The 55997-nt window shown below is 52.6% G+C and carries 59 protein-coding genes and 1 pseudogene (2 of these 60 cut by a window edge); 42 read left to right on the forward strand and 18 right to left on the reverse strand.

From position 1 onward, the window contains the following. Together polA and spfP are read left to right on the forward strand one after the other, a co-directional pair. Window positions 1-822, forward strand: the 3' end of a protein-coding gene (polA, locus tag VFA_RS02245) for a DNA polymerase I (RefSeq protein ID WP_004724332.1). 1977 nt of this gene lie to the left of the window's left edge; only the last 822 of its 2799 coding nucleotides appear in the window; its start codon lies beyond the left edge, outside the window; it ends in the stop codon at window positions 820-822. Window positions 823-1015: 193 nt separating this feature from the next. After that, complete coding sequence (gene spfP, locus VFA_RS24325) at window positions 1016-1063, forward strand: small protein SpfP (RefSeq protein ID WP_438356636.1); 48 nt, start codon at window positions 1016-1018, stop codon at window positions 1061-1063. Between the two features lie 598 nt (window positions 1064-1661). Here the strand turns inward: spfP and yihA are convergent. Next, window positions 1662-2336, reverse strand: coding sequence for a ribosome biogenesis GTP-binding protein YihA/YsxC (gene yihA, locus VFA_RS02250; RefSeq protein ID WP_004724333.1), 675 nt, complete (start codon window positions 2334-2336; stop codon window positions 1662-1664). A 146-nt stretch (window positions 2337-2482) separates the two neighbouring features. Between yihA and VFA_RS02255 the strand changes: the two genes are divergently transcribed. The 5 genes from VFA_RS02255 (at window position 2483) to hemN (ending at window position 7032) form a co-directional block, all read left to right on the forward strand. Continuing rightward, window positions 2483-3100, forward strand: coding sequence for a c-type cytochrome (locus VFA_RS02255; protein ID WP_004724335.1), 618 nt, complete (start codon window positions 2483-2485; stop codon window positions 3098-3100). A 692-nt stretch (window positions 3101-3792) separates the two neighbouring features. Then, on the forward strand, window positions 3793-4431 hold the full coding sequence (locus VFA_RS02265) for a class I SAM-dependent methyltransferase (protein ID WP_004724337.1): 639 nt from the start codon (window positions 3793-3795) through the stop codon (window positions 4429-4431). Then, entirely contained in the window at window positions 4431-5006 is a 576-nt protein-coding gene (gene yihI, locus VFA_RS02270; RefSeq protein ID WP_004724339.1) for a Der GTPase-activating protein YihI, read from the forward strand. Before VFA_RS02265 ends, yihI begins: the two co-directional genes overlap by 1 nt. Before the next feature lie 9 nt (window positions 5007-5015). Further along, the gene (locus VFA_RS02275; RefSeq protein ID WP_038150720.1) at window positions 5016-5504 is read left to right on the forward strand and encodes a DUF2489 domain-containing protein; all 489 of its coding nucleotides are present in this window, start codon (window positions 5016-5018) and stop codon (window positions 5502-5504) included. Window positions 5505-5643: 139 nt separating this feature from the next. Continuing rightward, the gene (gene hemN / locus VFA_RS02280; protein WP_004724344.1) at window positions 5644-7032 is read left to right on the forward strand and encodes an oxygen-independent coproporphyrinogen III oxidase; all 1389 of its coding nucleotides are present in this window, start codon (window positions 5644-5646) and stop codon (window positions 7030-7032) included. Between the two features lie 67 nt (window positions 7033-7099). Here the strand turns inward: hemN and VFA_RS02285 are convergent, their stop codons facing one another. The 4 genes from VFA_RS02285 to hemC are packed head-to-tail and all read right to left on the reverse strand — an operon-like array spanning window position 7100 to window position 11206. Beyond that, window positions 7100-8281 carry a heme biosynthesis protein HemY gene (locus tag VFA_RS02285; protein ID WP_004724346.1) on the reverse strand — a complete coding sequence of 394 codons (1182 nt, stop codon included), beginning with the start codon at window positions 8279-8281 and terminating at the stop codon, window positions 7100-7102. Next, complete coding sequence (locus tag VFA_RS02290; RefSeq protein ID WP_004724348.1) at window positions 8281-9519, reverse strand: uroporphyrinogen-III C-methyltransferase; 1239 nt, start codon at window positions 9517-9519, stop codon at window positions 8281-8283. The genes VFA_RS02285 and VFA_RS02290 overlap by 1 nt, the downstream gene beginning before the upstream one ends. Window positions 9520-9535: 16 nt before the next feature. Next, entirely contained in the window at window positions 9536-10264 is a 729-nt protein-coding gene (locus tag VFA_RS02295) for a uroporphyrinogen-III synthase (protein ID WP_004724350.1), read from the reverse strand. Window positions 10265-10267: 3 nt separating this feature from the next. After that, window positions 10268-11206, reverse strand: coding sequence for a hydroxymethylbilane synthase (hemC, locus tag VFA_RS02300; RefSeq protein WP_004724353.1), 939 nt, complete (start codon window positions 11204-11206; stop codon window positions 10268-10270). A gap of 351 nt (window positions 11207-11557) precedes the next feature. Here hemC and VFA_RS02305 point away from each other — a divergent pair, with 351 nt between their 5' ends. Then, window positions 11558-14086, forward strand: a complete 2529-nt coding sequence (locus tag VFA_RS02305; RefSeq protein ID WP_038150722.1) for a class I adenylate cyclase — start codon at window positions 11558-11560, stop codon at window positions 14084-14086. A gap of 64 nt (window positions 14087-14150) precedes the next feature. On the opposite strand, the gene cyaY is transcribed toward VFA_RS02305, so the two are convergent. Beyond that, complete coding sequence (gene cyaY, locus VFA_RS02310; protein ID WP_004724357.1) at window positions 14151-14465, reverse strand: iron donor protein CyaY; 315 nt, start codon at window positions 14463-14465, stop codon at window positions 14151-14153. A 75-nt stretch (window positions 14466-14540) separates the two neighbouring features. On the opposite strand from cyaY, the gene lptM reads away from it, so the two are divergent. The 7 genes from lptM to VFA_RS02345 all read left to right on the forward strand — a co-directional run bounded on the left by lptM (window position 14541) and on the right by VFA_RS02345 (window position 21715). After that, window positions 14541-14657, forward strand: a complete 117-nt coding sequence (lptM, locus tag VFA_RS24275) for an LPS translocon maturation chaperone LptM (protein WP_004724359.1) — start codon at window positions 14541-14543, stop codon at window positions 14655-14657. A gap of 30 nt (window positions 14658-14687) precedes the next feature. Then, window positions 14688-15941: a diaminopimelate decarboxylase gene (gene lysA / locus VFA_RS02320; RefSeq protein WP_004724360.1), complete on the forward strand. Its 1254-nt coding sequence runs from the start codon at window positions 14688-14690 to the stop codon at window positions 15939-15941. 11 nt (window positions 15942-15952) lie between these two features. Continuing rightward, a complete protein-coding gene (dapF, locus tag VFA_RS02325; protein ID WP_004724363.1) occupies window positions 15953-16783 on the forward strand; it encodes a diaminopimelate epimerase in 831 nt (276 codons plus the stop codon). A 12-nt stretch (window positions 16784-16795) separates the two neighbouring features. Beyond that, window positions 16796-17500 (forward strand): DUF484 family protein, encoded by a 705-nt coding sequence (locus tag VFA_RS02330; protein WP_004724364.1) that lies wholly within the window; start codon window positions 16796-16798, stop codon window positions 17498-17500. Beyond that, window positions 17472-18401, forward strand: coding sequence for a tyrosine recombinase XerC (xerC, locus tag VFA_RS02335; protein WP_004724367.1), 930 nt, complete (start codon window positions 17472-17474; stop codon window positions 18399-18401). The genes VFA_RS02330 and xerC overlap by 29 nt, the downstream gene beginning before the upstream one ends. Window positions 18402-18404: 3 nt before the next feature. Continuing rightward, complete coding sequence (gene yigB / locus VFA_RS02340; RefSeq protein ID WP_004724370.1) at window positions 18405-19124, forward strand: 5-amino-6-(5-phospho-D-ribitylamino)uracil phosphatase YigB; 720 nt, start codon at window positions 18405-18407, stop codon at window positions 19122-19124. A gap of 107 nt (window positions 19125-19231) precedes the next feature. Further along, on the forward strand, window positions 19232-21715 hold the full coding sequence (locus VFA_RS02345) for a bifunctional diguanylate cyclase/phosphodiesterase (RefSeq protein WP_038150724.1): 2484 nt from the start codon (window positions 19232-19234) through the stop codon (window positions 21713-21715). Between the two features lie 19 nt (window positions 21716-21734). Here the strand turns inward: VFA_RS02345 and VFA_RS02350 are convergent, their stop codons facing one another. Both VFA_RS02350 and VFA_RS02355 read right to left on the reverse strand, forming a co-directional pair. Continuing rightward, window positions 21735-22331 carry a tRNA-uridine aminocarboxypropyltransferase gene (locus tag VFA_RS02350; RefSeq protein ID WP_167498025.1) on the reverse strand — a complete coding sequence of 199 codons (597 nt, stop codon included), beginning with the start codon at window positions 22329-22331 and terminating at the stop codon, window positions 21735-21737. Beyond that, window positions 22328-23857, reverse strand: coding sequence for a COG3650 family protein (locus tag VFA_RS02355; protein WP_004724377.1), 1530 nt, complete (start codon window positions 23855-23857; stop codon window positions 22328-22330). Before VFA_RS02355 ends, VFA_RS02350 begins: the two co-directional genes overlap by 4 nt. 41 nt (window positions 23858-23898) lie before the next feature. Between VFA_RS02355 and VFA_RS24195 the strand changes: the two are divergent. After that, window positions 23899-23976 (forward strand): annotated as a pseudogene (locus VFA_RS24195) (EVE domain-containing protein); the annotation flags it as partial. Window positions 23977-24095: 119 nt separating this feature from the next. Here the strand turns inward: VFA_RS24195 and VFA_RS02360 are convergent. Together VFA_RS02360 and VFA_RS02365 are read right to left on the reverse strand one after the other, a co-directional pair. Further along, complete coding sequence (locus VFA_RS02360) at window positions 24096-24923, reverse strand: Cof-type HAD-IIB family hydrolase (RefSeq protein ID WP_004724378.1); 828 nt, start codon at window positions 24921-24923, stop codon at window positions 24096-24098. 114 nt (window positions 24924-25037) lie between these two features. Next, complete coding sequence (locus VFA_RS02365) at window positions 25038-26018, reverse strand: alpha/beta fold hydrolase (protein WP_004724380.1); 981 nt, start codon at window positions 26016-26018, stop codon at window positions 25038-25040. Between the two features lie 84 nt (window positions 26019-26102). Here VFA_RS02365 and rhtB point away from each other — a divergent pair, with 84 nt between their 5' ends. From rhtB to arsJ, 6 genes are all read left to right on the forward strand, one after another. Next, entirely contained in the window at window positions 26103-26720 is a 618-nt protein-coding gene (gene rhtB / locus VFA_RS02370; protein WP_004724382.1) for a homoserine/homoserine lactone efflux protein, read from the forward strand. A gap of 33 nt (window positions 26721-26753) precedes the next feature. Continuing rightward, on the forward strand, window positions 26754-27980 hold the full coding sequence (locus VFA_RS02375; RefSeq protein WP_004724383.1) for an EAL and HDOD domain-containing protein: 1227 nt from the start codon (window positions 26754-26756) through the stop codon (window positions 27978-27980). A gap of 91 nt (window positions 27981-28071) precedes the next feature. Beyond that, window positions 28072-28407 (forward strand): metalloregulator ArsR/SmtB family transcription factor, encoded by a 336-nt coding sequence (locus tag VFA_RS02380; protein ID WP_004724386.1) that lies wholly within the window; start codon window positions 28072-28074, stop codon window positions 28405-28407. Between the two features lie 10 nt (window positions 28408-28417). Next, window positions 28418-29422 (forward strand): ArsJ-associated glyceraldehyde-3-phosphate dehydrogenase, encoded by a 1005-nt coding sequence (locus VFA_RS02385; protein ID WP_004724387.1) that lies wholly within the window; start codon window positions 28418-28420, stop codon window positions 29420-29422. After that, window positions 29419-29916, forward strand: coding sequence for a cyclin-dependent kinase inhibitor 3 family protein (locus VFA_RS02390; RefSeq protein WP_004724389.1), 498 nt, complete (start codon window positions 29419-29421; stop codon window positions 29914-29916). The genes VFA_RS02385 and VFA_RS02390 overlap by 4 nt, the downstream gene beginning before the upstream one ends. Before the next feature lie 48 nt (window positions 29917-29964). Beyond that, window positions 29965-31191 (forward strand): organoarsenical effux MFS transporter ArsJ, encoded by a 1227-nt coding sequence (gene arsJ, locus VFA_RS02395; protein WP_038150726.1) that lies wholly within the window; start codon window positions 29965-29967, stop codon window positions 31189-31191. A gap of 43 nt (window positions 31192-31234) precedes the next feature. Here the strand turns inward: arsJ and VFA_RS02400 are convergent, their stop codons facing one another. Then, a complete protein-coding gene (locus VFA_RS02400; protein WP_004724392.1) occupies window positions 31235-31705 on the reverse strand; it encodes a Dps family protein in 471 nt (156 codons plus the stop codon). A gap of 230 nt (window positions 31706-31935) precedes the next feature. Here VFA_RS02400 and VFA_RS02405 point away from each other — a divergent pair, with 230 nt between their 5' ends. Then, window positions 31936-32949, forward strand: a complete 1014-nt coding sequence (locus VFA_RS02405; RefSeq protein ID WP_038150728.1) for an acyltransferase — start codon at window positions 31936-31938, stop codon at window positions 32947-32949. On the opposite strand, the gene VFA_RS02410 is transcribed toward VFA_RS02405, so the two are convergent. Beyond that, on the reverse strand, window positions 32946-33275 hold the full coding sequence (locus VFA_RS02410; protein WP_004724395.1) for a DUF2500 domain-containing protein: 330 nt from the start codon (window positions 33273-33275) through the stop codon (window positions 32946-32948). The genes VFA_RS02405 and VFA_RS02410 overlap by 4 nt on opposite strands. 232 nt (window positions 33276-33507) lie before the next feature. Here VFA_RS02410 and VFA_RS02415 point away from each other — a divergent pair, with 232 nt between their 5' ends. The 4 genes from VFA_RS02415 to VFA_RS02430 all read left to right on the forward strand — a co-directional run bounded on the left by VFA_RS02415 (window position 33508) and on the right by VFA_RS02430 (window position 36390). After that, the gene (locus tag VFA_RS02415) at window positions 33508-33876 is read left to right on the forward strand and encodes a hypothetical protein (RefSeq protein WP_004724398.1); all 369 of its coding nucleotides are present in this window, start codon (window positions 33508-33510) and stop codon (window positions 33874-33876) included. 895 nt (window positions 33877-34771) lie between these two features. Then, window positions 34772-35401, forward strand: coding sequence for a lysoplasmalogenase (locus VFA_RS02420; RefSeq protein ID WP_004724399.1), 630 nt, complete (start codon window positions 34772-34774; stop codon window positions 35399-35401). 67 nt (window positions 35402-35468) lie between these two features. Continuing rightward, window positions 35469-35705: a YecH family metal-binding protein gene (locus VFA_RS02425; RefSeq protein ID WP_004724402.1), complete on the forward strand. Its 237-nt coding sequence runs from the start codon at window positions 35469-35471 to the stop codon at window positions 35703-35705. A gap of 97 nt (window positions 35706-35802) precedes the next feature. Then, window positions 35803-36390, forward strand: coding sequence for a YhgN family NAAT transporter (locus VFA_RS02430; RefSeq protein ID WP_004724403.1), 588 nt, complete (start codon window positions 35803-35805; stop codon window positions 36388-36390). A gap of 24 nt (window positions 36391-36414) precedes the next feature. Here VFA_RS02430 and VFA_RS02435 read toward each other — a convergent pair whose 3' ends face one another. Next, the gene (locus tag VFA_RS02435) at window positions 36415-36681 is read right to left on the reverse strand and encodes a DUF1145 domain-containing protein (RefSeq protein ID WP_004724405.1); all 267 of its coding nucleotides are present in this window, start codon (window positions 36679-36681) and stop codon (window positions 36415-36417) included. Continuing rightward, window positions 36678-37277: a 16S rRNA (guanine(966)-N(2))-methyltransferase RsmD gene (rsmD, locus tag VFA_RS02440; protein WP_004724406.1), complete on the reverse strand. Its 600-nt coding sequence runs from the start codon at window positions 37275-37277 to the stop codon at window positions 36678-36680. The genes VFA_RS02435 and rsmD overlap by 4 nt, the downstream gene beginning before the upstream one ends. A gap of 286 nt (window positions 37278-37563) precedes the next feature. Here rsmD and ftsY point away from each other — a divergent pair, with 286 nt between their 5' ends. The 6 genes from ftsY (at window position 37564) to glpG (ending at window position 43077) form a co-directional block, all read left to right on the forward strand. After that, entirely contained in the window at window positions 37564-38781 is a 1218-nt protein-coding gene (ftsY, locus tag VFA_RS02445; protein WP_004724407.1) for a signal recognition particle-docking protein FtsY, read from the forward strand. Between the two features lie 72 nt (window positions 38782-38853). Then, a complete protein-coding gene (gene ftsE / locus VFA_RS02450; protein ID WP_004724409.1) occupies window positions 38854-39528 on the forward strand; it encodes a cell division ATP-binding protein FtsE in 675 nt (224 codons plus the stop codon). After that, the gene (gene ftsX / locus VFA_RS02455) at window positions 39518-40486 is read left to right on the forward strand and encodes a permease-like cell division protein FtsX (protein ID WP_004724412.1); all 969 of its coding nucleotides are present in this window, start codon (window positions 39518-39520) and stop codon (window positions 40484-40486) included. The genes ftsE and ftsX overlap by 11 nt, the downstream gene beginning before the upstream one ends. A 164-nt stretch (window positions 40487-40650) precedes the next feature. After that, window positions 40651-41508: an RNA polymerase sigma factor RpoH gene (rpoH, locus tag VFA_RS02460; RefSeq protein WP_038150731.1), complete on the forward strand. Its 858-nt coding sequence runs from the start codon at window positions 40651-40653 to the stop codon at window positions 41506-41508. Between the two features lie 399 nt (window positions 41509-41907). Beyond that, entirely contained in the window at window positions 41908-42228 is a 321-nt protein-coding gene (gene glpE, locus VFA_RS02465) for a thiosulfate sulfurtransferase GlpE (protein ID WP_004724416.1), read from the forward strand. A gap of 3 nt (window positions 42229-42231) precedes the next feature. Next, window positions 42232-43077: a rhomboid family intramembrane serine protease GlpG gene (gene glpG, locus VFA_RS02470; RefSeq protein WP_004724417.1), complete on the forward strand. Its 846-nt coding sequence runs from the start codon at window positions 42232-42234 to the stop codon at window positions 43075-43077. 65 nt (window positions 43078-43142) lie between these two features. On the opposite strand, the gene VFA_RS02475 is transcribed toward glpG, so the two are convergent. Next, window positions 43143-43550, reverse strand: a complete 408-nt coding sequence (locus VFA_RS02475) for a flagellar basal body-associated protein FliL (RefSeq protein ID WP_014204260.1) — start codon at window positions 43548-43550, stop codon at window positions 43143-43145. Window positions 43551-43716: 166 nt separating this feature from the next. Here VFA_RS02475 and VFA_RS02480 point away from each other — a divergent pair, with 166 nt between their 5' ends. Beyond that, entirely contained in the window at window positions 43717-44256 is a 540-nt protein-coding gene (locus VFA_RS02480; protein WP_004724420.1) for a chorismate lyase, read from the forward strand. Continuing rightward, window positions 44257-45111 (forward strand): 4-hydroxybenzoate octaprenyltransferase, encoded by an 855-nt coding sequence (gene ubiA / locus VFA_RS02485; protein ID WP_004724423.1) that lies wholly within the window; start codon window positions 44257-44259, stop codon window positions 45109-45111. Between the two features lie 90 nt (window positions 45112-45201). On the opposite strand, the gene plsB is transcribed toward ubiA, so the two are convergent. After that, complete coding sequence (gene plsB / locus VFA_RS02490; protein ID WP_004724424.1) at window positions 45202-47625, reverse strand: glycerol-3-phosphate 1-O-acyltransferase PlsB; 2424 nt, start codon at window positions 47623-47625, stop codon at window positions 45202-45204. Between the two features lie 203 nt (window positions 47626-47828). Here plsB and VFA_RS02495 point away from each other — a divergent pair, with 203 nt between their 5' ends. The 4 genes from VFA_RS02495 to dinF all read left to right on the forward strand — a co-directional run bounded on the left by VFA_RS02495 (window position 47829) and on the right by dinF (window position 51221). Beyond that, entirely contained in the window at window positions 47829-48191 is a 363-nt protein-coding gene (locus VFA_RS02495; protein WP_004724426.1) for a diacylglycerol kinase, read from the forward strand. 89 nt (window positions 48192-48280) lie between these two features. Further along, a complete protein-coding gene (gene lexA / locus VFA_RS02500; protein ID WP_004724427.1) occupies window positions 48281-48907 on the forward strand; it encodes a transcriptional repressor LexA in 627 nt (208 codons plus the stop codon). An 86-nt stretch (window positions 48908-48993) separates the two neighbouring features. Continuing rightward, the gene (locus tag VFA_RS02505; protein ID WP_038150734.1) at window positions 48994-49806 is read left to right on the forward strand and encodes a class I SAM-dependent methyltransferase; all 813 of its coding nucleotides are present in this window, start codon (window positions 48994-48996) and stop codon (window positions 49804-49806) included. Window positions 49807-49916: 110 nt separating this feature from the next. After that, window positions 49917-51221, forward strand: a complete 1305-nt coding sequence (gene dinF, locus VFA_RS02510) for an MATE family efflux transporter DinF (protein ID WP_004724432.1) — start codon at window positions 49917-49919, stop codon at window positions 51219-51221. A gap of 56 nt (window positions 51222-51277) precedes the next feature. On the opposite strand, the gene sthA is transcribed toward dinF, so the two are convergent. Next, on the reverse strand, window positions 51278-52678 hold the full coding sequence (sthA, locus tag VFA_RS02515) for a Si-specific NAD(P)(+) transhydrogenase (protein ID WP_004724433.1): 1401 nt from the start codon (window positions 52676-52678) through the stop codon (window positions 51278-51280). Window positions 52679-52965: 287 nt separating this feature from the next. On the opposite strand from sthA, the gene fabR reads away from it, so the two are divergent. The 3 genes from fabR to VFA_RS02530 all read left to right on the forward strand — a co-directional run bounded on the left by fabR (window position 52966) and on the right by VFA_RS02530 (window position 55515). Continuing rightward, the gene (fabR, locus tag VFA_RS02520; protein WP_004724434.1) at window positions 52966-53607 is read left to right on the forward strand and encodes an HTH-type transcriptional repressor FabR; all 642 of its coding nucleotides are present in this window, start codon (window positions 52966-52968) and stop codon (window positions 53605-53607) included. Next, entirely contained in the window at window positions 53607-53978 is a 372-nt protein-coding gene (locus VFA_RS02525; RefSeq protein ID WP_004724435.1) for a YijD family membrane protein, read from the forward strand. The genes fabR and VFA_RS02525 overlap by 1 nt, the downstream gene beginning before the upstream one ends. Window positions 53979-54255: 277 nt before the next feature. Then, a complete protein-coding gene (locus VFA_RS02530; protein ID WP_000166747.1) occupies window positions 54256-55515 on the forward strand; it encodes a tyrosine-type recombinase/integrase in 1260 nt (419 codons plus the stop codon). A 73-nt stretch (window positions 55516-55588) separates the two neighbouring features. On the opposite strand, the gene VFA_RS02535 is transcribed toward VFA_RS02530, so the two are convergent. After that, window positions 55589-55997 carry the 3' end of a hypothetical protein gene (locus VFA_RS02535; protein ID WP_004724436.1) on the reverse strand. The gene runs 491 nt beyond the window's last position, so only the last 409 of its 900 coding nucleotides appear in the window; the start codon falls outside the window, past its right edge; the stop codon is at window positions 55589-55591.

The following is a 55997-nucleotide window of genomic DNA, read 5'->3' on the forward strand; positions in this document are numbered from 1 at the left end:
ACGTCATATCATCAGGCGGTGACGGCCACCGGGCGTCTCTCTTCGACCGATCCGAACTTGCAGAACATTCCGATTCGTAATGAAGAAGGCCGTCGCATTCGTCAGGCGTTCGTTGCGCCACATGGCTGGAAAATCATGGCGGTCGACTACTCGCAAATCGAACTGCGCATCATGGCGCATTTGTCTGGCGATAAAGCGCTGCTGGAAGCTTTCCAACAAGGTAAAGATATCCACGCCGCCACCGCGGCTGAAATTCTGGGTATCAGCATCGATCAGGTGACCAGCGAGCAGCGCCGCCGCGCGAAAGCGGTCAACTTTGGTTTGATTTACGGCATGAGTGCGTTTGGCTTGGCGAAACAACTCGGCATTCCGCGCGGTGAAGCGCAAGCATACATGGACACTTACTTTGAGCGTTACCCTGGCGTGATGCAATACATGGAAGACACACGCAGTACCGCTGCAGAGCAGGGCTACGTGGAAACCTTGTTTGGTCGTCGTCTCCATCTGCCAGAAATCACCTCGCGTAACGGCATGCGTCGGAAAGCGGCGGAACGTGCGGCGATCAACGCGCCGATGCAGGGCACTGCGGCCGACATCATTAAGAAAGCGATGTTGCTGGTGGATGCGTGGATCGAAGCGGAAGGTGCGGGTCGCGTGAAACTGCTGATGCAGGTACACGATGAACTGGTGTTTGAAGTCGAAGAGTCAGCTTTGTCCGAAATTGAAAGTAAAGTACAGAAATTGATGGAATCTGCAGCAGCGCTGAAGGTGCCGCTGGTGGCCGAAGCCGGCCATGGTGACAACTGGGATGAGGCTCATTAAGCCTAAAATCGCCTAAATTACGCTAAATATATGAGCCAGCGCACAGTCGTTGGCTTTTTTTTACCAATAAAAAAGTAAACAACATTCATATATTTGTGTTGCTTAATAAAAATTTAATGAAAATAAACTACAAAAATGGTTTTCATTTGTGACCAATTGTTGTACATTAACTTCCGTAGGGTACAGAGGTAAGATGTTCTATCTTTCAGACCTTTTGTTTCACGTTATTGGATTAGGCTGATTCAGCCGCCCCAGTCACCATTTGACTGGGGCGTTTTTTATTGGGCCGCATTCCACATTTCCTTCGCCCTGTTTCTGGGCTTTTTGACCGCAATTTCGCTCATCGTTGTCGTCTATCCTCGACGTCACCTCAATGACAGCAAGCTTCATTTCTGTAACTAATCTCCAATCACAATTTTAGTTAATTCTAATTAAAAACTAAGCGGATTAATGCGTGCGTATTTCTCTAATGTATTGAAATAATTAAGTAAGATGTGAAGTTATGCGCAAAAGCGGCGGGACAAAAATCGTGATCGGCGCAACTTGTAATCTGATCGGGATTCAGGAATCCTAACCACATAACAATAATTACCTCCTATTTCTCTCCCGTTGCCCCACCAGGATGGTGGGGCTTTTTGTTTCTCACGTCTTGTTTCTCACGTCAGTCAATCGAGTCATATCAGCCGCATGGTAGCTGCCCATCGCCGTGGCAGAGTGCTCGGCTTTTACGCCAGTCATCCATGCGTTAGGTTGGCAAGCCAGCGATTTTACAAGTCATCGATTTAGAACGTAATAAAAAGCCCCGCCGAAAGGCGAGGCTGATGTGAGCGCGAAGCGGATTAAGCGTCTTGCTCGCCGCTGTGCTCTTCTGGGGTGTGTTCAATGTCAGCTTCTGCGGCCAACTGTGCCACCATCGGCGCAAACCAGCTGTCGAGTTTGTTGCGCAGTACATCAACGCCAATGCCATTGTGAGACGAGAATGCGTCCACCTGTACATCGCCGCCAAATGCAAGTGCCGCTTCACGAACTTTTAACACTTGCGCTTTACGAGCGCCGCTTTTGAGTTTGTCGGCTTTGGTCAGCAGCACTTGAACGGGAATGCCACATTCCACGGCCCACACGACCAATTGTTGGTCGAGATCTTTCATCGGGTGACGAATATCCATCAACACCACCAAGCCTTTCAGGCAGGTCCGTTTTTGCAGGTATTCACCCAGTGACTTTTGCCACTTCTTTTTCATTTCCAGCGGTACCTGGGCGAAACCGTACCCCGGTAGATCGACAATGTGGCAGCCTTCAGTCACCTTAAATAGGTTGATGAGCTGAGTACGGCCAGGAGTTTTACTGGTCTTGGCCAAGTTCTTCTGGTTTGTTAACCGATTGAGAGAACTCGACTTTCCAGCATTTGAGCGTCCTGCAAACGCGATTTCGATACCTTCATCAGTGGGAAGATGGCGAATGTCTGGCGCACTGGTGATGAAATGCGTGTTTTGATAATGAATTTTTACGCTCACTGTTAACTCCATCTCGACTTTGTGTAGTCGATTGATTACTTTTTTGTGAAATTGTGTAAAATAACCGTGCTCGGCATAAGGTCGCTTATTGTACCATGAGTGGTACCCCGTGGTACTGGAAGCTTGATAATTATAAATGGAATGTCATGAAGAAATTAGCGCTAATCTTAAGTCTTTTAGCCAGCTGCTCTGTATGGGCCCAAGGCAGCATTGAAGCTGGTAAAGCAAAATCCCAAACGTGTGTTGCCTGCCATGGTGCGGATGGCAACAGTCAAATTACAACTTACCCGAAGCTGGCTGGTCAGCACGCTAAGTATATTGAGAAGCAGCTGAAAGATCTCAAGCTTGGCATGTCGAGCGGTGGCAAACAAGGCCGTTACGATCCGGTCATGAGTGCCATGGCGATGCCACTCAGTGAAGAAGACATGGCCGATGTGGCGGCGTACTTCGCTTCACTGCCGATTTCGCCGAACTCTACACCGGAAGACGTGGTAGCGAAAGGGAAAGTTCTGTACAACGCTGGTGATGCGGCGCGTGGTCTGACGGCGTGTACGGCGTGTCACGGCCCGCGTGGTAACGGTACCGAACTGTCTGGGTTCCCGAAAATCTCCGGTCAGCATGCGGACTACATCAAAGCGCAGCTACAGAAATTCCGTGACGAAAACCGCGGCAACGACATGAACGCGATGATGCGTGATGTAGCGAAGAAATTGACCGATGCTGATATCGAAATTCTGTCTAAATACGTTGGCGGCCTGTACTAATAGCCCTACACGTGTTCGAGCATAAGTGGTAAGAAACAGCCCCGCGTGTCGGGGCTGTTTCTATTTCTGCGTCAGATTGCCCTGTTTTGTGTAAGACATTCGCCATAGTTGCGCATCATGATGCCGAGGATAGCTTTGTAAGCTACTGAAAATAAATAACTTGATTTTATTGTGTTCAAAAAGGCGCAAAAATGTGCGTTTGGTCCGTTGTGCGTTGCCGTGGTTGGCGTAAAGTTGTTCATGTCGGCATGAGACTGACGAGGAATTCAGACTAGGTAGGTCTCCAAGGAGCCGGAAGGAATCTGGCAACAGGACAGGGATAACGGTTTCCAGGATGGGAATCGGGATAGGGATGGTCAACTGGTCTCAAGGTGAAGACAGTGACACGGATTCAGGCGACGGAGTCGCCCAGCTACAGGACGTAACAACGGACAGCCAAAACTCATCAGGACGATGTCAAACCACACTTTTGGCAAGGAAAGCTCGAAAAACAAAGGGACTCTTGGTGCGTTGATTGAACGCAACCCAGTTTTGTCACGTTCTGTGACCACTTAGAAAGCGATAGGGCAACCTATCGCTTTTTTTATCTTTAGGAGCTTTTTTTGCAAAATTGCTGAGATTTTGTACGATCACGCTCCACTCTCCAGCCAGTTTCTGGTATGTTTCGCATCCCCCGTTGGAAGGATGTCAGAATGCACACTTGCCCTTTATGTCACAGTGACGATACGCACGCGTACTATGAAGACGCGCATCGTGCTTATCTGCAATGTCAGCCTTGCCAACTGGTGTTCGTTAATCCTGAACATCGACTGAATGCGCAACGCGAAAAAGCGTTTTACGACCTACACGAGAATGACCCCAATGATGCCGGCTATCGCCGCTTTTTATCTCGTGTGTGTACGCCTATGCTTGAAAGAATCGCACCGCATTCACAAGGGTTAGATTTTGGTTGTGGCCCGGGCCCGACGTTGTCGCTGATGCTGGAAGAAGCCGGCCATCAGGTGGCGTTGTATGATATTTTCTATCATCCTAATGCCCAAGCGCTGACAACCACTTACGATTTTATGACTGCCACGGAAGTGATTGAGCATCTGCACGATCCACATCGAGTGTGGCAGCAATGGTTAAATTTAGTTAAGCCGGGTGGCTGGATTGGTCTGATGACCAAAATGGTCAAAGACGTGGACGCATTTGCGACATGGCACTACAAAAACGATCTCACTCACGTGATCTTTTTCAGTCGCCACACGTTTGAATATCTGGCAGAGCGGGATCAGCTCGAACTTGAATTTATAGGCAATGATGTAATTTTACTGAGGAAGCCCCAGTAATGTCTCGACAAAAGAAATCCAAAACCGGCATCAATGGTGATCTGGTTTTTGCACGCAAACACAACCGTACTTCTGGTGAGCTGGAAGGACGCCTGCGTAAAAAAGCGAAAAAACATAAAGGCCTGAAAACGGGTAGCCGTCATTCAGAAGGTGCGGAAGCGGTGGTACGCAACGGTGCGCAGCAACGTGACCCGCGCCTTGGCAGCAAAAAGCCCATTCCATTGATCGTGGATGCGCCGAAGAAACTCAACAAGCAAGAGCGTCGTCTCTCTGCTGAAAAAGAGCTGGCGATGCTGGAAAATGACGCGCAATTGAACGTGTTGTTGGATCGCATCGACAACGGTGAAAAACTGGGTGCTGGTCTGCAAAAATATGTGGATGAGAAACTGGATCGCATTGAAGTGCTGATGAATCAACTGGGTCTGTTTGAAGACGCAGAAGAGATGGAAGAAGCCGAAGAAGCGGAAGCCATCGCGCCACAGCCACAAGCCAAAGCAACGAAAGCGAAGGCAAAAACCGATGACGATCTGTTGTCTCAGTTTGAAAATCTCGATCTGAACGATTACAAAGGATAAGGTGCCACAATGAATGTAACCCTATTAGCGATAGCTGGAGCTGTGATTATTCTGGGCTTAGCGGCCTACGCGGGTTACCTTTTGTTGCAACTGAAAAAGCAAAAGGAGCTGCAGCAGCAGCACCAGGCGTTGGCGATCGAAAAACGCAATGCGAACATTTTCGAAAACGTCAACATTCTGTGCTTGGCCGGGATTCAAGGGCAGTGTGATTTGTCGGAAATCAGCATCCGCGTCTACTGCATCATGGATTACGTTCAGGGCGAAGACCGCGTGGATTTTGATCGTGACTACCCGGCAACCGCCGAGTTGTACCACATTGTCAAAGACATGCCGCGTGGTGACGCCCGCCAGCAGATGGTGAAGAAGGAGCGTATGCAACACAACCTGATTCGCCTGAAAGCAGAATCCCGCCTCAACGACGCCATCGTCGAAGAGTTAAAAGCGCTGCAAAAACGTGTTCAGCCACTGAACAACCAAATTGCCATCCAAATGGTATAAGTGATACTCCCTCTTTTGAGTGAGTGATCACGCTAGCAGTTTCGAACATTTTGTTCGCAAATCCTATTTTTGCCACCCGACGTGTCAACGTCGTGTGGCAAAATAGCCCGTCAAAAGATTGAAAACGGAAAGAGTTACTATGTCGTCGCACGTCGTACCCAGTCAGCAGATCGTTTGGGATCAAGCCATTTTAGACAAGTACAACTACTCGGGGCCGCGTTACACTTCCTATCCGACCGCTGTGGAGTTTCATGAAGCGTTCACCATTGCGGACTACGATATGGCGTGTACTCAGTACCCTGAGCGACCGTTATCGCTCTACATTCACATTCCGTTCTGTCACAAGCTGTGCTACTACTGTGGCTGCAACAAAGTCATCACCCGTCATTCGCACAAAGCCGACGAATACTTGGATATTCTGGAGCATGAAATCCGTCAGCGCGCATCGCTGCTGGTGGGACGTCATGTCACGCAACTGCATTTTGGCGGCGGCACACCGACCTTTCTGACCAACAAGCAGATCAGCCGTCTGATGACGCTGCTGCGTGAAGAGTTTCAGTTCGACGCGGATGCCGAAATCAGTATCGAAGTTGACCCGCGTGAGATTCAGCTCGACGTGCTGGATCACCTGCGTAGCGAAGGTTTTAACCGCCTGAGCATCGGCGTGCAGGATTTCGATAAAGAAGTGCAGAAGCTGGTGAACCGCGAGCAAGACGAGCAGTTTATTATCGATTTGGTCGCGCGCGGAAAAGCCTTGGGGTTCCGCTCCACCAACCTTGACCTGATTTACGGCCTGCCAAAACAAACGCTGGAAACCTTCAGTCAAACGCTGGCACAGGTGCTGGCGATGAAACCGGGGCGTCTGTCGGTGTTTAACTACGCGCACATGCCGCAGCTGTTTGCCGCACAACGTAAAATCAAAGACGAAGACCTGCCGGCGCCAGAAGAGAAAATGGCGATTCTGCAATACACCATCAACACGCTGACGGATGCCGGTTATCAGTTTATCGGTATGGATCACTTTGCCTTACCGGATGATGAACTGGCGGTGGCGCAACGCAATGGCGTGCTGCATCGCAACTTCCAAGGCTACACCACGCAAGGCGAGTGTGATTTAGTTGGTTTTGGTGTGTCGGCGATTTCGATGATTGGCGATGCCTACGCGCAGAACCAAAAAGAGCTGAAAAAGTACTACGCTCAGGTCAACGAAATGCGTCACGCGTTGTGGAAAGGGGTGTCGCTGGATAGCGATGACTTGCTGCGCCGCGAAGTGATTAAACAGCTGATTTGCAATTTCCAACTTGATAAGCGAGCGATTGAGCGCCAGTTCCGCGTGCGCTTTAATGATTACTTCCGCCAAGATTTGGCGTTGCTACAAACGTTTGTCGACGATGAACTGGTGACGGTCGATGAGCATCACATTCGCGTCACGTTGCGTGGCCGCTTGCTGATCCGCAACATCTGTATGTGCTTTGACAAATACCTGCGCGATCGCGCGCGTCAGCAGCAGTTCTCTCGCGTGATTTAAGCGCGACTTCCGATGAAAAAAGCCAGCATTTCTGCTGGCTTTTTTGTTGTCCGCTGCGCGTTTGAATTTACGCGGATTCGAGCAGCGATAAGGCTTTGCGCGTCACGTCGTGAGCGGCTTTGGTCAGGTGCTGCTTTTCTAACGCGTCGGCCAAGTAAGCGTAATCGGACACGCTTGAGCGCAAGGACAAGGCTTTTTCCAGATGCTGCTGCGCATCGGCCCATTGCTGCTCACGCAGATAGAGCTGACCCAATGCGCTGTGCGCCTCGGCATTGTTGCCATCGCGGTTGAGCGCATCTTTCAACAGGACAATCGCTGGATGGCGATCGCTGATGTTGAGCTCTGGCAATAAGGCGTAAAGCGCTGGCGATGGGCGTTTTTTCAAACTCTCTTTGATCAGCGTGAACGCTTCGTAATCGGCCTTGCGCACAATCAGTTGGCGGATCAGGTTCAGTTCGAGTTGTGATTCCGCTTTGAGTTTACGCGGCAGGCTGTTCCAGTGGGCAATCAATCCTTCGCTGCCTTTCTGACTGGCGATGGTGTCCATCACCCCTTGGTGAGCAACCAAGGCCAGTTGATCGGCTTCATCCTGCGTCATGCGTTTGGCTTTGACCAATTTAGGCAGCAGATCGAGCAGCGGCTGCCACTGTTTCAGTTGGGTGTAAGTTTGCTTGAGCAGGTTGAGCACAATGGTATTGTTGGGGTGATCGGCTTGCAGCGCGCTCAGCGTGCTCAATGCCGCTTGCAACTCGCCATCGCTCAGTTGCTGTTTGGCGCGCGTCAGTTCCACCGCCAATGTGGCGTTTTCTTGCTGCGCAGCCAGCGCCAAATAGCGGTCGCGTTTGGCGCGATCGCCCATGCCGTTGGCGGCTTCTGAGGCCACCAGATAACACAGCAGCGGCATGTCATGATGATTGGCCCAGCGCGTGACTTTCTTCTCCGCCTGTTTCCAGTCCCCCTCGAGCAATTTGATGATCGCTTCGTTGGTGTAACGACGCGAGCGGCGCAGTTTGCGTACACTGAACCAGTTCCAAGTATTGGAGCTGGCGTACATCAGTTTTTTCAGCAGATATTCCAGTGCGAATAAGCCAGCCAGCGCGCCGATGATGAAGATCACCAACGTGGTGACACTCATTTCAATGGTATGACTGGCGACTGAGATCAGCACGTAGCCTTGCTGACCCGCATATTGGGTGCCGGCAAACAAGCCGAGCCCCAAAACGACAAATAGAAATAGGACACGAACCATCAGTTAGCCTCCGTTGTCATCGAGCTGACTGTCATCGAGCTGACCGAGCGGCGCAGACGATCGGTGATCACATCCGCCAGTTGCTTTTGCGTGCCCAGTTTGACCGGATACTCAACCTGCACCTGCTGTTTCGCCAGTTGTTCCAGCGTCTGATTGAAGGCTTTCACGCGGTTGTCACTTTGATTGAAGAACGATTTCGACCACTGATCGGCGGTGGTGAGTGACACGGTATAGATTTCCTGCTGCTCGGTGTACACCGACTTAATCGCGGTTTCCAGCTTGGCTTTGAGGTTTTCTTTGAGATAGAAATGCTGCTGCGGTGACAGCAGCGGCACCACGTTGCCATCGCGCGTGCGGAACGTGATGAAGTTGTTGGCGAAATCTTTCAGCGACGTCATCAGGTTCTGTTGCCAGTTGTTGATATTTTCTGAAACCGCTTGTTCGGTTTCCTGCGGCGCGTCCGGCAAAATGGCGTTCGCCAGCGGCAGGGTATCGACTTGCTGTTGCAGGCTGGTCAGGCGCAGCACCAAGCCATCGCGATCCAGTCGTGGAATTGCTTTCAGTGTCGTGATGTCGTTGGCCATTGCTTTGCGCAGCGGTGTCAGGCTCGGATCGTTCAAGGCGGCGATGCGTTGGTCCGCGCTCTCCATCAACAGCGTCGCGCTGTCGACATCGTGTTCGAGAAAGAGTTTACGTCCTGCCAGTTTGACCAAGTAATCCGCTTCGGCCAATAGCCAGTCGTTGGGACGACGACCTTTGATATCTGCCACGGCCAGTTGCAGGCTTTCAATGCTCTTTTGTTGCTGCGTCAGTACCACTTCTGCGCGATGAGTCAGTTCAGTGGCTTTGTCGACAGCGTCTTGTTTGGTGGCATCGAGCTGGGCGTTGATGTTGCTGCGCGTTTGCTCAAGCTCGGCGCGCAGGGCTTGAATCTGCGCTTGGTAGTCCGCTTGTTGCTGCTGGCTATGCAGCGTTAAACCGCCGCCAAACAGCACCGCCAGAACGATCGCGATGGTGCCAAGCTTGACGCCTCGTTTGCCCTGTTTCTCTTCAAATACCGGTGCTGGCTCGGCGGGGCGCTGTGGTTTGGCCGATGTTGCCGTGCTGCTTTGCCCGGCAGCGGCTTTGTCGGTGGACGCCGCTTTGGCTTTGGCATCGGGGGAGGTTGTCTCGGCAGCGAGGGCAGTTTTTGATTGTTGTTCAGGTTCCTGCTGAGGATTATTTTTATTGCTTGTCATTGCTAAGAGTCCTGTGTTAGGGCTGGAGAGCCGCCACTAAATCTGGGTTCGCCGCACTTCCTGTGGTCACGATGGTTTGAAATCCCAAGGCTTTGGCATCGTGGGCGATTCGATCACTGGGTACCAGTAATTTCAGACCAAGCACCCAGCTCAGGCTGGTTGCGGTCAGTTGTGAAACAAAAAACATCAGCTGGTGGCTGCTGGTGATCACCAGCGTATCCACGCCCGCTTGTTGCCATGTGGCGACGCAGGCCTCACTGGCAAATGGTAAATCCACGCGTTGGTACACTTCGCGGTAACTGACGTGCGCGCCACGTGCGACCAATGTGTCGAAAATCAGCTCGCGCCCGCCGTTGCCACGCAAAATGATGACTGATTTTCCCTGCACCGCGTGCAGGGCTGGCAGTGCCAATAAATGTTCGCTGTCGCTGATGTCCGGGTAGTGTACTGGTTGTGCAGAAAGTTTGCTTAAAACGTGTGCAGTTTTTTGACCAACGGCAAGGTAAATGGCGGAAGTTGGCCAGCAAGATCGCTCAGATTGCAAAAACTGGTGGGTAAATGTCACGGCATGCTGACTCACGGCGATCAGCAGATCACATTGGTGCAGGGCGGGCAGCAACTGAGGCAGGTCAGCGCCTGCCTTCAGAGTGATCAATGGGTGGTGGAGGGCATGAATCCCACATTGTGCCAACTGCTGACACAACGCTTGTCCCTGCGCCTCGGGGCGCGTCACCAAGACGGCCATGGCTTACTCGTGCTCGGCGTACAACTTGGTCAGAATGTCGCGCGCGCCATCGGCCAGCAGTTGATTGGCCAGCTCGACCCCCAGACGTTCGGCATCCTGACGTGGGCCACGGATTTCGCCACGCACAATGTGGGAACCGTCCGGCTCACCGACCAGCGCACGCAGCCACAAATCATCGCCGTCGAGCAGCGCATAGCTACCAATCGGCACTTGGCAACCGCCTTCCAGTGTGAGGTTCATGGCTCGTTCACACAACACGCGATCGGTGGTGTCGGCATCGCTCAGCGGTGCCAGCAACGCGCGCAGGCGCGCATCATCCAAACGACACTCAATGCCTACCGCGCCTTGGCCGACAGCAGGTAGTGACTGCTCGGGTTCAATCAGGCTGCGAATGCGCTGTTCTAGTTGAAGGCGTTTGAGCCCCGCAGCGGCGAGAATGATGGCATCATATTCACCGGCATCCAGTTTGCCCAAACGGGTTCCGACGTTGCCACGTAGCTCTTTGATCACCAGATCCGGACGCGCTTCTTTGAGTTGGCATTGACGACGCAGGCTACAAGTGCCGACGATGGCGCCGTGTGGCAGCTCATCCAGTGATGCATAGGTGTTGGAGACAAATGCATCACGCGGGTCTTCGCGTTCACAGATGGTCACCAAGCCAAGGCCTTCGGGAAAATCGACCGGCACGTCTTTCATCGAGTGCACCGCCAAGTCCGCGCGGCCTTCTAGCATCGCCACTTCGAGTTCTTTGACGAACAGACCTTTGCCGCCCACTTTGGCCAGCGGCGTATCAAGAATCACGTCACCTCGGGTCACCATGGTGACCAGTTCCACTTCGAGCCCCGGATGAGCCGCTTGCAGCGCGTCTTTGACAAAATGCGCTTGCCATAAAGCGAGTGGACTTTGACGAGTGGCAATTCGAATGGGGGTGGTAGAGGTCATGATAATCCCGTTAGACAGTCAATAATGGCTTCATCCTATCATTAAGGCTGGGGAAGGTCTTACTCCAAGATCACTGGGATGCTGGTTTGATAGACAATTCACACCGATCGCGCAAAATTGTGTGACTAGGTTCTCGTTTGTAAACTGCGCTATTATTACAAAGCAACCGTTAGCGTCGACACTAGGAACGGTCGTGAATTCAAGCCTTGTGGCACTACGACTTTGGTGTGACATGGTGAGCAGATCGCTTTACCAATAGGAATTAAAGTGTTAAATTGATCACGTTTTGTTGACGCATTCGCATAAAACACAACCAAAACGCGCATTTATGTTTCAACCAAGGAATCCACCTTGCAGGCTTACACAACGACCTTAATACAGAGACTGGATAAGCTGAACCGGCAACGCACAGAGCGAGCGCTGGCGCTTATGGATTTGCAAGGTCAGCGTGTTTTTCATCTCATTCCCGCACTGTTTCATTACAATCATCCCCTCATTCCCGGCTATTTTGCCGACGATGTGCCGTATGGCGTACACCATTTCGAACTGAATGATATTCAGCAACTGATGGTCGACGACACGGAGCTGGCGATCGGTCAAGCATTGGAGACTGCGCCGCGTCCGGCCATTCTTGGTTTGTACACCATGGGTAGTACCTCTTCGATTGGTCAGAGCACGTCGAGCGATCTCGATATCTGGGTATGTGTGGATGCCGATATGGATTGTGATTCACGTGAAACATTGGGGAATAAGTGCCTGCTGATCACCGACTGGGCGAAAAGCCAAGGGGTGGAAGCGAACTTCTTCATCATGGATGAACAGCGTTTTCGCCATAATCAGTCGGATGAAATGACTGGGGAAAACTGTGGTTCGTCTCAGCATTTGTTACTGCTGGATGAGTTTTATCGCTCGGCGGTGCGTTTGGCGGGCAAACGTCTGCTGTGGCAAATCGTGCCACCGGAGATGGAAGAGTGCTACGACGAATACGTGAAACAGTTATGTGCCAATGCGTACATTGACTGCAGTGAGTGGATCGACTTTGGTCGTCTCAATCGGATTCCGGCCGAAGAGTATTTCGGCGCCAACTTATGGCAGTTGTACAAGAGTATCGACTCGCCTTATAAGTCAGTGCTGAAAGCGACGCTGCTGGAAGCGTATTCGTGGGAGTACCCGCACACACAACTGCTCAGTATCGATACCAAGCGTCGTTTCTTTGCGCATGAGCCTGATCTCTACAGCATGGACGCCTATTATCTGATGCTGGCCAAGGTGACCTGTTATCTGGAACGCATTGGCGATCATGCGCGTCTTGATTTGGTGCGTCGTTGTTTCTACCTCAAAACCCATGAAAAACTCTCTCGTGAACCGGGGGTGGGATCGGTGGCTTGGCGCCGTGAAGCGCTGAACGACATGATCAAAACCTGGCACTGGGGGCCGGACGTGATTGAGGAACTCGACAACCGCCGTAACTGGAAAGTCGAGCAAGTCAAAGGCGTACACCATGCGCTGCTGGATGCGTTGATGGTCAGCTACCGTAACCTGATTCAGTTTGCGCGTCGCAACGACATTACCTCGGCGATCAGCCCACAAGATATCTCGATTCTGGCGCGTAAACTCTACGCGGCGTTTGAAGTGCTGCCGGGGAAAGTCACCCTGCTCAATCCGCAGATTTCTCCCGACTTGCATGAACCCGACCTGACCTTCATCGAAGTGTGTCCGGGCCGCACCAACAAGGCGGGCTGGTATCTGTATAAGCAGCCGCTGGTGGCGCATCGCATTTTGGGTCAGCCGTATCTCGAGCACAACGAATACCTGAGTAAACTGGTGGCGTGGGCGTTTTTCAACGGCCTGATCACCGAATCGACGCGCCTGCATTCGGTGGTGCGTGAAGCGCATCTCGACATCGACAAGTTCTATCAAATGGTGAGTGACCTGCGAAACACCTTCTCGCTGCACAAACGTCGTCCGACCATGTCGGCGCTGGCGAGTCCGTGTGAAATCAGCCAACTGGCGATGTTCATCAACTTTGAAAACGACCCGACGACCGAACTGAGTGGAAAATCACTCAAAGTCGACGTCAAGAATGTCGATATCTTCAGTTTCGGCGCGGAGCAGCGCTGCCTAGTGGGCAGTGTTGATTTGGTCTATCGCAACTCGTGGCAAGAAGTGCGGACGCTGCACTTTGAAGGCGAAACCGCGATGCTGGATGCGCTGAAAACTGTGTTGGGCAAAATGCACCAAGACGCGCTGCCGCCGGAATCGGTCGACGTGTTCTGCTACAGCAAAAACCTGCGTGGTGTGATGCGTAACTTGGTGTATCAACTGCTGGCTGAGTGCATTGATTTGCGCCTCAAACCGGTGGAACAAGAGAAACGTCGCCGCTTTAAAGCGCTGCGTATCGGCTCGCAAATGTACGGTTTGTTCTTTGAACGTCGTGGGGTCTCGGTGCAGCGTTTGGAAAACTCGGTCGACTTCTACCGCAGTATTTCGACCAACAAACTCAAAGGCTCACCGCTGTTGATGCTGGATCGCGAGCAGGATTATCAACTGCCGGATGTGGTGGATGGCTTTGCCAGTGAAGGGTTGGTGCAGTTCTTCTTTGAAGACACCGAAAAAGGCTTCAACATTTACGTGCTGGATGAAACCAACCGCGTGGAAGTCTACCACCAGTTCAGCGGCGAAAAAGATGAGATGATTGCCAGCGTCAACAGCTTCTATACGTCGGTGCGTGATGACAACCAATTGGCGTCGAAGCTGATTAACTTCAACTTGCCGCAGTACTATCAAATCATCCATCCGGAAGAGGGCGACAGTTACGTGGCGCCTTACCGCAATGATTCCGCGGTCTATTCCAAGCCATCCAAAGCGGTAAACGCGTAAGACAAACCCGCGATCATTGCCTCAAAAAAAGAGCACCTTAGGTGCTCTTTTTTGTCGGCGGCGATTAGGCCCAATCGATGTGTTCACCTGCGTGTTTTTCACACTCTTGCTTCACCATCTCAAACAGCTCGATGCCGGTTTTTGAGCAGATCCACTGCTGCGCTTTCCATTGAAAGTGGAAGCCGCCGGATTTCGATGCCAACCAAATCTCTTTCATCGGCTCTTGGCGGTTGATGATGATCTGGCTGCCATCATCAAATTCCAGCGTCATCACATTGCCGGAGGTTTCGAAATCGATGTCCGCGCCGGAATCATCAATGGCTTCTTCAATGATTTGCATCTGGCTGTCGACCAGTTGATGAAATTCAGTCTCGTTCATCCTGTCTATCCTATTGCTTTTCCTGATTGTGGTGCGATTATAGGGGGCATTGATTCAATAATCACGATATGCAAAATGAAAAAGTCCATCACCGCACTGTTTTTGTTGTCCGTTCTCACTTTGGCAGGCTGCGGTCAAACAGGCCCGCTGTACATGCCTGATGACGCTCAACAGAGTGAACAAAATCAGTAAATTCAAACAATTATATTAAGGGAAAGTATTTTGGATTACTTCAATTATCAGGATGATGGCCAACTTTGGGCGGAAAACGTATCACTGGCTCAATTGGCTGAGGATTATGGCACGCCGCTGTATGTCTATTCCCGTGCGACGCTGGAGCGTCACTGGCACGCGTTTGACAAATCGGTCGGCGATCATCCCCACCTGGTTTGTTATGCGGTGAAAGCGAACTCGAACCTCGGGGTGCTCAACACACTGGCGCGTTTGGGATCGGGCTTTGATATTGTGTCAGCGGGTGAGCTGGAACGTGTCGTGGCTGCGGGCGGTGACCCGGCGAAAGTAGTGTTCTCTGGTGTGGGTAAAACCGCTGCCGAGATGAAACGCGCCTTGGCGCTGAAGATCAAGTGCTTCAACGTGGAGTCGGAATCTGAGCTGGAGCGCCTGAACCAAGTGGCGGGCGAGATGGGTGTCAAAGCCCCAATTTCGCTGCGCATCAATCCGGATGTCGACGCCAAAACGCACCCTTATATTTCGACTGGCCTGCGCGACAACAAATTTGGTATCGCGTTTGACCGTGCGCCGGATGTGTACCGTTTGGCACAACGCCTCGATCATATTTCGATTCATGGCATCGACTGCCACATCGGCTCGCAACTGACGGCGATTGAACCATTTATCGACGCAACCGATCGTTTGTTGGCGCTGATTGACAATCTGAAAGCGGAAGGCATCCACATCAAACATCTGGATGTGGGGGGCGGCCTGGGCGTGGTGTATCGTGATGAATTGCCACCTCAACCTTCTGAATACGCCAAAGCGCTGTTGTCGCGTCTGGCGAATCATCAAGAGTTAGAACTGATTTTTGAACCGGGTCGTGCCATTGCGGCTAACGCTGGCGTGCTGCTGACCCGTGTTGAGTACCTCAAACACACCGAACACAAAAACTTCGCCATCATTGATGCCGCGATGAATGACCTAATGCGTCCGGCGTTGTACCAAGCGTGGCAAGATATTGTGCCGGTGTCGCCGCGCGAAGGCGCTGCATTGACCTATGATTTAGTGGGACCCGTGTGTGAAACGGGTGACTTCTTGGGCAAAGACCGTTCGCTGGTGCTTCAGCAAGGGGATTTGCTGGCAGTGCGTTCTGCCGGGGCGTATGGGTTTGCGATGTCGTCGAACTACAACACGCGCACGCGTGCGGCGGAAGTGATTGTCGATGGTGGAACCACCCACGTGGTGCGCCAACGCGAAGAGCTGTCGAGCCTGTGGGCCCTTGAGAGCCTTCTGCCGGAGTAAAGTGACGACTTATGCATTTCCATTTTTCTAAAATGCACGGTTTGGGTAATGACTTCATGGTCGTGGACTGCATTACCCAGAACGTTTTCTTTTCCCCTGAGTTGATCCGCCGTATGGCGGATCGTCATACCGGGGTGGGCTTTGACCAACTGTTGGTGGTTGAAGCGCCTTACGATCCAGAGACCGACTTTCATTACCGCATCTTCAACGCCGATGGCAGCGAAGTAGAACAGTGTGGCAACGGCGCGCGCTGTTTTGCCCGCTTTGTGCGCATGAAAGGCCTGACCAACAAATACAGCATCAGCGTCAGCACCAAAAAAGGCAAAATGGTGCTGATTGTCGAAGACGATGATCAGATCACCGTCAACATGGGTGTGCCGGAATTTGAGCCGAGCAAAATCCCATTCCGTGCCAAGCAAGCGGAAAAGACCTATATCATGCGTGTGGAAGAGCAAACCCTGTTCTGCGGCGCGGTGAGCATGGGGAATCCGCACGTGGTGACGGTGGTGGATGACGTAACGACTGCCAATGTCGAGACGCTGGGGCCGCTGTTGGAATCGCACGAGCGTTTTCCGGAGCGCGTGAATGCGGGCTTTATGCAGGTGCTCAATCGCAATGAAGTGAACTTGCGTGTGTACGAACGCGGCGCGGGTGAAACTCAGGCCTGTGGCAGCGGCGCGTGTGGCGCGGTGGCTGTGGGCGTGGTGCAAGGGTTGCTTGATGATACCGTCACCGTGCATCTGCCGGGCGGCGATTTGGAAATCAGCTGGCAAGGTCCGGGCAAACCGCTGTACATGACTGGCCCTGCGACGCACGTCTTTGACGGCCAGCTCTCTTGCTAATAAGGATTTGTTGTGTCGCAACTGGAAGCTGATGCGCTGACGGCCGAAGTGGTCGCAGAGTATCTCAAAGACCATCCGGACTTCTTTTCTCACCGTCCGGATCTGGTGGACCGGTTGGCACTGCCGCATCAGGAGATGGGGTCGGTGTCACTGGTGCACATTCAAATGGCGCGTCAGCGCCAGCGAATTGATGAATTGGAAGAAGAGATCACCACCTTGATGTCTCTGGCCGCCAACAACGATCGCACCTTTCATGAATTCATGGACTTGCAGGAGCAGATCCTGCAATGTGCCACGCTGACCGAAGTGTGCCGCGCGATTGAAGCCAAAGCGCAGTTGCTTGGCTTAACCGCGTATGTGCGCCTTTTGGGTCACGACCACCCTCGTTATGCCCTGAGCAAAGAGCAGTGGCAACGATTTTCAACCAATCATTTCAATGGCAAAAGCGCCTATCTCGGCCGTTTGCGTCAGGTGGATCGCCATCATCTGTTCGGCGAAGACCATCTGGCACCGGAGATGGGATCGTACGTGATTCTGCCGCTGGTCAAACGCAACCCGCAGGGCGTGCTGGCGTTTGCCAGTGACGATGGCGGCCACTTCCAGCCATGCATGGATACGCTGTTTTTGCGTCATCTGGCGCTGGTGTTGTCGCATCTAATTGAGATTTTACCCTGGCAGGTGAACGAACATGATCGACTCAGCCACCCCTCTGCCTGACAGTTTAGGTCGGCCTCTGGAGCGCTTTTACGAGTATTTGCGCAGTGAAAAGGGGCTGAGCTTACACACGCAGCGCAACTACAAACAGCAGCTCACCACCATGGCGCAGCACCTCAACCACATGGGGCTCAATCAATGGCAGCAAGTGGATGCCGGTTGGGTGCGCCAATTGGCGAGTAAAGGCATGCGCGACGGCATGAAAGCCAGCAGTTTGGCGACTCGCTTGTCGTCGCTGCGCAGCTTTTTTGATTTTCTGATCCTGCGTGGCGAGCTGAATGCCAACCCAGCCAAAGGGGTGTCGGCGCCGCGCAAGAAACGCCCGCTGCCGAAAAACCTCGATGTGGACGAAATGGCGCAGTTGCTGGAAGTGAACGAAGATGACCCCTTGTCGATTCGCGATCGCGCCATGATGGAACTGATGTACGGCGCAGGCCTGCGTTTGGCTGAGCTGGTGGCGATCAATGTGCGCGATGTGAGCCTCAGCGCCGGCGAAATTCGCGTTATCGGTAAAGGTAACAAAGAGCGTAAAGCGCCGTTTGCCGGCCAAGCCAAAGAGTGGGTCGGGAAATGGCTCAAGGTGCGTAGTTCGCTGCTCAAAGGCGACGAACCCGCGCTGTTTATCTCTCAACTGGGCGCGCGTATCTCGCACCGCAACGTGCAAAAACGTATGGCGGAATGGGGTCACAAGCAGTCGGTGGCCAGCCACATCAGCCCGCACAAATTGCGCCACTCGTTTGCCACCCACATGTTGGAATCGAGCAACAACCTGCGCGCGGTGCAAGAGCTGCTCGGACACGAGAACATCTCCACCACGCAAATTTATACCCATTTGGATTTTCAACATTTGGCGGAAGTGTATGACCAAGCGCATCCGCGTGCGCACAAAAAAGCCAAGGAGTAACCGATGCTGATTTACCGCAACTTGCCGCCCATTCAAGCCCTCACCTTTGATTTGGATGATACCTTGTACGATAACCGCCCGGTGATTCGTCATGTGGAGCAGCAAGTGGCGGCATGGTTGCATCGGGAACACCCGATCACGGCGACGCAGCCGATGGCGTGGTGGAAGGCTCTCAAGCTTCGCATCGCGCAAGACAACCCATGGTTGCCGCACGATGTCACCTTGTGGCGGTATGAGCAGATTCGCCAAGGGTTGCTGGCGCTCGGCTATGCGCCGCACCAAGCCGAGCAAGCAGCGAATGACACCATCGACCAAATGACGCAGCTGCGCAGCTGTGTTGATGTGCCTGAAGAAACCCACCGCGTGATGAGCTATTTGGCGACGAAGGTGCCGCTGGTGGCGATCACCAACGGCAATGTCGATGTCGAAAAAATTGGCCTCAGCCGTTATTTTCAACGTGTTTTCAAAGCCGGGCCGGATGGCCATGCTAAACCGTATCCCGATATGTTTGATAAAGCGCGCGCTTTTCTGGCGTTGCCAGCGCAGGCCATTTTGCATGTGGGTGACCACCCGGTGACCGATGTGCAAGGTGCCAAACAGTGCGGTTTTCAAGCCTGCTGGTACAACGATCAAGGTCTCACCCTACGTGCAACGCCGCAGATGAAACTGCTGCCGGACGTTGAAATACAGACACTATCTCAACTTAATCAACTGATTCTGTGAATCAACGTTGTGATTTCCATTCACAACAATTAACTTCTTAGTCAGTATGTTTTAAGGTAATCAGTTCGTTGGATCGCCAGTCACTCATGATGAGTTAGTTGGATTACATGTTTACATCCTCTCTTTTTATCCCAGCACATCAATCGCTACACCATGCCCTGTCGGCTTTCGAGTTTTCTGCGCAGGGCCAGACACTCATTCAGGTCTTCTCCAGCCTGCCCGCTCAAGACATTACCCCGTTTGCCGAACAGATCGTTCAGCGCTATCCCGACGCGCAGTTGGTGGGGCTGAGCACCGGGCAGATCATTCACAACGGAGACATTCATCATCAAGGCACTTTGCTGCTGATGACGCAGTTTGCGGAGGCCAAGGTGAGCGCGGCGGTCAGCCGTTTTAGCAACAACCCGGTGCGAGACACTCAAACACTGGTCACCGCGCTGGCGCTGCAGCCCAATACCCAAGCGATACTCTGTTTTGCCGAGTACCTGAGTATGGAGCGCTCTGAACGCATTGGTGCGTTCAACCATTTGGCGCCGAATGTGCCGGTGGCAGGGGGCGCCGCCTCAGATGGTGACGACGGCCGTTGGGTGCTGTTGGGGACGCAAACCTATCGCGATGCGATGGTGGCGGTGGCATTGCACGGTGACACATTGCACGCCAGCAATGCGGCGTATACAGAGTGGAACCCGATTGGGCGCCATTTCCGCGTCACCAAGACCGACGGCAAGACGCTGTATCGCCTCGATGACATGCCTGTGCAAGAAGTGTACAACCGCTACCTCGGCGATGGGCAGCATGTGCCGTTTGAGATGCTGCACAACTTTCCGCTCATCAAGGGCGATTTGCAGCAGCAAGATGTCTACGTACCGATGTATGAAGATGAACCGGGGATTGTGCTGAATCAAGCGCTGTCGGTGGGCGACGAAGTGCGTTTCTGCTTTGACCATCCGTCCCTGACCTTAGAACAGGTCTATTTTGGCGCCGAGCAGCTGCGTGCATTTCAGCCAGAGCAGATTTTTGTCTACAACTGCACGTCCCGCTTGGAATTCATCGAAGAGAACCAAGAGCTATTACCGCTGCAATCGGTCGCACCGACCCAAGGCTGTTATTGCATGGGGGAGCTGTGGCACGATGGCACGCTGCAACGTTCGCTGCATCACAGTATGACCTACTTGGCACTGCGCGAAGGGGACACGGTTGAGCGCCGCGCTGAACCTTTCTCACTGGGGCGCCATGACGTGATTGCGCCGCTGTTTAGTTTGATTCGCAACTCGCTGAGCGACTTGGATGAGATGAACCACAATCTGGCTTATAAGATTCAAAGCCAAGCCAGCATGCTGACCGCCAGTTATCGCGTCGACCCGCGTACCGGATTACCCAACCGCGTGGTGCTGCGCGAGAAACTGCTGCGCATGGCGGGAAGTCATCATCTGCTGGCGCTCAAGTTAACCAACTTTAACCAAATCAATGAAAAGTACGGGTATCAGGTGGGGGATCGCCTGCTGCAAGATCTCAGCGCCCATTTTCAGCACTATTTGCAGCAACATTTGCCCGGCCGCAGTGAGCTGTTTGCCATCGGGGTGGGCGAATGGGCGACGCTGTTTCGCAGTGAGGCGGATGAAGCATTTATTCACCTGACCTTCTCGCAGTTTGTTGATCAGTTGGAACACGTCAATTTCGAGCCGTTTGGGCTGCCGGAAGTGGATTACGTGTCGGTGTCGCTGTGTGCCGGTTTGGTCAGTCGGCGTGATTTCCCGGACAAAGATCCGGATGATTTGCTGCTGCGCGCCATAGAAGCACGCCGCCACGCGCATCAACACAACCGTCATTTCTGTAACGCCAGCCAATTGCGCGCGCAAGAGCAGATGCGTCAGGAACGATTGGGATGGTTGTCGTGCGTGAGCCGCGCGGTGTTGGATAACAACGTTTTGGTGTACGCGCAGCCGATCTACAAAGCGCACAGCCATGAACTGGCGTCGCTGGAGTGCTTGGTGCGTATCGATGACGACGGTGAAATTATTCTGCCGGGGCGTTTTCTGCCCATCATCGAAGGCACCCATCTCTACACGCGCCTCAGTCGCCAAATGATCAACCGCACCTTTGACTTGATGCGCGATCGCCATGAAGCGTTTTCGATTAACCTCGCGCCACAAGATTTCATGAGTGAGCGCACGCTGCTCAACTTGGAAGAGGCGATCAAATCGTTACCCGACCCAAGCCGCGTGGGGCTGGAAGTGTTGGAAACGGAGCAGATCAAAGACTACGGCCACATGATTGAAGTGTGTAACCACTTCCGTTCGCTGGGCGCGAGCATCATCGTCGATGACTTTGGCTCGGGATATTCCAACATTGATGAAATCGTCAAACTGGAACCGCAGGTGATCAAGCTCGATGGCAGCCTGATCCGCAACATCGACCAAGACATCAAACAGCGCCGCATTGCACAGCAGTTGGTGCAACTGTGCCAAGTGCTGAATGCCAAAACCGTGGCGGAGTTCGTGCATAACGATGAGGTGCGTCGCATCAGTGAAGCGATGGGGGTCGATTACCTACAAGGTTTTCATTTGGGCGCGCCGCAACGGCTCGGTTGAGGCGTGCGGCCGCGCACGATCAAGGATGTGGCCAGCGATGGCCACTCTTATCGGCCTGAAAGATGGCCATAAACTGCGCAAAAAACGCCGCCAAGGCATCGGCCTGCGGCGCCTCATCGAGAGCGCGAAGCAGTTCACATCCCACTTCCAAGGTACACAGGTGCCCGTCGCTTTGATTGCGTCGCAGGCGGTATTGCGACAGCTGTTGCGGACTGAGGGTGACTCGGGGTAAATCCTTAAGCCACGGGCTTTTGCGTTCCATTTTCTTTGCTTCCTGCCAGGTGCCGTCGAGCAAAATAAAATGCGGCTTCTGATGCAACGAGTGTGCTTGTGCCAGTGCGTCTTCTACACGGAGGCTCGGCTCGCCCGGATAGACCAACACGGAGTAATGGCTTGGATCGGCGATGCGTGCCTTGAGCGCCGCGTTGGGTTCGACGCGGCTCCAACTGAACGCTTGGCAGTCGGGCAGGGCGGCCGTCAGCCAGCGCCCCGTGTTGGTGTCACGCGACCGTTCGTTGTCGTGCATCAGCAACGAGAGTTGCAGCGCACTGGTCAGCTGGGGCACCTGTTGGCACACACATTGGTGAACCAGCAAGCAGTGTGGGCAAGGTGTCACAGTTTCACGCCCGCTTGTTTGGGGGAGAGGCCATCGGCAAATAAGGTCACGCCGCTGATCTCCTCGCTTTGCGCCACGTCGGCCACACTCGGATTGACCGGATAGCTGATGCCGTTGTATTGCAAACGGTGCGTTGCAGCTTGCGCGCCGCCGCCACTCACCGGCAGCATCAGATCCTGCCATCCATGCGTGTTGTGCTTACCGAGTTGAAAGGGGGTTCGCACCAAGGTAATGCGGCTGTTAAAACGCCACTCCTGATTCTGCTGCTGGAACACCAACAGCGTGCAGCCCCCGGAACCACACCAATCCAACTGCACCAGCAGTTCTGGTTGGTTGTCACCGGTGAGATCGTATTTCAACCAGCGATACTGCGTGTTGTCCGGTGCGGTGTGATGCAATGCAAAGTAGCGACGCAGCGCTTGATCGACATCTTCTTCGTAGTCGTCCCGCGAGGCGATCTGGTGATCGCTCAGCGGCGCAGGGCTTGCGGCGGGGGAACTGGCTTGGCGGGCAGAAAATAGCACCAGCCCGCCGTTGGCAATGGGGTAAACCACGTCGCCGACTTTCTCTTTCTCGGCGCTGAGCGTGCTGCCCTCGCGCGTGAAGACGCGTTCCGACACCAAATACTGCTGCTGATGTTGGGTCATCACCACTTGAATTTGACGCGGATTGAGCTGCTGCCAGTAGCCGCGTTCGACAATGTCGGCTTCGCCGCTGCTGTAGTGGTAGCGGGTGGTCGCCATATAATCGGCATCGAGGTTTAAGGTCACGCTAAAGCCCGTAGTTTGGGTGGAACTGGCAAAGTAAGTGCCAACCCACTCCAGCGTTGGATCGCTGTTGCCCAAGGTCGCACAACCTTGGTAGTCGCCGCCTTTGAGGCTCAGTTCAGAGCGCCAGCCATACAGCGTGTCGCTCATGCCATCCGCGCACGCTTCGCGTGTCAGGCTCAGTTCGCCATCTTTGAAACGATAAACCCGCTGGTTGGCCGACAACCGGCTGCTGTCAATCGCGAACGTCTGTTTCGGGCCGCCAAGCGGCTGGAATGTCAGGCCATCGGCGGTGTAGTTCATCGACCAGAAGGGTTCGGTGCCAAATGCGCGCGTTGGCGTGGCCGCTAAGTTGCAGCGCTGTGGGTTTTCAGCACTGAGCATATTCACTTGGTCGACCACAAAGCGCGCGGCGTAATCGCCGTTGTAGCCTGTCTTGCTGGGCGGTGCCAGATGCCCAATCACTTCGCCGTACATGATTTGATAGGGCGAATGGGCTAAATCGGTGGCTTGTTTGACCTGCGTGGGTGACAGGTCAAGCAGCAGTTGTTGATTGCTGCCACACGGGGTGAGCGAGCGCACTTCCGGGCCGATCACGACCTGACCACGCACCACAAACGGTTGGGGTTGAATGGAGGCCGGTTGGTCCAAGCTGGCTTTCGGCGGTTCAGCGGGGGTGGGCTGAGGGCCGGGTGTGCTGGAGCACGCTTGGAGGGCAAGGGTGGTCAGGATTGCGGCTGGGGTTCTCAGCGCCTTCATGGGATCTCTTCCTCGTGACAGAACGTTAAACGGGTTTAATTATGGCATATTGGCTGTTCAAAACAGAACCAGACACCACCTCTATTGACACGCGGCGAACACAAAAGGTTTCCTGTTGGGCGGCGAACGTTGATGATTTCGTTATTGGCAAGGCGTGCTAGGGCATGCGCGCCTTGTGCCTGAGCGCGCAAAAAGGCAGCCGAGGCTGCCTTGGGACGCGATGCAAAGAAGCGTGAGATTAAATCAGGTGCGTTTGCAGGTAGTGCGGTACGGCATCATCGGCGTTGCTGCCGATCACTTCGTTGTTAGGCAGGGCGTGCATCACTTTCTCGTGCGCTGTGCCCATGATGAGGCCTTTGCCAGCCATCGACAGCATTTCCACATCGTTCATGCCATCACCAAACGCGATGCAGTTGTCGAGTGTCAGGCCGAGCGATTCTGCCACGGCTTGCAGCGCATCGCCTTTGGACACGCCGGCACACATCACTTCTAAACACCATGGGGTGGAGAACGCCACGTTCACCTGATCGCCAAAGTGTTGGTTGATGAGGGTTTCGTAGTGCACCAGTTGCTCGTGGTCGTGACTTTCATTGCTGAAAAACACTTTGGCAACGCCATCGGTCGGGGCCGCATTCACATCAAACAGGTGGTAGCTAAAGCCGGATTCTTCATGGAAGTTACGCAGCACTTCGTCTTCACGGTTGAGCAACCATTCGTCATTGCGGTACAGGTGGACGTAAATGTCCGGTTCGTGTTTGACCACATCGATGATCGCTTGCACAAGCTGAGGTGGTACGTTTTTGCTGTACATTTCACGGCCGTTTTGGTCGTGCACACGCGCGCCATTGGACGTGATCATATAAGCCGGAATGCCCGCAATTTCACGAATGCCCGCCACGTCGACGTGGTGGCGTCCGGTGGCAAAAATGAACGTGTAGCCTTTCTGATGCAGATCGTGCAGCGTCTGTTTGGCAAACGGACTCAGTTGATGATTCGGTGCCAGCAGTGTGCCGTCAAGATCGGAAGCCACAATACGGTATGGCGATGCGTTACGTTCAGTGGTCATAAAACCCTCTTAGTCACAGGTGAAATAGCGGCGATGCTCGCGCGTTTCTGAGCGGTTAGTGTACGTGAAGCGAAAGAGGAAAAAGAGGGTAAACCTACCACAGCAAAATTTCCTCTATTTAGCCTCGCTGGCGCGCGCAAAGTGGTTGAGGACGGCGTCCAGCGCTTGATTGCGATACTGATCTTGTTCAAACAGCAGTTCATGCCGTGCGCCCAGCACCACCTCGATCGCACTGTGCGGGTTGGTGCGTGCCAGTTTGGTCACAAACCGGGTTTGCGCTTGGTTGCTGACGATGGTGTCGGCTTCGGCCTGAATCACCAAAGTGGGCAGCCGCACTTGGCGCGTCAGCAAAATGCACTGTTTGGCGCCCATCAAGCCTTGCCACACCCAGCGTGTGCTGGGGCCGCCCAGTTTCAGTTCTGGTTTGGCTTCGTACAGGTCGCGGAACCAGCGGTAGCGCACTTCGCTGTGGGTGAGCGGGTTGATTTCAAACGGCTTGGGATAATACGCGCTGTAGCCCGGCGCGTAAGTCGGTTTGTGGTAAATGGCCGTGAGCATTTGTGACAGTGGTAGCGCCACCGGACGCAGTTGCCACGCCATGTGCACGCCAAACATCGGTGCGCTGAGCGCCATGGCGTGAAACCCATGTTGCGGATGGGTTTGCACCAAGCGGGTGGCGATCGCGCCGCCCATCGAATGGCCCAAAAGAAAACGCTGTGAATAGCGGCTGAGATCCCACATGTCGAGCAATCCGGCGAGGTCTTGAACGTAATCGTGAAATTCGCCGACATAACCCATTTCTCGTTCGTCAATCAAGCGATCAGACAAGCCCTGACCGCGATGGTCGTAGGCATAAATGTCGTATCCTTGCTGAAACAGATCGTAAAAGAGTTCTTGATACTTCCAAGCGGATTCGATGCGACCGTTGACCACCACAATGGCTTTGCGGTGTTCCGGCTTGGTTAATGAGCACCAATAGAGTAGGGTCTTGTCGAACGCACGATAAACCCCTTCATCACGCGTGCGCCACAAATCGGCAATCTGATGCTGGATTGCTTGCTCAAAGTTGGACTCTTGAGTATAAGGTGAGGTCATAACACGGGCTCGACTCATCACAATGGGTGAGTATCAAATTAGTTGTCTAAGGTCGCTAGAATAAGCGAGTTGGGAGGAATTGCAATGGATACGCATGTTTGGTTGGCTTATGTGGCGACGGCGATTGTGTTTAGCTTGGCGCCGGGATCCGGCACCGTCAATTCAATCAGTAATGGTTTGAGTTACGGCACGCGCAAGTCGCTGGCCGCCATTGCGGGGCTGCAAATTGGTTTGGCGATTCACATTGTGTTGGTGGGCGCGGGCATTGGCGCCTTGGTGGCACAATCGGCACTGGCGTTTACACTGATCAAATGGGTGGGCGCCGTGTATCTGGTGTGGCTCGGCATTCAAAAATGGCGCGATCGCAGCAGTTTGATGGCAGAGAGTGCCACGCAAAACCTGCGCGCAGGCACGTTGCTGCGTAAAGCGGTGCTGATTAATCTGACCAATCCGAAGTCGATTGTGTTTTTGGTGGCTTTATTTCCACAGTTTCTTGATCCAACAGGGGATCAGCTCACTCAGCTCTTGGTGCTGGGCATCACAACCGTTACCATAGATGCCTTTGTGATGTTGGGCTACACCTCGTTGGCGTCACAGATGGGGCGTTTTATTCGCTCCGATCGCATTATGCGTAAAATTAATCGAGTATTCGGCACCATGTTTATGGGCTGTGGTGCGCTGCTGGCAGCGGCCAAAGCCTAATCATCACCGGCGCCGAATGCGTTTGAGGGTGACATGTATACCACTTATGTAGCACGACAACCCATCTTAAACGCGAAGCGGCAGACATTAGGATATGAACTGCTGTTTCGTGATGGGGAAGAGAATGCGTTTCCTGAGCACATGGACTCTGATCGTGCGACATATCGACTGATTGTCGAAAATTTTCTGGCCGTCGGCACCAACCCGTCGATTGCCCGTTCACGCTGTTTTATTAATTTTCCGTACAAAAGCTTATTGCGCCGCTTGCCGCTGACACTGCCCAGAGAGCAGATCGTGGTGGAGGTGCTGGAAACCTGTTCGCCGACCGATGAACTGCTTGAAGCGGTGCGCGAGCTTGGCGCGCGTGGTTACTTGATCGCGCTGGATGACTTTGTCTATGCGCCGGAGTGGGAGCGATTCCTGCCGTACGTGCACATTGTCAAACTCGACATCATGGCGCTGGGGGTGGATGAAGCGTGCGAATTCGTTCGTCAACGCCTCGATCACGGCAGTCGTCGCCGCTTTTTGGCGGAACGGGTCGAAACCGAAGCGCAGTTTGATCAAACGCGCCGCGCCGGGTTTACCTTCTTTCAAGGCTACTTCTTCAGCAAGCCGCAAATCATCAAACAGCGCTACATCAGCCCGGAACACGTGCTGGCGATGCAACTGTTTCAGGAAGTGTGCCGCCCCGACGTTGATTTTGAGCGCATTGAACACATTGTGGCGCAAGACATCGCGCTGTCGTACAAGCTGCTGCGCTTTGTCAACAGCATGTCGGATCGCCTCGCGGTGCCTATCTCTTCATTTCGCCAAGCCTTGGTGTATCTTGGGCAAGATCGGCTGAAAATCTTTGTCTCGCTGGCGGTGGCGTCTTACATCTCGGTCAAAAAGCCCAAAGAGCTGTACAACTTGTCGTTGCAGCGGGCGCAGTTCTGTCAGTTGATGGCATCGCGTCGCCCGTTTGTCGAGTTTAAAGATCAGGCCTTCATCATTGGCCTGTTTTCGGTGCTCGATGCCTTGTTGGACACGTCACTCGGCGAGTTGGTGGAACAATTGCCGCTGACCAAAGCGATCAAAGATGCGCTCAATCAGCGCATCGGACCGTTTGGCGAATTGCTCAATCTGGAAGAGTGTTTTGAGCATGCTGATTGGCAAGGGGTGGAAAACTGCTGCTTGCAACTGGGGTTGCAGGTCAACGAGGTCACCAACCATCTCGCAGCCGCTCAACGTTGGAGTCAGGATGTGAATCGCCTGCTGTAGATGAAACTTTTATGACAGTGAAAGCACGCGCATTGACGCGTGCTTTTTTGTAATTAAGATATATGTATATGTGAATATATTGGAGATGCTAATGCTACCTCACCAATTTTTCAAGCTGCTGGCGGATGAAACGCGTATGCGCTGCCTGCTGCTGATTGCGCGTGAAAAGCGCCTGTGCGTGTGCGAACTGACGCACGCGCTGCAAGAGAGCCAACCGAAAGTGTCACGCCATCTGGCGCAGTTGCGCCAAAGCGGTGTGCTGGTGGACGAGCGCCAGGGGCAATGGGTGTATTACCAAGTGTCAGACCAGCTCCCGGGCTGGCTGAATAAAATCATCGATGGATTAAAACAATCCAACTGTTTGCAACAACAATACGGCGTCGACAGTCAGCGACTGGCGACCATGGCCGATCGCCCGTGCTGTTAAGGAGAAAAACATGACCATTAAAGTCGGAATCAATGGATTTGGCCGCATTGGCCGTTTGGCAATGCGTGCAGCGTTTGACTGGCCAGATATCGAATTTGTGCACATCAATGATGTGGCGGGTGATACGGCAACACTGGCGCATCTACTGGCGTTCGATTCAGTGCAAGGGCGTTGGCATCATGCGGTGGAAGCGCAAGGCAACACCATGCTGATTGGTGACGCGCGCATCACCACCACTCAGGAGCGTGACATCAGCGCGGTGGACTGGTCAGGGTGCGATGTGGTGATTGAAGCCACGGGCGTACATCGCAAAACAGCGTTCTTGAACCAGTATCTGGCGCAGGGCGTCAAGCGAGTGGTGGTGTCGGCACCGGTCAAAGAGCCGGGCATTGCCAACATCGTGGTTGGGGTGAACGACCACATTTTCGACCCCGCGCAGCATCGCATCGTTACGGCGGCTTCGTGCACCACCAACTGCATTGCCCCCGTGGTGAAAGTGATTCACGAAAAACTCGGCATTGAGCAGTCGTCGTTCACCACCATTCACGATTTGACCAACACGCAAACCATTTTGGATGCGCCGCACAAAGATTTGCGCCGTGCCCGAGCGTGCGGCATGAGCCTGATCCCAACCACCACTGGCAGCGCGACGGCGATTGTGGAAATTTTCCCAGAACTGGCGGGCAAAATTAACGGTCACGCGGTGCGTGTACCGCTGGCGAATGCGTCGCTGACCGACATCATTTTTGATGTGAAACGCGATACCACCGCCGAAGAAGTCAATGCGCTGCTGAAAGAAGCCGCACAAGGTGAGCTGAAAGGTATTCTCGGTTTCGAAGAAAAACCGCTGGTGTCGATTGATTACCGCGGTGACCCACGTTCGACCATCGTTGATGCTTTGTCGACCATGGTGGTGGGGACGCGCATGGTGAAAATCTATGCGTGGTACGACAACGAAATGGGTTACGCGACTCGCACCGCTGAACTGGTGCGTAAAGTGGGGCTGGCGAAATGATGCATCCGACGTGGGAACTGCCGGTCGAGCAAGCGGCGTTGGTGCTGATGCCGTGCCCGGGCACCAAAGAGGTCAGCTTGTTTGACAGCTTGACGCAACTGAAAGCGCAAGGCGTGCATGTGATTGTCAGCGCGATCACGCGTGACGAGATGGCCGCCAAGCAGGTCGAGCAACTCGGTTATACCGCCCAAGCGCTGGGCATGATGTGGATTCATCTGCCGATTGAAGACGACAGTGTGCCGGATGCGCTGTTTACGGAGCACTGGCCCACCGTCAGCCCGCAACTGCGCAATGTGCTTAAACGCGGCGACAAAGTGGCGATCCACTGCATGGGGGGCTCGGGTCGTACCGGTTTGCTGGCCGGGCATGTGTTACTCGACCTCGGCTGGCCGCTGGATCAGTGTATTGAACGCATTCAGGCTCTGCGTCCGGGCGCGTTTACCAAAGCGGAGCAGCGTTGTTACATCGAACACGTTGCGGGTGTGATCAGCTAATCGAGCTTTGGGATCATTATGATCCCAAAGCTCATGTTGGATCGGAATATGTTGAAAACTTATGCCAAATTAGACCACTCGATCCGTCAGTACATGCTGGTGACGTTCAACTACTGGAACTTCACGCTGACGGATGGTGCGCTGCGCATGCTGGTGGTGCTCTATTTCCATCAGCTCGGTTACGACACGCTGGCGATCGCCTCGCTGTTTCTGTTTTACGAATTCTTTGGCGTGGTCACCAACCTCATCGGGGGTTGGTTGGGCGCGCGATTGGGGCTCAATCGCACCATGAACGTCGGGCTGGCGATGCAAATCGTTGCGTTGGGAATGTTGGCGCTGCCCAGCGTGTGGCTGACCATTCCTTGGGTGATGGCGGCGCAGGCGCTGTCCGGCATCGCCAAAGACCTCAACAAGATGAGCGCCAAAAGCGCGATCAAAACGCTGGTGCCGGATGAACAACAGGGCGCGCTGTATCGCTGGGTCGCCATTTTAACCGGCTCGAAAAACGCCCTCAAAGGTGCGGGATTCTTTTTGGGTGGCGTGTTGCTGACGGCACTCGGTTTTCAGCTTGCGGTGGCGTGCATGGCGGCAGTGCTGGTGCTGGTGCTCATCGGCAGTTTGTGTTGGTTGAGTGCTGATCTTGGCAAAGCCAAAGCCAAGCCTAAGTTCTCGGAAATATTCTCCAAATCTCGGTCGGTGAACATTCTTTCGGCGGCGCGTCTGTTTTTGTTTGGCGCGCGCGATGTGTGGTTTGTGGTTGCACTGCCGGTTTATCTCGGCACGGTGTTTGGCTGGGATCACATCTGGGTGGGCGGATTTCTGGCGTTGTGGGTCATTGGTTATGGCGTGGTGCAAGGTTTTGCGCCGCGCATGACGGGTAAAGCGCAGGGTAAATTGCCAGATGGTCATGCGGCATTGCGCTGGGCGGTGATGCTGAGTGTGGTGACTGCGGGGGTGGCGCTCGGTGTCACGCTGAACTGGCACCCTCAATGGGTCATTACCATGGGCTTGATGCTGTTTGGCGCGGTGTTTGCGGTCAACTCATCCCTGCATTCGTATTTGATCGTCAGTTATGCCAAGGGCGATGGCGTGTCGCTCGATGTGGGGTTTTACTACATGGCAAACGCGATGGGGCGTTTAATCGGGACGATCTTATCAGGTTATCTATTTCAGGTGGGGGGGCTGGCCGCATGTCTCTGGGTGTCTTTGGGCTTCCTCATGCTGACCAGCCTTATTTCGCTCGGATTACCGAAACTGTCATCACAAGCCCGTTAAACGGGCTTGTGGCTTGATGGGGGGCGATGTGACGCGGAATGGCTTATTGCAGCCATGCATTCAGCATCCACACCAGTTTTTCTTGTTCACGAATATAGTCGCTCATGAGCGCAGCGGTGCCTTCGTCGCCCGCTTCACCGGCAAGTTCTGCAATGGTACGTTGCTGCGTGATCAGGGCGCTAAACCCGTTCACCAAACCGTTCATGGTGCTCTGACCGTCGGTCGCGTTGGTGTGCTCTTTGATCTCGGTGCTTTCCAAGTAGCTGCTAAAACTGTGCAGTGGTTGGTGGCCCAAGGTCAGAATACGTTCAGCCAGTTCATCGATTTTGAGTTGCAGATCGGTGTAGATCTCTTCAAATTTAGCGTGTAGCTCAAAGAACTCTTTACCTTTGATATTCCAATGGTAACCGCGAGTGTTCATGTAGAACACCTGGTAGTTGGCCAGTAGGCGGTTGAGTGACTGAGCAAGTTGTTGGCTTTGGTTGCGGTCCAGGCCGATTAGATTAGTAGTCATAACACTCACCTTCTTAGTAATCGAAAAATTAAATGGATTTCTGTGAAATCGTTGCAAGCATAATAACCCTGTACTTTGTAGACCTATATTCGATTGTGTGCATCGCTGTAATAGGTATTAGCTATCAAAATCAAAAAGTTTGCGCGAGTTAACCCATCGTTGACCGCTGGTTTACACTTTGGCTACCAATCGTTCTATAGTGAGGTTTCGGTGTTTGATGAGCGTGAGTGATGACGAAACGAATAATCTTTTTTGATATGTTGCGCTGTGTCGCGGCGGTGGCCGTGATCGGCATTCATGTGTTGGCGCCCTATCGGCAGGAATTGGGCACGATTCCTTTGTCGGAGTGGCTGACCGCAGTCACGGTCAATGGCCTCAGTCGCTGGGCGGTGCCTGTGTTTATTCTGATTTCCGGTGCGTTGATGCTGAGCGACCCGCGTCCTTTTGATCTCCATTATTATCTGCGACGTCGCTTAGGCAAGGTGCTGGTGCCTTTCATGATTTGGTCGCTGTTCTATGCGTATCTCTCTGGGTGGAGTGCGAGCGGGTTTGATGGCCAAATCGCGCTTGAGACACTCAAACACAGCCCGCAGCACGAAACCTATTACCATCTGGGCTTTTTCTATTACTTCATTCCGCTTTATTTTGTCATTCCGCTGTTCCAGTGGCTGGTGAAGCGGGTCGATACACTGGCGATTTGTGCGTGGGTGGCAGTGTGGATGCTGACCGCGACGCTGTTCCTGTTTTACATCGATGGCGTGTGGAATCTGGAACTGTGGCTCTACAGTGGCTACTTGTTGCTCGGCTATTTGCTGTATCAGAAAGTGCCCAACAACCGCTGGGTGGTGATGGCAGCGCTGCTGCTGGGGGGCGGTGCATTGTACGTCACGGTGACTTCGGTGGTTTCGGTGAGCCTGCAATATCAGAGCTACATCGTCGAGCGCTGGTTGTCGTACAAAACGCTCAATACCATTTTGGCAGCCAGCATGGTGTTTATTCTCTGCCGTGCGTGGGCTGATCATCTGTCGCCACGAGCGCAAACGGTGGTGGCGTTCATCAGTCAGCACAGCTTGGGGATTTACCTACTGCACCCCATCTTCTTGTGGCCGATGAAAGCCTACGGTTGGCATCAGGGACACCCGGGGTGGGTGATCCCCATGTGGATCGTGTTGAGCGGTGCGGCGTCGTTGGGCGTGAGCTGGTTGGTCTCACGCAGCGCGAAAACCCGTTGGTTATTGCCCTAACGTTGCAGGGCAAAATGAATAAAGTCGGTGCCGCGGTAGGTGAGTGTGCCGCGGTCGCCGGGATTCAGCGCGTGGAAATAGTGAATGCCAACCTGAAACTCCCGTTTTGGCCCCCATTGACCTTTTTGGACGTAAACCCAGTATTCTCGGTCATCTTGTCCCGGTAATGGGTGAGGGATATCAATGCTTTGCTTGTCTAACACGGTGACTTGCACGTGGCGCTCCGGCGCGTTCTCCCCGTGTATGTGCCGACGATAGAAACGAGAAAACAACCACAGCCCGACGGCAATCAATCCGCCTAACGCAATCCAAAATACACCCGGCATTCACGCCTCCTTTTTGGTAGCAATGACATTCTAATAATCTGATTTTACGAGCACTTTGACGAAATAACCCGCGTGATGCACAGTAATAGAGATGAGTTTTTCGGCAGGTATCACACTTTCATACTAGGATTGAAGGCTAAGCTAGAAGTGAGCTTTTCTCACCCCTATCTATGGAGTAAGACTCTGTTAACAAGAACGACAAAAACTGAGTGGATGAGCAAGGGAGGCGGTCATGTCCGATAGTGAACAAGTAATGATGCAAACGCGCAGGCTAGAGACATTGCTACGCATGCAATATCACGCCCAAGGGGACTCACTTGAAGCGCTGATCAACAGCTGTGCTGATCGTCTGCCGCATGATGTGTTAGCCAAGCTGCGCTATGTCGCCAGCATTGGTGGGGATGTCACGCAACAGGAGCATTACCAATTAGACGATCGAAAAGCCTTTCTGGCGGTCTGTTTGGAGTGTGAAAAAGAGCTAACCCCACGCAGTGGCCGATTTATTTGGCGAGTGGCGGTGATGTTAATGCTGCTGATGACCTTGGCGGCGATGGTGGTGTATTACATTCATTGGGAAGAGTTATCGCAACATCTGCAGTAAGCACAATATTGAGTACGAAAAAAAGGACGCCTTGGCGTCCTTTTTTGTTGTTTAACAGATGCTTAGTACATCATCGGCAGTGTCATCAAACCAACGATTACTGCGATCATTACTAGTCCTTGTTTCTGAGATGAAGAAATCATAACACTGCTCCTTTAAATTTGTTTCCTTCAGTGAATTTAGAATAGCACTAGTTTAACGGCTTGATCAAGACCATCTTTCTAAAATGGTTAAAAATGGCATTCTATATCTGGCTATCAGCCCTAAAATGGTGAGTTAAATGTGTGGTTTTGGTGCGTTTATCAATTAATCATTGTGAGTTTAAAATAATCTTTAGGTTTTATAAGATGTTGAATTTATTGTTTTTATAAAGGTTAATTTGATGTTTCATGATTGCTTTTGTCCGGTTTTTGCTAGTTAGCGGTGTGATGGAGGTGATTTTTAGGTGAATTCTCAATTTTTAAGAAAATTATTTTTATAGATGAGAATTAATCTCATCTTTTGGTGGTTGGTCCAGTTGTTTCTGAGTGTAAACTTCCTCAATAGTTTTGTTTTTGCATTGCAGGATAGCTGGCGGGATTTGAGGGGTTGTTTTTATTTAACTGTTTGATTTGTATTTATTTTGGTTTTTAATTTTTTGGGGTGGGACTTTGTGTTTTATGCGGTTTTCTTTGGGTTTTGTTATTGAAAACGTTGTTTTTTATCGTGTGGCTAGGCTGGCGTGTTTTTTCTGGGTTTGTTGATGAAAAGGTAAACAGGCCATGATGGGTGACAGTTTTAAACAGCCCCACAGTTTGCGGTTGAATCGCAATCAAGATCCAACTTTTGCCGCTTGGTTCTGGACATCGAATGTCACATGCCTACACTGGCGGCAGATTTCTAAAGAGGTAGAGGCATGTGGAGCTGGATTTCTGTCGCGGTATCGGGACTTATCAGCATTTCTGCGTTTGAAAACAACAAACTCACGCACGCGTTAGTGTTTAAAGTGACGAGTTTAGCCCTGCTTCTCTATATCACCGTGACACATGCTGCGGCTGCTTCAGCGCCGGTCGTGTGGGTCGCTGTGGGCTTGTGCGCGGCGTTGCTGGCCGATGCGCTGCACCTATTGCAATGGCGGCCGAAACTCTGTTTTGGCGCCTTTTTGCTGTCGCAGCTGTTTTACAGCAAAGCGTTCTGGGTACAAATCTCCGGGGCCATCGTCTGGTGGCTACCTGCATTGCTGATTGCCACCAGCATTGTGGCCTTTTTCCTGCTGCTGCCGCAGCTCGATACGCTGATTTTCCCGGTGACGATCATGGGCATCATGCTGTTGCAGATGGCTTGGGCGGCGGGGGAAGTGTGGTTGAAGCTGCCTTCCGATGCTTCACTGGCTGGGTTTGTGGGCAGCTTGGTGTTGATGTTGTCGGCGTTGCTGCTGGCCATCCATGACTATCGGCACCCCTTGCCGTTGGGTCAGTACCTGATTTCTGGTAGCTATTTGTTGGCGCAAGGGCTGATTGTGGCCTCGGTTGTGCTGTTGCCCTGAGCTACGTCAAAGCCAAGCGGCACTCCGTTGGGTACAGTTGATTTTTTCTACCCAAGCGAGAACGCTCATGACACCGGACATTCATGCTCATCAAGTCCTTCACCTGATCAAACAAACCCCAATGACCGAAAGCGCGCTGCGTGACGTGGTGTGCCGCGAATTTGGTGCCAACGCACGTTTCCATACCTGCAAACTCAGCGGGTTGGATTTGGACAGCTTGCTGACCTTCTTTCAAGATAAACGCAAAGTGGTGATTGAGGACGGTCTCTGGCATCTCAACCAAGCGCGTGTGTGCCAGCATTAATGGCCGGAAACGGCGCATTTTTCACCGTAATACACATCGAAATCCATAAGTGACGCTGATATACTGCGCAAAATTTTTGCTGTGGTATTGAGGTGTTATGGAGATTTTATCGGCTGCGACCATGCTGTTTCTGATCATGGACCCGCTGGGCAACTTGCCCGTGGTGTTGTCCATTCTGAAACACTTGGATCCCAAACGTCGTCGTAAAGTGTTGGTTCGCGAGCTCTGTTTTGCGCTGGTGATTCTGATGCTGTTTCTGTTTGCCGGTCAATCGATACTCAGCTTCCTGCATGTGCAGCCAGAAACCTTAAGCATTTCCGGCGGTATCATTCTGTTTATTATCGCCATCAAGATGATTTTCCCCAGCGCTGGCAGCATCACCGGCCTTGCTGCGGGGGAAGAACCGTTTATCGTGCCGATGGCGATTCCGATGATCGCCGGTCCGTCTGTGATTGCCGCGTTGCTGCTCTTGTCCACGCAATACCCAGACAACTTACTGGAGCTGTCGGCGGCGGTGATTCTCGCTTGGGCGGGCACGTTCCTGATTTTGATGTTCTATGGCTTCTTCCACAAAGTGCTCGGAGAGCGCGGCCTTAAAGCGGTCGAGCGCCTGATGGGACTGCTGTTGGTGATGATGTCGACGCAGATGCTGCTCAACGGCATTAAGAGTTACGTAGGGATGTAAAAAAACCGCCATTCGGCGGTTTTTTTACATCATGTGTTTGCGGCGAATATCGAGCAACGCAAAGATACCAAAAATCAAAATGGACCATTTCTCCCAGCCACTCATTTTGATTTTGTCACCAAACGCGCCAACGAAGATCAGCATCTGCAAACCGTGCATAAAAAACAGGAAGGCGGTCATGATGTACAGCGCGATCGCCGCTTTGCCCGGAAATGGCATCACGATGTTGATCAGCAGTATCAACCAGACGAACGCGATGGCAGCTTTGGCTAACGCCAGCAGAATTTTCATTCGGATGTCCTTTCAAACAGTCGGTAACACACCTGACCCGCAATTTTCTCGCGATACAGTTGCCAGTGTTCTGGTAGCTCGGTCAGGGGCAGTTCTTTTTCGCTCTCAATATAAATCATGGCGTTGGGCGCAAGCCACCCGTTTTGCTCCAATAACTGCACCGTTTGTTGTAACAAACCTTGACGGAACGGCGGGTCGATAAACACCACATCGTAGCCTTGGCCCGGTTGGTTGAGGTAGGCGAGTGTATCGGTGTTGATGGCTTCAATGGTGCTGGCTTTGAGTGCGGCGATGTTGGTTTTGAGTTGCGCAAAAGCTTGCGGGTTCATCTCCAGCATGGTGACCTTCTCGGCCTGACGTGACGCCGCTTCAAAACCTAAACCGCCAGAGCCGGCAAATAGGTCGAGGCACTTGGCGTGCGGAATGTCTTGGGCGAGCCAGTTAAACAGCGTTTCTTTGACGCGATCGGTGGTTGGGCGCAAGCCTTCTGCATCGTGCACGGGTAGTTTGCGTCCTCGCCACAGGCCGCTGATGATGCGAACCTGACCGCTGGGTGCGCGTTTTTGTGATGGGTTTTGCTGACGACGTCTTAGCATAGATTTTTTGACCGCTAATTAAGTGTTACTATAGCCAGTCTGTGCGCCTTTTCGCCGGGCGAACAGAAGTTTGGCATTCAAAATTATGGCAAAGTGTATCAAGCAAGCGTAAAAGTTTTCACTGCTTTGTCATTATTCTTTGTGCAAAAGCGATAATTCTTTAAGAAAAGAAGACACACCCAAGTCCCGTTGATGTGGCCTTATGGTTCATCCCTCGCTTGCTCAACGGCGTGCAGGGCGCAATCGGCTTCGGTGTGTGAGTTAAATCAATCCAGGATATCCCCAGATGACGGAAAAGAAGAAGCGTGGCTTACTGTCATGGCTTGGCTTTGGTGATGAAGAACAGAGCCAGAAACCAACAACCGATACAGAACAAGACGAACAACAGAACCCGGTTGAAGAGCCTGTCGCGGAACCCGAGACTGCCTTAGCAGAAGCAGAAGCAGAAGCAGAAGCAGAAGCAGAAGCAGAAGCAGAAGCAGAAGCAGAAGCAGAAACAGACGTTGCAACCGAGGTCGCGGTTGACGAAGTAATACCAGCCACCACGCAGCCGGAACGTGTGCAAGAACAAGAAAAACCCACCGAAAGCTTTTTTGCGCGCCTGAAACGTAGCCTAAGTCGCACCAAAGCCAACATCGGCGCCGGTTTCTTTGGCTTGTTTAAAGGCAAGAAAATTGACGACGACTTGTTTGAAGAGTTGGAAGAACAACTGTTGGTGGCCGATGTCGGGATGGACACCACACTCAAAATCATCGCCAGCCTGACCGAAAAATCATCGCGTCAGCAACTGCGTGACGGCGAAGCCTTGTATGGTGTGCTCAAAGACGAGATGGCCGAGATTCTGTCGACAGTTGAGCAGCCGCTGGTGATCGATAGCAGTAAAACGCCATTCGTGATCCTGATGGTGGGCGTGAACGGTGTGGGTAAAACCACCACCATCGGTAAGCTGGCTAAACAGTTCCAAGCCGAAGGCAAGAAAGTGATGCTGGCGGCGGGTGATACGTTCCGCGCCGCAGCGGTCGAGCAACTGCAAATTTGGGGCGAGCGCAACAACGTCCCTGTGATTGCGCAGCACACGGGCGCCGATAGTGCTTCGGTGATTTACGATGCGATTGAAGCGGCAAAAGCGCGTGGTGTGGATGTGGTGATCGCCGATACCGCTGGCCGTTTGCAAAATAAAGCGAACCTGATGGAAGAGCTGCGCAAAATCGTGCGCGTGATGAAGAAGATCGACGATTCAGCGCCGCACGAAATCATGCTGACGCTTGATGCGGGTACCGGCCAGAATGCCATCAGCCAAGCGAAGCTGTTTAGCGACGTGGCGCCGCTGACCGGGATCACGCTGACCAAACTCGATGGCACCGCCAAAGGCGGCGTGATTTTTGCGATTGCCGATCAGTTCCAAATTCCAATTCGTTACATCGGTGTCGGTGAAGGCATTGACGATCTGCGTCCATTTGCAACGCAGGAATTTATCGACGCGCTGTTTAGTCGCGACGAGTAATTGAATCTGCCACACAGCCAGACGTATCGTATTGCGTCTGGCTGGGGTTAACGGTCAACAGGGGAAGGATACGTGATCAAGTTCCAACAAGTCAGTAAAGCCTACCGCGGCGGACGCCAAGCACTACAAAAAGTCGACTTTCATTTGCGCCGTGGCGAAATGGCCTTTTTAGGCGGTCACTCCGGGGCGGGGAAAAGTACGCTGCTGAAACTCATTTGTGCAATTGAACGTCCGACCGATGGCAAGATCAGCTTCAATGGTCACGACATCACGCGAATTCCCGCCAAAGACATTCCTTTTCTGCGCCGCAACATCGGCATCGTGTTCCAAGATCATCGTTTGCTGATGGATCGCACGGTATTTGAAAATGTGGCGTTGCCGATGCGCATCGAATCGATTTCAGAAAACGACATCAAACGTCGTGTATCGGCAGCACTAGATAAAACCGGTTTGCTGGACAAAGCCCGCTGTTTGCCCACGCAACTTTCTGGTGGTGAGCAACAGCGAGTCGGCATCGCGCGTGCGGTGGTCAATCGCCCCACACTGCTGCTGGCTGACGAACCGACCGGAAACCTCGACCCAGAATTGTCGAATCGCATTTTGCGCCTGTTTGAAGAGTTTAACCGGGCGGGCGTGAGTATTTTGCTGGCGACGCACGACATCAATTTAGTCAACTCGCGTCCGCAGTACCGTCACATGGAACTGAATCAGGGATTTTTGAGTGAGGTCGAAGATTATGGCCATTAAACCCAACGCCAAGAAGCCAGCTAAAGCGCGCGACAACAAGCGGGCAAAAACGGACGGCTTCCTCACCATGCACATCAAGCAGGCCAAGGCATCGTTTTCGGCCTTGTGGCAGCGCCCGCTGGGCAATGTGTTGACGCTGGCGGTGATTTCGATGGCATTGTCTCTGCCGGCCTGCATGTACTTGCTGAGTAAAAATATCGCGTCGGTGGCCGACAACGTGGCCAGCCCGTCGCAAATCAGTGTGTATATGAAAGAGGGCACGCCGGAGCCGCGGATCATGGTGCTCAAAGACCAGATTGAAAGTCGCAGCGATGTGGCGGTGGTCGATTACATTTCGCCCCAACAAGGGCTGGACGATTTAAGCCAGTACGCCGGATTTGACCAAGCGATCAGCTTGCTGGATGAATATGCACTGCCGGGGGTGTTGGTGATTAGCCCGGGCATTGACGACAAAGAGCAGATCAAAGCGATTGCGCGCGCCATTCAAGGCGAAGAGGACGTCACCGATGTGCGCCTCGACGAAGATTGGCTGGCGCGGTTGGATGCGATTCGCAACTTGGCCAGTGTGGTGGTGGTGAGTTTATCGCTGCTGATGCTGGCCTCGGTGTTTCTGATTGTCGGCAACACGCTGCGCTTTAATGTGCAGGCCAATAAAGATGAAATTCAAACCATGAAGCTGATTGGTGCGACCGACAGCTACATTCTGCGTCCGTACTTGTATTCGGGCATGTGGTTTGGGTTGTTGGGGGCGTTGGCGGCATGGTTGCTGACGGCACTCATCACGGTGCTACTCAATGGCGCTGTCGAAGAGTTGGCGAAGTTGTACGACAGCCGTTTTCGTTTGATTGGCCTTGGCTGGGATGAATCACTGTTGCTGCTGATGTTGGGCACATTTTTAGGCTGCATTGCGGCACGCGTCTCCGCGCGTCGACATTTAAAAGAAATTGAACCTGTGTAAGCGTTGTGGGTCTTAACCCACAGTGCTCAATCCGCGTGGCGGCGTGACTTGTCACCACCGACAGTTTGTGCATAATGACCAATCGAGTCTTGAAACCTGTTCATTTTGGGTTCAAGATTGATGGGTTAAAACTTACTCCAGATCAGAGATTGATGAGGATTTGAATGACTAACCAAGCGTATCCAATGGCTCTCGTTTCACAGGACAGCTTAGACAGCTACATCCGTTCAGTGAACAGCTACCCTATGCTGACCGCTGAAGAAGAGCGTGAAATGGCTGAGCGATTACATTACTCAGGTGATATTGAAGCCGCGAAAGGGTTGATCCTGTCGCACCTTCGATTTGTTGTTCATGTTGCTCGTGGGTACTCCGGCTACGGTCTGCCAATGGCCGATCTGGTGCAGGAAGGCAATATCGGTTTGATGAAAGCGGTGAAACGCTTCAACCCAGAGGTGGGTGTACGACTGGTGTCTTTTGCGGTGCACTGGATCAAAGCAGAAATTCACGAGTACGTGCTGCGTAACTGGCGCATCGTGAAAATTGCCACCACCAAGGCGCAACGTAAGTTGTTCTTCAACCTGCGTAAATCGAAAAAGCGTCTGGGTTGGTTCAATAACGGCGAGGTCGAAACCGTGGCACGCGAGCTGGGCGTTGAACCGTCCGAAGTGCGTGAAATGGAATCGCGCTTGGCCGCCCAAGATGCGACGTTTGAAATGTCGAACGACGATGACGACAACCCGAACGCGTATACCGCGCCGGTGTTGTACTTGGAAGACAAGCAATCGGATTTAGCGGAAAACGTCGAAGCCCAGAACTGGGAAGCGCACACCAACCAACGCTTGGCGCTTGCGCTGTCGAGTTTGGATGAACGTAGCCAACACATTGTGCGTTCACGTTGGTTAGACGACCAGAAAGCCACGCTGCAAGAGTTGGCTGAAATGTACAACGTCTCTGCTGAGCGTATTCGTCAGCTAGAAAAGAATGCGATGAAGAAACTGAAAGACGCGGTTGGCGAATTCTAACCACCCTCCGTAAGTCTGACGTATTGATGAAAAACCGAGATCTCTGGATCTCGGTTTTTTTATGCTTGATCGACAGGGGCGATCCGAAGTCAAGTCGCTTCTGTGGATAACTCTGTGAAAAAATTATTTACTGACTGTCATCAAGCGGGGTAAATCAAGGCTTGAACGCTGTTTTCTATTTGGGGATATGTTTCTCTTTACACACAACTAAATCAGGATCATCACAAGATGTTGTGGATCGATTTCAATCAAACCACTTTATCAACGCAATCCACAGAATTATCCACAAATGATGAGAATTTGATCGCTGGTGGATAACCTTACTCCGCCCGTGTACTTGTTCAGCGTGGGATAGGTTACACTGTGTGCTGTAAAATAATGCCCAAATGAGAACTCAACATGGACCAATTTCAGCACATCGATGTGGCGGGTGCGCAAGCACTCATCGAACAACACAATGCCCAGCTCGTCGACATTCGTGATCCGCAGTCGTTTGCTGTGGCGCATGCCCAAACGGCATATCACCTGACCAATGACACGATCGTCTCTTTCATGGAACAAGTCGAATTTGATCAACCGGTGCTGGTGATGTGTTACCACGGCATCAGCAGCCAAGGCGCGGCGCAATACCTGGTTAACCAGGGCTTTGAACAGGTGTATAGTGTCGATGGTGGTTTTGAAGCCTGGCATCGTGCCAACCTGCCTGTCGAAGCGAGCTGACTTATGATTAGACTGATTGCCCTGAATAACCCGCGCGTGGCGCAAGCCTTCATCGATTACATGGCCTCGCGCCAGATTGAAATTCAGATGATGCCGGAAGGGGGGAATCAGTTTGCGTTGTGGTTGGTCGACGATCAGCACCAAGTGGAAGCGGAAGCGGAATTAAAGCAGTTTTTGCACCATCCACATGATGCTAAATATCAGGCCGCGTCGTGGACGATGGCCGAATCCCGTCAATCTCAATTCCATTACCGTTCGCCCAGCATGATGGCGATGGTGCGCGCGAAAGCGGGCCCGTTGACCCTGTTGGTGATGGCGGTGTGCGCGGTGATCTTCGTGCTGGCCTATGTGGGGTTGGGCAATCAGATTTTTGGCGCGCTGCACTTTCCGGCGCACGCGGGCCAGCAATGGCAGCTATGGCGTTGGTTTACGCATGCGCTGCTGCATTTCTCGGTGATCCACATTGTGTTCAACCTGTTGTGGTGGTGGCAACTGGGGGGCGACATCGAAAAGCGCCTCGGCAGTGGCAAGTTACTGCAAGTGTTTTTGATCTCGGCTGCGCTGTCGGGCGCTGGCCAATATTGGGTCGAAGGGGCCAATTTTGGTGGTCTGTCGGGTGTGGTGTATGCGCTGGTCGGCTACCTGTGGATGCTTGGTGCGCGCGCGCCGCATGTGGGCCTTGGCATGCCCAAACCGCTGATCGGTTTCATGCTGGTTTGGTTGGTGTTGGGGTATGTGCAACCCTTTATGGCGATTGCCAATACGGCGCACTTAGCAGGATTGGTGACCGGCGTGGTGCTCGGTTTGCATGATGCCGGACGTTTTCAGTCCAAAACTGCGCAGGACTAACGCATCAAAAAAGCGGCTGATGAGCCGCTTTTTTGTATCGCTGTCGCACCGATGGGGCGTGGTGCTTACTGATAAATGTACTTGGTGAACAGTAAGTCTGCGATGACGCGTCGCCCGGTTTCTGTCAGCAGAATATTATTGAGCTGCTCGACCAAGGTTTTGCGTAAATCTTCGCGTCCGGCCAACGACTTGATGGTGTCTTCCGTCTGTTTGCCGAGCAATTCGACCACCGCATCACGAATCAGTGGCTGATGCGTTTCAATCAAGGGCAGGTCTGTGCTGCTGGCCACCATAATGTCGATACGTACCTGAATGTAGCCGAGCTTTTTGCCTTTGGTATAAAAGTTGGTGGTCAGATCGGGTTCTAGGGTGAAATAGGCAAACTTCGGTGCTTCGTTTTCCTCGGCATGAGCCACGCACGGAAGAAGCAAGCCGAGAGCCAGCATTGTTTGGACTAGATAACGTTTAAGCATATTTCTGTCAATTCTTTCTACGGTTCACGATACTCGAAACGCCCGAGTCTTGTTACAATAGCGCATCTAATTGTAAACAAAATGCTTGATAGGGTTCGAAAGTTCAGGGATGTCTCCCCAGTTGGGCCTTATTGTATGACGATCAAACGTCATATTGAATACTAGTATGAATCAAACAACTTCGCTTTATTTGACGGCTTTGCGCCAGGTCACATGGCAGCAGCCAGACCATTTCCGGTATCCTGATGAAAACGCCAAAATTTGGTTGTTAGAGCAGGGCTCATTATCACATTTGATGGCACAACATTGTCAGCATTTTCGTGTCAATTTGTTGCGTAACCAAGTGATGAGTCACGACGCGCTTCAGGCGGATGAAATTGGTCTATTGGCACACGAAGATTGCCTCTTACGTCAGGTGGTTCTATTGGGAGATGAGGTGCCTTGGGTGTTAGGCAGCACATTGATTCCACGCTCTTCACTGCAGGATCAATCCCACGATTTCACCCAACAAGGCGAGATTCCGCTGGGCTTGACGGTGTTTAGCTCTGACAATGCGAAACGTGACGCTTTGCAGGTTGGCTGGGCGCACACCGCGCACGGCCCGCTGATGGCACGCCGCTCCCGCTTGTGGATGAACGACAAACCCATGTTGGTGGCAGAACTGTTTCTGCCAGACTCACTGATTTACTCTAAGGAGAGAGTGTAGATGAATACTGCAAAAGCCCGCGCCTATTGGCAGTTAACGCGCATGGATCGTCCGATTGGCTCATTGCTGCTGTTGTGGCCGACCATTTGGGCATTGATTTTAGCCGCGCGAGGCATGCCGGATTTCAACGTGTTGGTGGTGTTTGTGATTGGGGTATTTGCCATGCGTTCGGCGGGGTGCGTGATCAATGATTTTGCCGATCGCAAAGTCGACGGCCACGTCAAACGGACCGCGCAGCGTCCGCTGCCTGCGGGCAAAGTGACGGCGCGTGAAGCCTTTACGCTGTTTGTGCTGCTGTCGCTGCTGTCGTTTCTCTTGGTGCTGACCATGAACCCGCTGACGATCAAACTGTCGTTTGCCGGGCTGATTCTGGCGTTCATCTACCCGTTTATGAAGCGCTATACGCACCTGCCACAATTCTTTCTTGGCTTGGCGTTTAGCTGGTCGATTCCGATGGCGTGGGCGGCGCAATCGGGTGAATTGCCGTTGGTGGCGTGGTATCTGTTTGTGATCAACGTGCTGTGGACGGTGGCCTACGACACGCAATACGCCATGGTCGACCGTGATGACGATCTGCTGATCGGGGTGAAATCGACCGCGATTCTGTTTGGCCGCTTCGATAAACTGATCATCGGTGTGTTGCAACTGCTGACCATCGCGATGCTGATTGCGCTTGGGTACAGCTTCCAACTGGGCGCCAGTTATTACTGGGGATTGTTGGCGGCCAGCGGTTTGTTTGTGTATCAACAGCATCTGATTCGCCATCGCGATCGCATGCCGTGTTTTCAGGCGTTCCTCAACAACAACTACGTCGGGATGGCGATCGCTTTGGGGATGTTTATCTCTTTCCTCTAAGCGTGGCCGCGGTGTTTGGTATCGACGTGACTCACGTATGAGCAAGAAAAAAGGCATCCCGCGGGATGCCTTTTGTGTGTCTGCGGGGAATTATTCCACCTGACAGATACTTTCCTGAATGGTCAGGCGCACTTCAGGGTAAAGCATGGTGTAGAGCATGCGCGAGAAGTGCTTGGTCTGGTCGAGGTGGCAGTTGCCATCGCTGTCGAGGTAACCTTGCTGTTTGAGCGTGACAAACATCGATGAGAACACGCCTTTGTCGAAAAACTCGGGGGCGTTGATGCCGTGCAGTCGACCCAGACGCTGCGCAATTTCTTGGCTCTTGCTTTCCAGATCGGATTTACCCAGCTCAGGATTAGCCACCAACAGGTTGAGTGTGATCGCGTAGCGTTGCAGCGTTTCAGAGATGGTACGACCCAGCAGCATCAGCACCTGTGTCTGCGCTTGGTTGATGGTGGCAATGCCATCGTCCAGCGTGACCAATTGTTGGCGTTGCAGCTCGGCGAGATAATGCATCACCACCTCATCGAGTTGCGTTTCATCATGGCTGAGGAACAGCTCTTGTTTGAGGAACGGGTACACCTTCGCAACACAGGTCTGAATCTGTTCCACCGGCATTTGTTGCTGACGGATCAGCATCTGCGCAATCAGTGATGGCAGCGCCAGCAGGTGAATGATGTTGTTGCGATAGTAGGTCATCAGAATCGATTGATTGCGATCGAGCGAAATGATGTCGCCCATGGTGTCGGTTTCCACCACAAACTTATCCAGAGATTCGGCGTGTTGCACCAAACTTTCCGCGCTGTCGCTTGGCACGGTATAGGTGTTGGAATAGGGCACGTTGCGCAGCAATTGCAGGTAGCAATCGATCTGCTTCACCAGATTGTCACGGGCCAGCGCGCGTTGACGCGATGCCAAAAGCGCCGTCGCACATAGGGTCATGGCATTGGCGGCGGCCGCATCGTTAATGTGCGTCATCATCTTCGTTGCGAGCTTGTTCACCACCGGTGTCATCCACTGGGGTTTGCTGGCGCCCATGGCATCGATGTCTTGCGTCCACTCGGGCACTTGCTCATTCAAGAACTGGTTCAATGGAATCGGCTCACCAAAGTTCACGTAGCCTTGACCGAAGTTGCGCAGTTTACGAATGGTGCGCAGCACCAGGCTGGCATTCTCTTTCTCTTTGCGTTTACCGCGCAGCTCTTTGGCGTAAGTGCCCACTTCCATCACATGTTCATAGCCGATGTACACGGGCACCAGCGTGACCGGGCGGTTGAGACCGCGCAACATGGCTTGAATGGTCATCGCCAGCATGCCGGTTTTGGCTTGCAGCAGGCGACCTGTGCGTGAGCGGCCCCCTTCACTGAAGTACTCCACCGAGTAGCCTTTGGCAAACAGCTCAGCCAGATACTCGCGGAAGATGGTCGAATAGAGTTTGTTGCCTTTAAAGCTGCGACGAATAAAGAATGCGCCACCACGGCGGAAAATCGGTCCGGCCGGGAAGAAGTTGAGGTTAATGCCTGCCGCAATGTGCGGGGGCACCATGCCTTCGTGATACAACACGTACGACAGCAACAGGTAATCCATGTGGCTGCGATGACAGGGCACATACACAATCTCGTGACCATCTTGTGCCAGACGGCGCACCGTCGCGGCGTTATTGATGTTCAAGCCTTGATAGATACGGTTCCACAACCAACCCAGAATGCGATCGCCTTTGCGCACCAACGAGTAAGAGAAGTCTGCGGCGATTTCATCAAGCATGTCGTGCGCTTCTTTGCGCGCTTTCTCCAGCGAGATGTTCTTCGCGGCCGCTTCATCAGCAATCGCTTTTTCGATCGCTGGGGAGTTCATCAAGCGTTGGAACAACTGGTGGCGTTGTGGCAGGTTTGGCCCAGACGCCGCCAGCTTCTGACGTGAGAAGTGAATGCGCGCCACACGTGCCAGCTTGTGAGCAATCGAGGCATCGGTGCCGTGCGAGTCGGCCATATAACGCAGCGAGACCACGGGGCTAAAGCGCACCAAACAGTCCCGTCCGGCGGCAAAGACCGCTTTGGCTTTTTGCGGGCCATTCAAGGCTTGCAAATATGGACGTTCCCGACCTTCTTTGCCCGGTTTGCGTCCCCACAGGACGGTGGCAGGAATGACCTGCACATCCAACTCCGAATCTTCTTGATGCAGGCTGAGCATTTCGCTGAATGTGGCGATAGAATCGGTCGGCACCTGATTGTCATCTTGCAGCAGCGTGGGGCGCGACGAGATGAACACGTAACGTTTCAGCGTGTGACCATGAATGGTCAGCGGTTCTAACGGATCCGGCAGGCCGGCTTGTAACGCATGCGTTTGCAGCGTCAACAGGTCGACATTGGAGCGAAAGGGTAGTGCATAGACGATCGGCTTGTTAATATCAATCTCGAGATCATCGATCGGATTGGATGGAATGACCGTACCTTTTACCAGAACAGACAGTGGTAATTTCAACAAGGAACGCGAAAATGAGTGTCCAGAAGACATAAGAGTTCAAGGCCTCAAGAATACATACAGAAACTGACGTGCAGCGTGTTTTTCATAAGAAACAGAGAGCATGAAAAATGCGATACACGTCAATCGGTGTCTTTTTTTGAGCAGCAAGCATACCAGAAACTGGTCGAACCTTTTAATTTTAATGATTACCAAAGCGTCATTTCTGCGTGAAATGTCCAGAACGGGAAACACACGTGCAGCAAAAAAATCCTCAAGGAATTAAACGCGTCATCAAAGCGACACGCTATTCATACCAAGGCCTGTGTGCGGCATTAAAACACGAAGCCGCTTTTCGCGAAGAAGCCATTCTCGCCGGTGTGCTCATTCCATTGGCGGTGTGGCTGGATGTCACGCAATTAGAACGCATGCTGATGATTGGCACCGTGCTGTTGGTGATGGTGGTGGAGCTGCTCAACAGTGCTGTGGAAGCGGTGGTGGATCGCATTGGTTCAGAGCAACACGAATTGGCGGGGCGCGCCAAAGACATGGGCTCGGCGGCGGTGTTTGTCGCCATGGCTATTTGCGGCTACGTGTGGGTCGAGGCTCTGTTTATCTAACCCGTTGATATAAAAAACGAGCAATTGGTTTGCATTTCACCAAATACTGGATATACTCACAGGCAACTGTATAAAAAGACAGGTGACTTATGAAGCCGTTGACGCCACGCCAACAAGAAGTGTTCGATCTGATTCGAAGCAAGATCGATGAAACCGGAATGCCACCCACTCGTGCTGAAATTGCACGTGAGCTGGGTTTCCGTTCTGCCAATGCGGCGGAAGAGCATTTGAAAGCTCTGGCACGTAAACAAGTGATTGAAATCGTACCGGGTGCCTCTCGTGGGATTCGTATTCTGGTGGAAGCGGCGAACGACAACGCAGACGATGCAGGCTTGCCCCTGATTGGTCGTGTGGCGGCGGGTGAACCGATTCTCGCTCAAGAGCATGTCGAAGCGCACTATCAGGTTGATCCGGGCATGTTCCGCCCACAAGCGGATTTCCTACTGCGCGTTCATGGCGAGAGTATGAAAAATATCGGCATCATGGATGGCGATTTGCTGGCGGTGCACAAAACCCAAGATGTGCACAACGGCCAAGTGGTCGTGGCCCGCGTGGAAGATGACGTCACCGTAAAACGTTTGGAACGCAAAGGCGCGAAAGTGCTGTTGCATGCTGAAAATGAAGCGTTTTCACCGATCGAAGTGGATCTCACTTGTCAGGATCTGACCATCGAAGGCATTGCGGTTGGCATCATTCGCAATACTGACTGGATGTAGGATTTTCCTGAGAGTCATTCTCAATAACTTGTCAATCTAATTGATATTCATTATCATCTTCTTTGTGCGATGTAAGGAAGATGATAATGCGCTCAACCCGTTCCCCCTCAACAAGACGTTATCCGATCCCTGCGAATTTGATGCAGCCGTTGTGGTTGCGCAGTCGCGAAAGCTTGGTGGATAACGGTTTAGTGTACGACCCCATTGCTGCGTCTGCGTGTCAGCGCTGTCTTCTTGCGCCGGAATGTCTCTCTGGCGACATCGATCAAAAACAACTTCTGCACGTCACGTTGACCCAACTGTGCGATCAACAAGTTCGCAGTTTTCTGGAAGCGCATCCGGATGGCTGGATTGTGAACGTTGGTGCGGGGCTAGATACGCGTTTTTATCGCGTTGACAATGGCCGCTGTCACTGGCTGGAATTGGATGTCACGGAAAACTTATTGTGGCGTCAAAAACTGTTTCACAGCAGTGAACGTTATCAACACAGCTGCGGCAGTGTGACCGATTTATCTTGGCTTGATCGCTTGCCGGTGCCGGAATACGCGCCGGTGCTCATTGTGTGTGAGCATGCACTGCTTGATGGGGACCGCACGCAGGTGTCGCGTTTTATTCGCGCGTTGGGGCTGAACTTCGTCAATGCCAGTGCTTGCTTGGTGCTAGCGGGCGATCGCACGGCGACTCGTTTGGGGCAAAACATGGGATCGGGTCAGTATCAACATGGCTTTGCGCATGCGGGTGAAGCGGTGTTGGATTGCCTGCCGTGGGCGCGCTCGGTGAGCACGCATTCTCCACTGGATCGGCATTGCGGGCGTTGGAAGTTCTGGCATCGCCTCATCAGCAAAATCGGCGCGCTCAAGCAGCGTTATACCCCTGTGGTGGTGTACGCCCGCTGGTAAGCCTGCCGCGCAAACCATAGCCGTGGTTCGCCATCTTCGATACACTTTGCTCTCAATGACTTGAGGGTGACTCCGTGCAATTTCTTTTTCAGACGCTTTCCAATCCAGCCATGCATCGACAGGTGTTGTGGCTGGCGATTCCCATGGTGCTCTCGAACATCACCATCCCGCTGTTGGGCTTGGTTGATGCTGCCGTGATCGGGCATCTTGAGCACGCTTGGTATTTGGGCGGGGTGGCGCTGGGTGGCACCGTCATTAGCGTGACCTTCTGGCTGCTGGGTTTTTTACGTATGTCGACCACCGGTTTAACCGCGCAAGCCTTGGGGGCTGACAACCGCGTGGGGTTGGCGCGCGTCTGGCTGCAAGGCATGTTGATGGCGTTGGGGTTTGCGGTGATCTTTTTACTGCTGCATCGCATCATTGCTGATGGGGTGTTTGGTTTGAGCGCTGCCAGTGCCGAAGTGAAACATTACGCGCAGCAGTATTTTATCATTCGCGCTTGGAGTGCCCCCGCATCACTGGCGAACTTTGTGTTGCTCGGTTGGCTACTCGGGACGCAAAACTCACGTGCGCCGATGTGGATGGTGATCATCACCAACGTGGTCAATATTGCGTTGGATTTGCTGTTTGTGCTCGGGTTGGGCTGGAAAGTCGAAGGGGCAGCATTGGCGTCGGTGATCGCCGATTATTCAGGCATGAGTTTTGGTTTATGGTGTGTGTGGCGCTATTGGCTGCAACATCAGTTGCCCTCTCCTTTGGCCTTGCTGCGTGAATCCACGCAGGGGCTCAGCCGTTTTGTCGCGCTTAACCGCGATATCTTTTTGCGCTCACTGTGCCTGCAGGCGGCATTCAGTTTTATGACGTTTCAGGGCGCAGCGTTTGGCGATCAAACCGTGGCCGCCAATGCGGTCTTGATGAGCTTTCTGATGATGATTTCTTATGGCATGGACGGGTTTGCCTACGCGATGGAAGCCATGGTGGGGAAAGCGATTGGCGCGAAAAGTGAAGCGCAACTGAAAGCGGCGATGATTGGCAGTGCGTTCTGGAGTGTGGTGATCTGTTTGCTGTTGACACTGGCGTTTGGTGGGTATGGATCGGCGCTGATCCGGCTGATCACCGACATTCCGACGGTGCAGCAAACGGCGCAAGTGTATTTACCGTGGCTGGTGGCGATGCCGCTGACGTCCATGTGGTGCTTTTTGTTGGACGGCATTTTCATCGGTGCCACCAAAGGGCGTGAAATGCGCAACAGCATGTTTGTGGCTGCGAGTACTTTTTTTGTGGTGTTCTACGGCTTTGCCTTCTTGGGAAATCATGCGTTGTGGTTGGCGATGCTGAGCTTTATGGCGATGCGCGGTTTCAGTTTGGGCGTCGTGCTGATGCGTCAGTGGCGGAAAGGAACGTTTCTCGCCTGATCGCATTCAATCAAAAAACGCAGCCTTGAGCTGCGTTTTTTGCTTTAGGCGCTGTGTTAGAACAAGCGATTCAACCCGTTCAACGCGGCCACGCGGTACGCTTCCGCCATCGTCGGATAGTTGAAGGTCGTGTTCACGAAGTACTCAATGGTGTTGGCTGCGCCTTTTTGTTCCATGATCGCCTGACCGATGTGAATGATTTCTGCTGCGCGCTCCCCAAAACAGTGAATGCCGAGAATCTCTTTGGTGTCGCGGTGAAACAGGATTTTCAGGCTGCCAACGTCTTTGCCGGAAATCTGTGCGCGCGCCAGATGTTTGAAGGACGAGCGGCCCACTTCGTACGGCACTTTCGCGGCCGTCAGCTCTTGCTCGGTACGACCAACCGAGCTGATTTCCGGAATGGTGTAGATGCCGGTTGGAATGTCGGCAATCAGTTGGTTGGTTGCGTTGCCTTTGGCGATCGCTTGCGCGGTAAAGCGCCCCTGATCGTACGCCGCGCTGGCAAGGCTTGGGTAACCAATCACATCACCAACGGCGTAAATGTGGTCCACCTCGGTCTGGTAGTTGGTGTTGACGGTGAGCTGGCCGCGTGAATCCTGTGACAGGCCAACCACTTCCAGATTGAGCTTATCGGTGTTCCCGGTTCGGCCGTTGGCGTAAAGCAGGCAATCGGCTTTCATCTTCTTACCGGATTTCAGGTGCACAATGACGCCATCTTCTGTGCCTTCGATTTTCTCGTAGGTCTCGTCATTGCGGATGATCACGCCGTTGTTCCAGAAATGGTACGACAAGGCGTCGGAGATTTCGTTGTCCAGAAACGCCAGTAAGCGGTCGCGGGTATTAATGAGGTCGGTTTTCACGCCTAGGCCTCGGAAAATCGAGGCGTATTCACAGCCAATCACGCCTGCGCCGTATATGATGATGTGGCGCGGGTCGTGTTTCAGGTTGAGAATCGAGTCGCTGTCGTAGACGCGTGCGTGGTTGAAGTCGACATCATTTGGGCGGTAAGGGCGAGAGCCGGTGGCAATCACAAACTTATCGGCGGTGTAGAGATCAATCGTGTTATCGCTTTTGGTGACCGCCACGGTGTGGGCGTCAACAAATTTGGCGGTGCCGAAAATCAGTGAGCATTGGTTGCGATCGTAAAACCCTTGGCGCAAGCGTGTTTGTTTGTCGATCACCGTTTTGGCGTGGCTCAGAATGGTTGAGAAGGTGGCGTGCAAGCTGGTGTTGTTCTTACAAAATAGCGGATTGCTGTTGAATTCGATGATCCGGCTGACCGCATGACGCAGGGCTTTGGAGGGAATGGTGCCCCAGTGCGTGCATCCGCCGCCGACGCCACTCTCTTTTTCAATAATGGCGACATTCATTCCCGCTTTGCTGAGCCCCATCGCGGCACCTTCTCCGCCGGGGCCGCTGCCGATTACGATGACGTCAAAGTGGTTGTTCTGTGCCATAAGGATTTCCTTGTTATTTTCGCTTAACATTGCTGTAGCGAGATTTTAACTGATTCCACGAGTCGGTAAATCGTGTTCCCATCAGAGAGTGCAGGGGATCACGTCATCGCAAGAAATATTCGGTGTTGCACACTCGTACTGGCCGGGTGGCTGCGCGAGCAACAGGGAACCACACGGCAGGATAAATTGTCTGCTGGCTCAAACGGACATGCTTTGCCACTTAGACAAGTTTCACATTCGCGTTATAGTATGGGCCATTATGGGACCAGGCAGAGAACTTACGCAGTATGAAATCTACGGGTATTCGTGCACAACAAAAAGAGAAAACGCGTCGTTCACTGATTGATGCCGCCTTCAGCCAATTGAGCGCTGATCGCAGTTTTTCTAATTTAAGCTTGCGGGAAGTCGCCCGTGAAGCGGGGATTGCCCCGACATCGTTCTATCGGCATTTTAAAGACATGGACGAGTTGGGTTTAACCATGGTGGATGAAGGCGGCTTGTTGCTGCGTCAACTGATGCGTCAGGCGCGTCAACGCATCGTCAAAGAGGGCAGCGTGATTCGCACTTCGGTCGAAACCTTCATGGAGTTTATCGAAAGCAGTCCCAACGTGTTTCGCTTGCTCCTGCGTGAACGTTCTGGAACGTCTTTGGCGTTTCGGACCGCTGTGGCGCGCGAGATGCAGCACTTTTCGGCCGAACTGACCGAATACTTGGTGAATACTGGTATGAACCGCGAAGAAGCGGTCACGCAGGCGGAAGCCTCCGTTATCTTGGTATTTACTTCAGGCGCAGAAGCGCTGGATTTAGACCGACGTTCACGGGAAGAGTTATCGGAACGTCTGATCATGCAGTTGCGAATGGTCGCCAAGGGGGCGTTCTGGTATCGCAAAGAACGTGAACGTAATCGACTCAAAGGTGGAATAGATTAATGACGAAGGAAAACAGCAAAACCGATCACGGTTCTGAACGTAAAACGCTGGTGCTGGCACTGGTGGCTGGTATGTGTGGCGACGCTATTTTGTCGTGGATGACCATGAGTGAGGTCTATTTTTCTATTTTTCCATTGATCGCATTGGTGTTGTCCGTGCAGGCGCTGTACCAAGAGTATCTGCGTCATCCCGTTTCAGAGGATATTCCTTTGGTGGGCTTGGCGTGTTTCTTTGTGGGCGCGTTTGGTCACAATGCGTTTATCAAAGCGCAGTATCCAGATTCGGGCTCGAACTTCTTTGCGATTGTGGTCGCTCTGTTGCTGCTGGTGTGGATCGGTCGCAAGCTGGGGTATCTGGGCCGCACCTCGTAGGTGGAAACGGACACAAAAAACGAGCCATGAGGCTCGTTTTTTTATGCTTACGCTTTGCGTTCCAGCAGCACACCCGCTTCCATATGGTGGGTAAATAGAATCTTTGGTCCGTCAAAGTCTACAGAGTTATATATTTTAATTGTAACGTGATGATTTGTAGTGTTTTTTGTGATCTTATTGTCCGTTGGAGTCCAAAGCCTTACAATAGAAACTCGGTGTTTCCCGTACCCCACGCCGTACCCAGAGCCGTACCCAGAAATGCAGAGGTTTTCCAACGATGACGAAACGAATCAGTACCAATGCAACGTTGCAAGCATTGAAGCCACAGGATAAGGAATACTCGATCCCCGATAAGAAGGTCGAAGGATTGAACATTCGAGTTCGTCCAACAGGCACAATGACTTGGATCTTTCGTTTTCAAGTAGGGAAGAAACACGAAAAAATCTCTATGGGTCGATACATTAAGATCAAACCAGAGCGCGGGATGACATTGGATCAGGCGCGAAAGGAAGCTGGCCGTTATCGAAGTTGGTTGGAGAATGGTAAGAACCCAAAGGTTGAACTAGATATAGAGAAACGAGCGCAAGATGAAGCGAAAACCTTTGATGATGCGTTTATTAGCTTTGATGAGAAACGGCTATCAAAACAGCTACGGGGTGACCAGTCGAGGACCATTTACAATCGAGATATCAAGCCAGTTCTCGGTAACATCAAATTGGCAGATTTAAGCATATATGACCTTAATAGGGTCTTTGATGCTAAGGTTGATAAAGACGGTAAGCGTATGGCGGGGGCCATTGGAGTTTGCCATAAAATCATCAACCAAGTGATTAACCATGCCCTAGCGCTAAATATGCTCGATACTCATCCTGCACCCCAACTGAAAGCAAAAGACGTTGGTGGCGGCTCTAAAGTCACAAAACGTAATTTAAGCTTTTCAGAGTTAAAGATTCTGTTAACGAGTATGCCGTCATGGCGTACAGATCCCTCGAACATCCGTTTAATGCAGTTCTTACTTGGTTGTGGACAGCGTATTAGTGCCGTACTGGAAATGCGTTGGAGTGAGTTAGATTTTGATGAGGGAATTTGGCTACTACCAGCCAGCTCAGAAGAGCGGCACACTAAAAGCCAAGACGCACGTAAAGTGCCTTTAAGTGGCTACTTGCTTGCACTTCTAAACGAGCAGCGTGACAGTGTGCCAAGTAAGTGGAAGTTGGTATGGCCCCAACTAATGGTCGATAGAGTGCAAGAACCTGCGGCTGTACGGGCATTGATCAAACGTAATCTACCTAGCGACTTTGAGCGCTTTTCACCTCATGACTTGCGTCGTACCTTTATCAGTCGTTGTAGTGAAATGGGGTTAGATATCGTAGCGATTGAAAAGACAGTCGGCCACCAGCTGCCTGGTATGCTCAGAGTCTATAACCATCATGATTATATCGATGAGCAGTTGAAGGTTCTGGAGGCATGGGGTAACAAGTTGCAATCGCTAATGGAAGCGAACGTCCACCCGTTACCCTCTGCTAAGATGGCCTAATTTAGTCTTTTCTTTACGGTCAGATTAACCGCTCTTTATGGAGCGGTGTCTGTTCGAATTGTGTATAGCTTGATTAAGATTTAGCTGATGCGCGTCCGGTCTTTTCTCGATACTGCTTTTGCTTCCATGCTTTCATCATTGTGTACATAACTTCATTAGAAAGTAAGTTGAATGTACGTAGTGGTGACAACTCTAATTCTCGTGGAAGAGGCTTTTCTCTTCTTACTGCCCCATTTCTACATGTAAATAATGTATCTAATAACGCGATATTCGTATTGTAATACTGTGCTGTCGATATTGGCGGTGTTAGATGAGGTAAAAACTCAAGCTTTGATTTTATGTAGTTGTAAATCCATATGTTTTGCTTCTTATTCTTCGGATCTATCCATGAATAGTCGGGGCGTAGCTCGTTAGCTATGTATAACCATTTTTCCTTTAGAAGCGACATCAACCTATCTTTAGCTAACGTATTAGCTTGCCAT

The sequence above is a fragment of the Vibrio furnissii CIP 102972 genome, from assembly GCF_000176175.1.
Taxonomy (GTDB): Bacteria; Pseudomonadota; Gammaproteobacteria; order Enterobacterales; family Vibrionaceae; genus Vibrio; species Vibrio furnissii.

Bases quoted from the DNA above. Each gene is read 5' to 3' on its own strand.
- hemN (WP_004724344.1), top strand. From the start codon at position 5,644: ATGTCGTCGCACGTCGTACCCAGTCAGCAGATCGTTTGGGATCAAGCC.
- fabR (WP_004724434.1), top strand. From the start codon at position 52,966: ATGAAATCTACGGGTATTCGTGCACAACAAAAAGAGAAAACGCGTCGT.
- VFA_RS02255 (WP_004724335.1), top strand. From the start codon at position 2,483: ATGAAGAAATTAGCGCTAATCTTAAGTCTTTTAGCCAGCTGCTCTGTA.
- VFA_RS02525 (WP_004724435.1), top strand. From the start codon at position 53,607: ATGACGAAGGAAAACAGCAAAACCGATCACGGTTCTGAACGTAAAACG.
- VFA_RS02285 (WP_004724346.1), bottom strand. From the start codon at position 8,281: ATGGTTCGTGTCCTATTTCTATTTGTCGTTTTGGGGCTCGGCTTGTTT.
- yigB (WP_004724370.1), top strand. From the start codon at position 18,405: ATGCTGATTTACCGCAACTTGCCGCCCATTCAAGCCCTCACCTTTGAT.
- VFA_RS02375 (WP_004724383.1), top strand. From the start codon at position 26,754: ATGTATACCACTTATGTAGCACGACAACCCATCTTAAACGCGAAGCGG.
- arsJ (WP_038150726.1), top strand. From the start codon at position 29,965: ATGTTGAAAACTTATGCCAAATTAGACCACTCGATCCGTCAGTACATG.
- hemC (WP_004724353.1), bottom strand. From the start codon at position 11,206: ATGACCTCTACCACCCCCATTCGAATTGCCACTCGTCAAAGTCCACTC.
- plsB (WP_004724424.1), bottom strand. From the start codon at position 47,625: ATGTCTTCTGGACACTCATTTTCGCGTTCCTTGTTGAAATTACCACTG.
- VFA_RS02265 (WP_004724337.1), top strand. From the start codon at position 3,793: ATGCACACTTGCCCTTTATGTCACAGTGACGATACGCACGCGTACTAT.
- xerC (WP_004724367.1), top strand. From the start codon at position 17,472: ATGATCGACTCAGCCACCCCTCTGCCTGACAGTTTAGGTCGGCCTCTG.
- VFA_RS02415 (WP_004724398.1), top strand. From the start codon at position 33,508: ATGTCCGATAGTGAACAAGTAATGATGCAAACGCGCAGGCTAGAGACA.
- VFA_RS02435 (WP_004724405.1), bottom strand. From the start codon at position 36,681: ATGAAAATTCTGCTGGCGTTAGCCAAAGCTGCCATCGCGTTCGTCTGG.
- glpE (WP_004724416.1), top strand. From the start codon at position 41,908: ATGGACCAATTTCAGCACATCGATGTGGCGGGTGCGCAAGCACTCATC.
- VFA_RS02295 (WP_004724350.1), bottom strand. From the start codon at position 10,264: ATGGCCGTCTTGGTGACGCGCCCCGAGGCGCAGGGACAAGCGTTGTGT.
- VFA_RS02290 (WP_004724348.1), bottom strand. From the start codon at position 9,519: ATGACAAGCAATAAAAATAATCCTCAGCAGGAACCTGAACAACAATCA.
- VFA_RS02385 (WP_004724387.1), top strand. From the start codon at position 28,418: ATGACCATTAAAGTCGGAATCAATGGATTTGGCCGCATTGGCCGTTTG.
- ftsY (WP_004724407.1), top strand. From the start codon at position 37,564: ATGACGGAAAAGAAGAAGCGTGGCTTACTGTCATGGCTTGGCTTTGGT.
- rsmD (WP_004724406.1), bottom strand. From the start codon at position 37,277: ATGCTAAGACGTCGTCAGCAAAACCCATCACAAAAACGCGCACCCAGC.
- rhtB (WP_004724382.1), top strand. From the start codon at position 26,103: ATGGATACGCATGTTTGGTTGGCTTATGTGGCGACGGCGATTGTGTTT.
- VFA_RS02390 (WP_004724389.1), top strand. From the start codon at position 29,419: ATGATGCATCCGACGTGGGAACTGCCGGTCGAGCAAGCGGCGTTGGTG.
- sthA (WP_004724433.1), bottom strand. From the start codon at position 52,678: ATGGCACAGAACAACCACTTTGACGTCATCGTAATCGGCAGCGGCCCC.
- VFA_RS02400 (WP_004724392.1), bottom strand. From the start codon at position 31,705: ATGACTACTAATCTAATCGGCCTGGACCGCAACCAAAGCCAACAACTT.
- dapF (WP_004724363.1), top strand. From the start codon at position 15,953: ATGCATTTCCATTTTTCTAAAATGCACGGTTTGGGTAATGACTTCATG.
- VFA_RS02505 (WP_038150734.1), top strand. From the start codon at position 48,994: ATGCGCTCAACCCGTTCCCCCTCAACAAGACGTTATCCGATCCCTGCG.
- VFA_RS02530 (WP_000166747.1), top strand. From the start codon at position 54,256: ATGACGAAACGAATCAGTACCAATGCAACGTTGCAAGCATTGAAGCCA.
- cyaY (WP_004724357.1), bottom strand. From the start codon at position 14,465: ATGAACGAGACTGAATTTCATCAACTGGTCGACAGCCAGATGCAAATC.
- lptM (WP_004724359.1), top strand. From the start codon at position 14,541: ATGAAAAAGTCCATCACCGCACTGTTTTTGTTGTCCGTTCTCACTTTG.
- lexA (WP_004724427.1), top strand. From the start codon at position 48,281: ATGAAGCCGTTGACGCCACGCCAACAAGAAGTGTTCGATCTGATTCGA.
- VFA_RS02405 (WP_038150728.1), top strand. From the start codon at position 31,936: ATGACGAAACGAATAATCTTTTTTGATATGTTGCGCTGTGTCGCGGCG.
- VFA_RS02420 (WP_004724399.1), top strand. From the start codon at position 34,772: ATGTGGAGCTGGATTTCTGTCGCGGTATCGGGACTTATCAGCATTTCT.
- ubiA (WP_004724423.1), top strand. From the start codon at position 44,257: ATGAATACTGCAAAAGCCCGCGCCTATTGGCAGTTAACGCGCATGGAT.
- rpoH (WP_038150731.1), top strand. From the start codon at position 40,651: ATGACTAACCAAGCGTATCCAATGGCTCTCGTTTCACAGGACAGCTTA.
- VFA_RS02475 (WP_014204260.1), bottom strand. From the start codon at position 43,550: ATGCTTAAACGTTATCTAGTCCAAACAATGCTGGCTCTCGGCTTGCTT.
- VFA_RS02275 (WP_038150720.1), top strand. From the start codon at position 5,016: ATGAATGTAACCCTATTAGCGATAGCTGGAGCTGTGATTATTCTGGGC.
- VFA_RS02345 (WP_038150724.1), top strand. From the start codon at position 19,232: ATGTTTACATCCTCTCTTTTTATCCCAGCACATCAATCGCTACACCAT.
- VFA_RS02410 (WP_004724395.1), bottom strand. From the start codon at position 33,275: ATGCCGGGTGTATTTTGGATTGCGTTAGGCGGATTGATTGCCGTCGGG.
- VFA_RS02430 (WP_004724403.1), top strand. From the start codon at position 35,803: ATGGAGATTTTATCGGCTGCGACCATGCTGTTTCTGATCATGGACCCG.
- VFA_RS02380 (WP_004724386.1), top strand. From the start codon at position 28,072: ATGCTACCTCACCAATTTTTCAAGCTGCTGGCGGATGAAACGCGTATG.
- VFA_RS02355 (WP_004724377.1), bottom strand. From the start codon at position 23,857: ATGAAGGCGCTGAGAACCCCAGCCGCAATCCTGACCACCCTTGCCCTC.
- VFA_RS02425 (WP_004724402.1), top strand. From the start codon at position 35,469: ATGACACCGGACATTCATGCTCATCAAGTCCTTCACCTGATCAAACAA.
- ftsX (WP_004724412.1), top strand. From the start codon at position 39,518: ATGGCCATTAAACCCAACGCCAAGAAGCCAGCTAAAGCGCGCGACAAC.
- VFA_RS02365 (WP_004724380.1), bottom strand. From the start codon at position 26,018: ATGACCTCACCTTATACTCAAGAGTCCAACTTTGAGCAAGCAATCCAG.
- glpG (WP_004724417.1), top strand. From the start codon at position 42,232: ATGATTAGACTGATTGCCCTGAATAACCCGCGCGTGGCGCAAGCCTTC.
- yihI (WP_004724339.1), top strand. From the start codon at position 4,431: ATGTCTCGACAAAAGAAATCCAAAACCGGCATCAATGGTGATCTGGTT.
- VFA_RS02480 (WP_004724420.1), top strand. From the start codon at position 43,717: ATGAATCAAACAACTTCGCTTTATTTGACGGCTTTGCGCCAGGTCACA.
- dinF (WP_004724432.1), top strand. From the start codon at position 49,917: ATGCATCGACAGGTGTTGTGGCTGGCGATTCCCATGGTGCTCTCGAAC.
- VFA_RS02360 (WP_004724378.1), bottom strand. From the start codon at position 24,923: ATGACCACTGAACGTAACGCATCGCCATACCGTATTGTGGCTTCCGAT.